General features: G+C 45.2%; 47 protein-coding genes, 8 tRNA genes and 2 rRNA genes (1 of these 57 running past the window's edge). 12 read left to right on the top strand and 45 right to left on the bottom strand.

Annotated elements, in window-relative coordinates; all coding sequences use genetic code 11:
* Positions 1-417 carry the 3' portion of an alpha/beta hydrolase family protein gene (locus AC3Y23_RS00285; RefSeq protein WP_379194435.1) on the top strand. Its footprint begins 1,086 nt before the window's first position, so the window shows 417 of its 1,503 coding nt (coding positions 1,087-1,503); the start codon falls outside the window, past its left edge; its stop codon occupies positions 415-417.
* A 500-nt stretch (positions 418-917) separates the two neighbouring features.
* Positions 918-1,526 (top strand): TetR/AcrR family transcriptional regulator, encoded by a 609-nt coding sequence (locus tag AC3Y23_RS00280; protein WP_379194433.1) that lies wholly within the window; start codon positions 918-920, stop codon positions 1,524-1,526.
* A 107-nt stretch (positions 1,527-1,633) separates the two neighbouring features.
* Here the strand turns inward: AC3Y23_RS00280 and AC3Y23_RS00275 are convergent, their stop codons facing one another.
* Both AC3Y23_RS00275 and AC3Y23_RS00270 read right to left on the bottom strand, forming a co-directional pair.
* A complete protein-coding gene (locus AC3Y23_RS00275) occupies positions 1,634-2,812 on the bottom strand; it encodes an MFS transporter (RefSeq protein ID WP_379194431.1) in 1,179 nt (392 codons plus the stop codon).
* Between the two features lie 256 nt (positions 2,813-3,068).
* Complete coding sequence (locus tag AC3Y23_RS00270) at positions 3,069-3,374, bottom strand: ArsR/SmtB family transcription factor (protein ID WP_379194429.1); 306 nt, start codon at positions 3,372-3,374, stop codon at positions 3,069-3,071.
* 159 nt (positions 3,375-3,533) lie between these two features.
* Between AC3Y23_RS00270 and AC3Y23_RS00265 the strand changes: the two genes are divergently transcribed.
* The gene (locus AC3Y23_RS00265) at positions 3,534-3,968 is read left to right on the top strand and encodes a VOC family protein (RefSeq protein WP_379194427.1); all 435 of its coding nucleotides are present in this window, start codon (positions 3,534-3,536) and stop codon (positions 3,966-3,968) included.
* A gap of 17 nt (positions 3,969-3,985) precedes the next feature.
* Here the strand turns inward: AC3Y23_RS00265 and AC3Y23_RS00260 are convergent, their stop codons facing one another.
* Positions 3,986-4,840: an NAD-dependent epimerase/dehydratase family protein gene (locus AC3Y23_RS00260; protein ID WP_379194425.1), complete on the bottom strand. Its 855-nt coding sequence runs from the start codon at positions 4,838-4,840 to the stop codon at positions 3,986-3,988.
* Between the two features lie 19 nt (positions 4,841-4,859).
* Positions 4,860-6,161 carry an MFS transporter gene (locus AC3Y23_RS00255; protein ID WP_379194423.1) on the bottom strand — a complete coding sequence of 434 codons (1,302 nt, stop codon included), beginning with the start codon at positions 6,159-6,161 and terminating at the stop codon, positions 4,860-4,862.
* A 132-nt stretch (positions 6,162-6,293) separates the two neighbouring features.
* On the opposite strand from AC3Y23_RS00255, the gene pdxR reads away from it, so the two are divergent.
* On the top strand, positions 6,294-7,697 hold the full coding sequence (gene pdxR / locus AC3Y23_RS00250) for a MocR-like pyridoxine biosynthesis transcription factor PdxR (protein WP_379194421.1): 1,404 nt from the start codon (positions 6,294-6,296) through the stop codon (positions 7,695-7,697).
* A gap of 183 nt (positions 7,698-7,880) precedes the next feature.
* Here pdxR and AC3Y23_RS00245 read toward each other — a convergent pair whose 3' ends face one another.
* A complete protein-coding gene (locus tag AC3Y23_RS00245) occupies positions 7,881-8,516 on the bottom strand; it encodes a TetR/AcrR family transcriptional regulator (protein ID WP_379194419.1) in 636 nt (211 codons plus the stop codon).
* Positions 8,517-8,664: 148 nt separating this feature from the next.
* Between AC3Y23_RS00245 and AC3Y23_RS00240 the strand changes: the two genes are divergently transcribed.
* Complete coding sequence (locus AC3Y23_RS00240; protein WP_379194417.1) at positions 8,665-9,318, top strand: peroxiredoxin-like family protein; 654 nt, start codon at positions 8,665-8,667, stop codon at positions 9,316-9,318.
* 43 nt (positions 9,319-9,361) lie between these two features.
* On the opposite strand, the gene AC3Y23_RS00235 is transcribed toward AC3Y23_RS00240, so the two are convergent.
* The 4 genes from AC3Y23_RS00235 to AC3Y23_RS00220 all read right to left on the bottom strand — a co-directional run bounded on the left by AC3Y23_RS00235 (position 9,362) and on the right by AC3Y23_RS00220 (position 12,497).
* Positions 9,362-10,420 (bottom strand): sensor histidine kinase, encoded by a 1,059-nt coding sequence (locus AC3Y23_RS00235; protein ID WP_379194415.1) that lies wholly within the window; start codon positions 10,418-10,420, stop codon positions 9,362-9,364.
* Positions 10,417-11,118 (bottom strand): response regulator transcription factor, encoded by a 702-nt coding sequence (locus AC3Y23_RS00230; protein ID WP_379194413.1) that lies wholly within the window; start codon positions 11,116-11,118, stop codon positions 10,417-10,419. The genes AC3Y23_RS00235 and AC3Y23_RS00230 overlap by 4 nt, the downstream gene beginning before the upstream one ends.
* A gap of 6 nt (positions 11,119-11,124) precedes the next feature.
* Positions 11,125-11,592 carry a DoxX family membrane protein gene (locus AC3Y23_RS00225; RefSeq protein ID WP_379194411.1) on the bottom strand — a complete coding sequence of 156 codons (468 nt, stop codon included), beginning with the start codon at positions 11,590-11,592 and terminating at the stop codon, positions 11,125-11,127.
* A 65-nt stretch (positions 11,593-11,657) separates the two neighbouring features.
* On the bottom strand, positions 11,658-12,497 hold the full coding sequence (locus tag AC3Y23_RS00220) for a DM13 domain-containing protein (protein WP_379194409.1): 840 nt from the start codon (positions 12,495-12,497) through the stop codon (positions 11,658-11,660).
* Between the two features lie 926 nt (positions 12,498-13,423).
* Between AC3Y23_RS00220 and AC3Y23_RS00215 the strand changes: the two genes are divergently transcribed.
* The 3 genes from AC3Y23_RS00215 to rplD all read left to right on the top strand — a co-directional run bounded on the left by AC3Y23_RS00215 (position 13,424) and on the right by rplD (position 15,582).
* Entirely contained in the window at positions 13,424-14,464 is a 1,041-nt protein-coding gene (locus tag AC3Y23_RS00215; RefSeq protein ID WP_379194407.1) for a Cfr family 23S rRNA (adenine(2503)-C(8))-methyltransferase, read from the top strand.
* Positions 14,461-14,730 (top strand): CD3324 family protein, encoded by a 270-nt coding sequence (locus AC3Y23_RS00210; protein WP_379194405.1) that lies wholly within the window; start codon positions 14,461-14,463, stop codon positions 14,728-14,730. The genes AC3Y23_RS00215 and AC3Y23_RS00210 overlap by 4 nt, the downstream gene beginning before the upstream one ends.
* A gap of 222 nt (positions 14,731-14,952) precedes the next feature.
* Positions 14,953-15,582: a 50S ribosomal protein L4 gene (gene rplD / locus AC3Y23_RS00205; protein WP_379194403.1), complete on the top strand. Its 630-nt coding sequence runs from the start codon at positions 14,953-14,955 to the stop codon at positions 15,580-15,582.
* A gap of 133 nt (positions 15,583-15,715) precedes the next feature.
* Here rplD and AC3Y23_RS00200 read toward each other — a convergent pair whose 3' ends face one another.
* Positions 15,716-16,315: a TetR/AcrR family transcriptional regulator gene (locus AC3Y23_RS00200; protein WP_379194401.1), complete on the bottom strand. Its 600-nt coding sequence runs from the start codon at positions 16,313-16,315 to the stop codon at positions 15,716-15,718.
* Positions 16,316-16,552: 237 nt separating this feature from the next.
* On the opposite strand from AC3Y23_RS00200, the gene gap reads away from it, so the two are divergent.
* Positions 16,553-17,563: a type I glyceraldehyde-3-phosphate dehydrogenase gene (gene gap, locus AC3Y23_RS00195; protein WP_379194399.1), complete on the top strand. Its 1,011-nt coding sequence runs from the start codon at positions 16,553-16,555 to the stop codon at positions 17,561-17,563.
* Between the two features lie 385 nt (positions 17,564-17,948).
* Complete coding sequence (locus tag AC3Y23_RS00190; RefSeq protein WP_379194397.1) at positions 17,949-18,488, top strand: hypothetical protein; 540 nt, start codon at positions 17,949-17,951, stop codon at positions 18,486-18,488.
* Between the two features lie 230 nt (positions 18,489-18,718).
* Here the strand turns inward: AC3Y23_RS00190 and AC3Y23_RS00185 are convergent, their stop codons facing one another.
* A complete protein-coding gene (locus tag AC3Y23_RS00185; RefSeq protein ID WP_379194395.1) occupies positions 18,719-19,225 on the bottom strand; it encodes a MarR family transcriptional regulator in 507 nt (168 codons plus the stop codon).
* A gap of 109 nt (positions 19,226-19,334) precedes the next feature.
* Entirely contained in the window at positions 19,335-20,195 is an 861-nt protein-coding gene (locus AC3Y23_RS00180; protein WP_379194393.1) for a helix-turn-helix domain-containing protein, read from the bottom strand.
* A gap of 104 nt (positions 20,196-20,299) precedes the next feature.
* On the opposite strand from AC3Y23_RS00180, the gene AC3Y23_RS00175 reads away from it, so the two are divergent.
* Positions 20,300-21,454: an epoxide hydrolase family protein gene (locus AC3Y23_RS00175; protein ID WP_379195702.1), complete on the top strand. Its 1,155-nt coding sequence runs from the start codon at positions 20,300-20,302 to the stop codon at positions 21,452-21,454.
* Positions 21,455-21,606: 152 nt separating this feature from the next.
* Here the strand turns inward: AC3Y23_RS00175 and AC3Y23_RS00170 are convergent, their stop codons facing one another.
* The 7 genes from AC3Y23_RS00170 to argH all read right to left on the bottom strand — a co-directional run bounded on the left by AC3Y23_RS00170 (position 21,607) and on the right by argH (position 29,572).
* A complete protein-coding gene (locus AC3Y23_RS00170) occupies positions 21,607-22,452 on the bottom strand; it encodes a sulfurtransferase (RefSeq protein WP_379194391.1) in 846 nt (281 codons plus the stop codon).
* A 22-nt stretch (positions 22,453-22,474) separates the two neighbouring features.
* Positions 22,475-23,785 (bottom strand): LLM class flavin-dependent oxidoreductase, encoded by a 1,311-nt coding sequence (locus AC3Y23_RS00165; RefSeq protein ID WP_379194389.1) that lies wholly within the window; start codon positions 23,783-23,785, stop codon positions 22,475-22,477.
* Positions 23,786-23,804: 19 nt separating this feature from the next.
* On the bottom strand, positions 23,805-24,662 hold the full coding sequence (locus tag AC3Y23_RS00160; protein WP_379194387.1) for a carbohydrate ABC transporter permease: 858 nt from the start codon (positions 24,660-24,662) through the stop codon (positions 23,805-23,807).
* 15 nt (positions 24,663-24,677) lie between these two features.
* Positions 24,678-25,610 (bottom strand): carbohydrate ABC transporter permease, encoded by a 933-nt coding sequence (locus AC3Y23_RS00155; RefSeq protein WP_379194385.1) that lies wholly within the window; start codon positions 25,608-25,610, stop codon positions 24,678-24,680.
* 68 nt (positions 25,611-25,678) lie between these two features.
* Positions 25,679-27,046 (bottom strand): sugar ABC transporter substrate-binding protein, encoded by a 1,368-nt coding sequence (locus tag AC3Y23_RS00150; protein ID WP_379194383.1) that lies wholly within the window; start codon positions 27,044-27,046, stop codon positions 25,679-25,681.
* A gap of 34 nt (positions 27,047-27,080) precedes the next feature.
* Positions 27,081-28,046, bottom strand: coding sequence for an amidohydrolase family protein (locus AC3Y23_RS00145; RefSeq protein WP_379194381.1), 966 nt, complete (start codon positions 28,044-28,046; stop codon positions 27,081-27,083).
* Positions 28,047-28,066: 20 nt separating this feature from the next.
* Positions 28,067-29,572, bottom strand: a complete 1,506-nt coding sequence (gene argH / locus AC3Y23_RS00140; protein WP_379194379.1) for an argininosuccinate lyase — start codon at positions 29,570-29,572, stop codon at positions 28,067-28,069.
* A gap of 328 nt (positions 29,573-29,900) precedes the next feature.
* Between argH and AC3Y23_RS00135 the strand changes: the two genes are divergently transcribed.
* Positions 29,901-30,530 (top strand): hypothetical protein, encoded by a 630-nt coding sequence (locus AC3Y23_RS00135; RefSeq protein WP_379194377.1) that lies wholly within the window; start codon positions 29,901-29,903, stop codon positions 30,528-30,530.
* A 97-nt stretch (positions 30,531-30,627) separates the two neighbouring features.
* On the opposite strand, the gene AC3Y23_RS00130 is transcribed toward AC3Y23_RS00135, so the two are convergent.
* The 26 genes from AC3Y23_RS00130 to AC3Y23_RS00005 form a co-directional block, all read right to left on the bottom strand.
* Positions 30,628-31,248, bottom strand: coding sequence for a nitrite reductase (locus AC3Y23_RS00130; RefSeq protein WP_379194375.1), 621 nt, complete (start codon positions 31,246-31,248; stop codon positions 30,628-30,630).
* Positions 31,249-31,278: 30 nt separating this feature from the next.
* Complete coding sequence (locus AC3Y23_RS00125; protein ID WP_379194373.1) at positions 31,279-33,510, bottom strand: heavy metal translocating P-type ATPase; 2,232 nt, start codon at positions 33,508-33,510, stop codon at positions 31,279-31,281.
* 176 nt (positions 33,511-33,686) lie between these two features.
* A complete protein-coding gene (locus tag AC3Y23_RS00120) occupies positions 33,687-34,016 on the bottom strand; it encodes a metal-sensitive transcriptional regulator (RefSeq protein WP_379194371.1) in 330 nt (109 codons plus the stop codon).
* A 216-nt stretch (positions 34,017-34,232) separates the two neighbouring features.
* Complete coding sequence (locus AC3Y23_RS00115; protein ID WP_379194369.1) at positions 34,233-36,896, bottom strand: glycoside hydrolase family 38 N-terminal domain-containing protein; 2,664 nt, start codon at positions 36,894-36,896, stop codon at positions 34,233-34,235.
* Between the two features lie 264 nt (positions 36,897-37,160).
* Positions 37,161-39,329: a glycosyl hydrolase family 95 catalytic domain-containing protein gene (locus AC3Y23_RS00110; protein WP_379194367.1), complete on the bottom strand. Its 2,169-nt coding sequence runs from the start codon at positions 39,327-39,329 to the stop codon at positions 37,161-37,163.
* Positions 39,330-39,410: 81 nt separating this feature from the next.
* Positions 39,411-41,069 carry an extracellular solute-binding protein gene (locus tag AC3Y23_RS00105; protein WP_379194365.1) on the bottom strand — a complete coding sequence of 553 codons (1,659 nt, stop codon included), beginning with the start codon at positions 41,067-41,069 and terminating at the stop codon, positions 39,411-39,413.
* 60 nt (positions 41,070-41,129) lie between these two features.
* Entirely contained in the window at positions 41,130-42,020 is an 891-nt protein-coding gene (locus tag AC3Y23_RS00100) for a carbohydrate ABC transporter permease (protein WP_379194363.1), read from the bottom strand.
* A 12-nt stretch (positions 42,021-42,032) separates the two neighbouring features.
* Positions 42,033-42,944 (bottom strand): ABC transporter permease, encoded by a 912-nt coding sequence (locus AC3Y23_RS00095; RefSeq protein WP_066365077.1) that lies wholly within the window; start codon positions 42,942-42,944, stop codon positions 42,033-42,035.
* 278 nt (positions 42,945-43,222) lie between these two features.
* A complete protein-coding gene (locus tag AC3Y23_RS00090) occupies positions 43,223-44,317 on the bottom strand; it encodes a GntR family transcriptional regulator (protein WP_379194360.1) in 1,095 nt (364 codons plus the stop codon).
* Positions 44,318-44,485: 168 nt separating this feature from the next.
* Positions 44,486-46,996: a glycoside hydrolase family 38 N-terminal domain-containing protein gene (locus tag AC3Y23_RS00085; RefSeq protein WP_379194358.1), complete on the bottom strand. Its 2,511-nt coding sequence runs from the start codon at positions 46,994-46,996 to the stop codon at positions 44,486-44,488.
* Positions 46,993-47,985: an ROK family protein gene (locus tag AC3Y23_RS00080; protein ID WP_379194356.1), complete on the bottom strand. Its 993-nt coding sequence runs from the start codon at positions 47,983-47,985 to the stop codon at positions 46,993-46,995. The genes AC3Y23_RS00085 and AC3Y23_RS00080 overlap by 4 nt, the downstream gene beginning before the upstream one ends.
* Positions 47,985-49,856 carry a class I mannose-6-phosphate isomerase gene (locus tag AC3Y23_RS00075; protein ID WP_379194354.1) on the bottom strand — a complete coding sequence of 624 codons (1,872 nt, stop codon included), beginning with the start codon at positions 49,854-49,856 and terminating at the stop codon, positions 47,985-47,987. The genes AC3Y23_RS00080 and AC3Y23_RS00075 overlap by 1 nt, the downstream gene beginning before the upstream one ends.
* Positions 49,857-49,951: 95 nt before the next feature.
* Positions 49,952-50,878, bottom strand: a complete 927-nt coding sequence (locus AC3Y23_RS00070; RefSeq protein WP_379194352.1) for a helix-turn-helix domain-containing protein — start codon at positions 50,876-50,878, stop codon at positions 49,952-49,954.
* Positions 50,879-51,532: 654 nt separating this feature from the next.
* Positions 51,533-52,498 carry an ABC transporter substrate-binding protein gene (locus tag AC3Y23_RS00065; RefSeq protein ID WP_379194350.1) on the bottom strand — a complete coding sequence of 322 codons (966 nt, stop codon included), beginning with the start codon at positions 52,496-52,498 and terminating at the stop codon, positions 51,533-51,535.
* A gap of 83 nt (positions 52,499-52,581) precedes the next feature.
* Positions 52,582-54,180, bottom strand: coding sequence for a helix-turn-helix domain-containing protein (locus AC3Y23_RS00060; RefSeq protein WP_379194348.1), 1,599 nt, complete (start codon positions 54,178-54,180; stop codon positions 52,582-52,584).
* A 351-nt stretch (positions 54,181-54,531) separates the two neighbouring features.
* Entirely contained in the window at positions 54,532-55,341 is an 810-nt protein-coding gene (locus tag AC3Y23_RS00055; RefSeq protein ID WP_379194346.1) for a CPBP family intramembrane glutamic endopeptidase, read from the bottom strand.
* 417 nt (positions 55,342-55,758) lie between these two features.
* A tRNA-Leu gene (locus AC3Y23_RS00050) sits at positions 55,759-55,837 on the bottom strand.
* A gap of 16 nt (positions 55,838-55,853) precedes the next feature.
* Positions 55,854-55,930, bottom strand: a tRNA-Arg gene (locus AC3Y23_RS00045).
* A gap of 6 nt (positions 55,931-55,936) precedes the next feature.
* A tRNA-Gly gene (locus tag AC3Y23_RS00040) sits at positions 55,937-56,011 on the bottom strand.
* 37 nt (positions 56,012-56,048) lie between these two features.
* Positions 56,049-56,121 (bottom strand) — tRNA-Lys (locus AC3Y23_RS00035).
* A gap of 42 nt (positions 56,122-56,163) precedes the next feature.
* Positions 56,164-56,241: transfer RNA gene (locus tag AC3Y23_RS00030), tRNA-Asp, on the bottom strand.
* A 24-nt stretch (positions 56,242-56,265) separates the two neighbouring features.
* Positions 56,266-56,342 (bottom strand) — tRNA-Met (locus AC3Y23_RS00025).
* A gap of 43 nt (positions 56,343-56,385) precedes the next feature.
* Positions 56,386-56,461 (bottom strand) — tRNA-Val (locus AC3Y23_RS00020).
* A 7-nt stretch (positions 56,462-56,468) separates the two neighbouring features.
* Positions 56,469-56,540 (bottom strand) — tRNA-Glu (locus AC3Y23_RS00015).
* Between the two features lie 771 nt (positions 56,541-57,311).
* A 5S ribosomal RNA gene (rrf, locus tag AC3Y23_RS00010) occupies positions 57,312-57,428 on the bottom strand.
* A 146-nt stretch (positions 57,429-57,574) separates the two neighbouring features.
* Positions 57,575-57,671 (bottom strand): 23S ribosomal RNA (locus AC3Y23_RS00005); the annotation flags it as partial.

The following is a 57,671-nucleotide window of genomic DNA, read 5'->3' as shown; positions in this document are numbered from 1 at the left end:
CCGTTCTTGTTCATGAACTCGGAAAGCGAATTCGAAAGATTAAAGAAGGTAATGGATAACCACGCCTACACGGAGGCAGAGCTTAAACAAATGGGCAACACAAAAGAGTGGATGGATCAAGTAACGGAGGACAAAAAGCTAGAGCTTGAACGGATGCGCGAATCGGCCGACTCAGGGGGACAATTCCTCTATATCGAAAATTCAGAGCATTTGAATTTTACCGACGTACAATACATTTCTCCGATATTCAGAATGCTGGGCATTACAGGAAAGATTGCGCCCGAAAGAGCGAATTCCGTTATCAATGCCTATATGCTGGATTTCTTCGATAAGTATCTGAAAAATCAAGGCGGAGCCTTAATGAAAGGACCGGATAGCCGCTTTCCGGAGGTCAAGTTCGGAACCTCGCTATTATAATTACGGAAGGCTGCCGATTTTGATATGCTCCCCATCAAGTAGACAGGTTTAATAAATAAATCGCTACTTGTTGGGGAGTTTTCCTTTGTCTTAGAAGAACGAATAGATCAGTTGTAGAGGCACCAGTCGTCTTAACAGTTCAAAAAGAGGAAGCACTCCAAGTAACGGCATTTTTGTACCTTATTTTTCATTTATATAGGCAAAAAAGGGAAATAAGTGCATTATTGCATCTTATTTTTCGAAGAAACACGTCGGAGGGGCTATTCTGGTAGATTTAAGGTACAATATTGCACTTAATCTCCATTAATCCTTAGCTGCAGAGGATTTAGAGTACAAAAATACCGTTAATTATCCTTCTTATTTAAGATCTCTTTTTTCTTGCCTACGCGCTGGATATGCCGTTTGCATTCTGCGGGATTTTTGCTATCGTTATCTCATATAGCGTTTTTCAATTTTTCAAGCATAGAAGGAACCGTTCGTAAGGTTCCCAGGAGGGACTTATGACCAGAAGGCGATTGCCGGCAGAGGAAGCAAAAACAATTATTTTAAACCATGCCAAGCTGTTATTTATTGAAAAAGGTTATGATCGTGCTACAATGGATGACTTATGTACACTGACACAGATGAGTAAAGGCAATTTATATCATCATTTTAAAAATAAAGAGGTCCTCTTTCTCCAGTTGCTAAGCCAGCATGCCGAGCAAATGTCGCAAAGGTGGCTTCATTCGACCGAGCAATCCACCTCTCCTATCGAACAGTTAATTGAAATGGCTGAATTATTCGGGAGAGATTGCGAAAGTCCATTAATCCCAGCCATTGAAGAGTATGCTAAGACGCTATCCAGCGAATCTGAGGCATTGACTACATTAAAAGAGATTACGGAAATGGCTTATCGTGCAATAAGACAAGTGCTGCACAGAGGGATCGAGCACGGGGTTTTCATTAATGAGGATATCGAAACGTTGAGTTTCGGCGTAATGTCGACTTTGACGGGAGCAACGCAGCTCTGCCTGACAATGCCAAATTTAACCGGGGACGAATACGCTGCCCTGCATGTCAATGCGATCAAGCTGCTGTTAAAGGGCATTTCGATTGAGGATTCCAACTAAAGCTGCTAGCAATCGGTGTAAGAAGCCTCGAGCAACAGCTTATCGATATTGAAAAGGTTCCTTCTTCGCTATTAAAAGCCGATCAGGAACCTTTGATTTACCGGTGATTAAACGCGAGAGGTGGTCGCCTTTTGTTTCATTCGTGCATTCAACATCAGCGAGGCCATAATGGCAATGAATACACTGATCGCGCCAACCCATGTAATATGCGATAAGGAGGTTTGATTGACAACGATGCCGCCAATCCCGGCCCCTGCAGCCATTGATAATTGCATCGTGGATTGATTGAGACTCAGCATAACACCTGAATAATTCGGTTCAATTCGCACCATGTTATACTGCTGAGTAGGACCAGTTGACCAAGCTGCGAACGACCACAGCATCAGGATAACAACAATCGGTATCCATGAATTTGTAAGCATAACCGTAATCGTTAGTAAAATTAAGGCGATTACATGCAGTGTCATTCCCCCACCCAAGGTATGGGCAACGCCCCATTTATCCGCACTATAACCACCAAATTTGGAACCGATCAAGCTAGCGATACCAAAAGCTAGTAAAACGCTACTCAGTATATTTTCATTTAAACCGACAACTGTAAGAAGATAAGGTGAAATGTACGTATAAGCGATCGAGTAACCGCCCAGCCAAAAGAAGGTGATCGCAAGTCCGAGAGCGACCCTGCTATTTTTAAGGAAGCCCAGTTGCTTGGAAAGGGGTACAGGGGCATCACCTTTCACACGAGGAAGGCTGAAGTATAAAACGATCATGACTAACAGTCCCGCCAAAGAAAGCAGGCCAAATACCAATCTCCAGCCAAAATGGGCAGCAATCATTCGCCCGAGCGGTACACCAATAATTAATGACAAGGTGAAGCCCATGGTGACATTGGCAATCGAACTGGCCTGTTTACCTTCAGGTGCAATTTTGGCGGCGATAGCCAATGCTGATACAACGACGGTCCCCGCACCTAAAGCCATTAATGCCCGTGCGACAACAAAAAGTTCAAATCCTGGCAGCACAAACGCCAGCACATTAGCTATCACGAATACGCCGAGTGCGGCAACCAGTAACTTCTGTCGTTCAATCTTTGCTGTCAAAGCCATAACCACTGGCGTACAAATGGCATAAATGAATGAGAAAATCGTCACCAATTGCCCCGCCGAAGTAATCGATATATCTAAAGATAACGAAATTTTATCTAAAATCCCCGAAATCACATATTCGGATGTCCCCACCAAAAAACTGACAAGCGCCAATAAATATACTTTCCACGTGCCCTTCATTAATGTTTTCCCCTTTAACGAATTGATATATTATAATTTATCGATGCGTTTTTTTAAAAAAAATAAAAAGATTATCCCTTTATTTTCATCACGAGGCCCCCAGTCGTTGAATTCTTCGCTTTAAAAGCAGTTTTCAAATTGATACATTCCGATTTGTCGATGCATTGATCGAAAATAAATCGATCTTCCTGTGCTACTAGGATAATCATCAGAACAAGCGGCGAAGATTACTTCACCTAACTCCGCCGCTTGTGCTTTATTCAATCTCGCCTTTCAACAAAGCCAATGCTTCGCTAATTTTCGCCTCATCCCTTTTGTAATACGTATACTTACCTATGCGCTCACTGGTGATGAGCCCTACTCGTTGCAGGGTCGTCAAGTACTGGGAAGTGGTGGATTGTGTCATGTTCAATTTATCAGTCACCTGACAGACGCATACCCCGATTGTTCTCATATCAATCCCTTCATGGGGTATAAAATGCAGCTCAGGTTCCTTTAACCATTGCAAAATTTGGAGACGGGACTCGTTAGACAATGCTTTTAAAATCTCGATAGTATCCATATCAGCTATTATATCGATAATTACCGATATGTCAATGCAATATCTTGTTAAGATTATTAGTTATTGATCCAATAAAGTTCAAGCACATGTAAAAATATGTTATTCTAGAATCAGATGAGGTAACAAATGCAATCCAATATCTTAAGGAGCTGGTAAACTATGCGTCCAAATATTCACAACCAAATAGTTCAGATTTATTTACCTGTTACTGATATTCGAAGGTCTGTTGACTGGTACGTAAATACATTAGGTTACCAGGTCATTTGGGAGGAGCCGGAGGCAGCCAATCTAAGACTATTTGCAGGCCCGTTATTATTCTTAAAGAAAACTTCTGCGAACCAACCCATAAGGTTCTCAATCAATAACGAAAATTGCGCTGTGCTAAGCTTTAAAACATCCAATTTGGAAGCTTTACATGAAGATTTAAAAAATAAAAATATTGCTGTGGGCGAAATAACTAAATACGGTGACGGAAAAAATGGGCCATACCAAGATTTTATTATGTATGACCCTGATGGCCACCAATTAGAAATTAACAGTTACCCTGACTTAGCTGTGCTTAAATTCAGCGAATCTCCCTGTAAGGAATCTTAAGGGCTCGAATCAGATTTTCAGCTTAACGCTTGCACAAATCCTGTTCTCCAAGTCGGAAATTTCGGCTCCCAGCCATACTCATTCCGTGCCTTTGCATTCGAAGCCCCCCGTTCCCAGCCACTACCTCCCGCTTGAACTTCTGGTGCAGGCGCCTTTAAAGCTTCGGCATAGACAGGAATCCATGCTGTGCCTGGAGCAGGCTCATCGTCAACAATGTTAAGCGTTCCAGTCGACCAATCCAAGGCTAGTAAAGCGGCATTCGCCGCATCCTCAACATGTACAAAAGAAGAAATACCATTCGTTGCTGGAAGCTCGCTATTCCGCGCTTTTTCTGCCATCACGCCCCTAATGTCATACCAAGTACCTGCTCCATACAGTGTGCCATACCGAAGAATAACATGGTTCGGAATCTCTGCTACCGCTCCTTCCAATGCGACAATGCCATCAATGGTCGTTTTCCGTGGCGTAGGTGCTTCGATATCCAAGGAGACTTCTTCCGTTGCAGGTGTATCTCCCGGTTCGTAAGCCCAAGAGATACTCTGAGCGATGATTTTTTGTACGCCTGCCTGCTTAGCAGCATCCACTAAATTTCGGGTCCCTTCGATTCTAATCCGCGCGTTATCCGCAGAGCTCCAATTACTGAGCGAGGTAAGCTGATGAATGACCACATCTGGTTTGATCTCTCCAAGGACTTTAATCATTTCTTCCCGGTCAAAAGCATCTGCAATGATAGGCTTTGCTCCCAATGCCTCAATCGTCTGCTGCTGCCCCGGGTTATGCGTCATTCCTATAACTTCATGACCTGCCTTCACTAACTTTGGAAGCAAGATACGACCGATAACCCCGGTAGACCCAGCTACAAAAATTCTCATAATGAAAAAACCTCCAGATTTATAATTTGATTGCGATGCTCGTCAGGTTACGATGAAAATGGGAAATTTCTTTTTGTTTTTCTTTTTCTTTTCGCGGAACTATGAATAATTGAATGACTAGCATAATCAGTGATACCAAGATCATGCCTAGTATCCCCAGACTGAACTGCCCCATACTATCATAAGCAAAGCCAATCAGGATCGGACCCGTCGCTCCTATTAAATATCCCACGGATTGTGTCATGGCTGCCCAAGAGGCCGCTTCTTCAGGATTTGACGCTGCTTCAATAGGAAGCAAGTTGCCTAGAGCAAATAACATCCCTGAACCAAATCCACAAAGAAGCACCCCAGGCCAATACAGCATGGAACTGAAGAGGAAGGCAAGGCCGATTCCCTGCATGGAAGTTGAGACCAATAACCATGTCCGCCGGGATGGGAAGCGACGCATAAACATCTGCAGCATAAGCCCGCTTGGAATTTGAACTACAGCAAACACTGTCAGCATCATCCTTGCATGCAAATGTGAATCCCCTGCGTTGATCAGAATAAGCGGCAACCAACCCATTAGAGAATAAAAAATCATAGCCAATAGTCCAAGATGGATAGAGAGCAGCCACGCCTTTTTATTTTTCCATGGTAACTTTGATGTCCCAGGTACAGCCGTCACTTCAGTCCGAACATTGCTACGTCGCATTATTCCACACCAAAATGGTACAGCCGCAAGGGCGAGGATTGCCCAAAACGAAAGTGCTGTTTGCCACGAATGAAACTTCATTTGGAAGGGAGCAGACAAGCTCGAACCAAGAGCGGCACCAAGCGCTAAAGCCATGGAATAGAGTGCGATCATGAGCGGCATCCTACTGGCCAAGTGCTTTTTAATAAAGCCGGACAGCAAAGGCCCCATCGTTGCGATTCCAATACCAGCTAATAAGGTAGTTAAAAACAACAGGACTTCGGTATGAACGACGATACGCAATAGGGTACTTCCGCCGAGCAGAATTAGCGACCAGGTAATCACCCGTTCATTTCCCAGCCGATTGCCGAACCGGACAGACAATGGCGAGAGAAGCCCCATGCAGAGAACGGGGATCGAGACCAGCAAACTGGCCGCCACACCACTTATACCTAGATCGTTTCGAATGCTTTCAAGCACCGGAGCAATAGAAGTCACAGCTGGCCGTAAATTAAGCGAAGCCATAAAGAGGGCTATAACTGCCAACCAACTTCCCGTTTTGTTATTGGTGCTCACGACTGGCTCATTTGCTGCATTGGCTTGATCTTGCCTCGAAGGCGCCCGTGGGATATATTTTCGTTCACTCATCGGCTGTCATCTTCCTTCTGTGTTGATCTCGAGCTGGTAAAATTAATGTTAGCACGCTGAATTGGTATGGATAAGTACCACTTATATGCTAATATTGGTATACCAATTCGCGTGTAGGAAGGAGCGCTATGGATGGCCGATCTCTTCGAGCCTTTTACAGCCGATACGAAAACCAAACAAATCTATACGTTGCTCCGGGAACGTATTTTTTCAGGCAGATATGCAGCGGGAAGCAGTCTCCCGTCAACAAGGGGTCTAGCCAGTGAATTAGGGGTATCGCGCGCGCTTATTGTTGAGGTATATGAGCAGCTAATCGCCGAAGGTTATTTGGAGGGCCGGCAAGGGTCCGGTACCTATGTCTTGGATTTAGGGGGAAACCGGCCCTTACAGGCACAGTTCATCGATTCGGAGTCTTCAGTTGAAACGAGTTCGCCAGAACCTGCAGCTCATTTTAACGGCATTGATTTTCGTCCGAGCTTTCCGGCACTTGAACATATCCCACATAAGAAGTGGAAAGAAGTTACGCTGAGCGTATACGATAGCATTCCTTCATCGGAGTTCGGCTATGATGAAGATCCGGCAGGCAATGCGCAGCTTCGCACAAATATTTGCCGGTATCTGCTGAACGTCAAGGGAATCCAATGTTCACCTTCGCAGGTGATCGTGACAGCCGGAGCTACCCAGGCCATCTCTCTACTATGCAAGCTTTTATTAAAGCCGGAAGATGCAGTAGCAATAGAAGATCCTACCGCCAGCTTCATCCATAGTATTTTTGCATCAACTGGTGCCGATATTATCCCCATTCCTGTCGATGATCACGGCTTGTGTGTTGACGACTTGCCGACCCATGTGCAGCCTAAGTGTGTCTTTGTTACACCTTCGCATCAATTTCCTTTCGGTAGCATTTTGTCGATCAGCAGACGTATTCAACTACTCGACTATGCCCGGCAAACCGGAGGCTACATCATTGAAGACGATTATGATAGTGAATTCCGCTATGCTGGAATGCCTGTTCATGCTCTCCGAGAACTCGACTCCGAGCGAGTAGTCTATGTCGGAACCTTCAGCAAAAATTTATATCCATCGCTACGCTTAGGTTATATGGTGATTCCCCAGGAATTACTTGACCCTCTGCTTCGGTTAAAGCGATTGACGGACATGCAATGCCCAACCTTGTCCCAAATTACATTGGCGCGATTTATCGCCGACCGCCATCTGGAACGCCACATCACCCGTATGAAGCGTATTTATGGAAAAAGACGCACTCGTCTCATTGCTGCTTTAAAGGAATCGTTCGGCAGCAAAGTGAATATTTCAGGCGATGCCGCAGGCTTGCATCTGGTTGCGAAGCTGCCCGGGCGTAAGTTCGATACTCTCACAGCGTCACAGCTTGAAGAACACAATATTAAAATTTATCCAGCAGAGAGATATACGATTGCCAAAGGAAAATACGAGGAAAGTCTAATTATGGGGTTCGGTAATGTAACGGAGGCGCAAATTGTGGAGGGGATCAGGACGATCGCAGATTTATTATGACTTTGTCTTCTTGCACGAACACACGAAACCGCGGTTGCCAAGGAGACACGCTCTAGGCTTCCGTGGCTTACACCCATTGATTCGGAATCTGAACAATAAAAGAAGCCTGTTCTCTCAATAGAAGAGGATAGGCTTCATCTTGTAGACTATACAACAATCAGGAACATGTTAGTTAACAGCCAATTAAGGCTTAACCACTAAAGATTCAATATATGAAATGACGACGTCAAGACCCTCCCTTAGCGGGGCAATCTCTCGTCTTACTTGCGCCAGCAACAGGCCCCCTTGAAGCGCCGTTAACAGGGCGAGGGCAAGACCGTCCGGATCAGCTTTCTCGCTAAGCTCCCCTCGTTCGGACATAGTGCGAAGCCCTTTGCGAATCGCAGTCTCCCATTGCATAAATCCGTTTGCGAGCTCAGAACGTGCTTCTATATCATTATCCGACAGCTCACTGGCCAAAGAACCAATTGGGCAGCCTCCTTGAAAATTCATTTCTGTTTTGATCTTAATAATGGCGTCACGCCAAGCTCGCAAGGCTTCCACGCTATCCAAATGACTTAGAAGTGGCTCTTGGTTGCCTAGCACCTGTTCTGTCTGGTACACAATCACTGCCAGAACAAGCTCCCGCTTCTCTTTGAAGTAGTGATACAGCTGTGAGGCACTGACCTTGGCTTCCCGCTGTACATCTTCAACGCTTGTACCAGCAACGCCGCGTTCGAAGATGATCTTCGCGGCTGCAGCCACAATGCGCATGCGCGTTTCTTTTCCTTTTTTAGTCAGCCGATGACCTTGTTTGGTTGGTTCGCTAGTCGTATTCATGCATTCAGCTTAACATAAATGGAGTGCATGATCCACTATTCAAACCCGCCTGTATTTTTTGGAGTTGACACTCCAAAAAATACACTGTAACATAAGCAATGTATAAATTGGAGTCATCAATCCATTTTCTTTAGAGGGAGTGATCAGTATGTCTATTAAAGCTGCATTAGATCAACAAAAGGAAAATTACGTTACTGCCGTCCCTGAAGATGTGCAATCCACAATTTTTCAACATGTTCAAGAATTGCAACAGTCTGATCTTGTCTCAGGATTGAAGGAAGGCGCTACAGCCCCTAATTTCACACTGCCTGATCCGCTTGGCGGTCAAGTGACGTTATATGATGAACTAGCCAAAGGCCCTGTCATCCTCACTTTCTATCGTGGAAGCTGGTGCCCGTTCTGCAACATTCAACTGCGTGGTTATCAGCAAGCATTGCCTGAATTCGAGAAGCTTGGCGGTCAGCTGATCGCGATTTCACCACAGAGTCCGGACAATTCGCTTACACAGAAAGAGAAGGACGAGCTTGAATTTAAGGTGCTAAGTGATGCCGATGGCCAAGTTACCGATCAATATGGTATTTTATATGAACTCCCTGACAACATTCAGGACATATATACAGGTACTTTTGGATTGGATTTGACTGTTTTCAATAACACCGAACGCTGGATTTTACCGGTTCCCGCGACTTTTATCATTGACCGAGAAGGAATTGTACGCCTGTCCCATGTCGATGCTGATTATACGAACCGTCTGGATATTCAGGACATTCTCAATGTTCTACATGACATCAAAACTAAGTAAGCTGTTCCCATAATCAATACTGAAAAAGCCCGCATTCTCTTGTTCAAAGGAGATTGCGGGCTTTGCTGTGATATGAATGCGGAAGCTGGATAGTAAACGTACTCCCTATACCCTGACCGGAAACTACCGTCAGTTTGCCGTGGATAAAATCAGTAAGCTCCTTGGCGATCGCCAGCCCTAATCCAGAGCCGCCGTACTTCTGATTGCGCGATTTTTCAACCCGATAAAACCGTTCAAATATTTTATCTATTTCATTCTCGGGAATCCCAATGCCCTCGTCTTTGACTTCCATGTAGGTATAGGCACCATCACAATGAACATAAAGCTTGATGCTAGTTCCCGGTTTGGAGAATTTTATTGCATTTCCTACTAAATTATATAGAATCCGCTGGATGCACACCTTGTCTGTATTCACAGATACGCAGCCCTCACTAATATGAACATCAATCAGACGGTTTTCGCGCGAAATTTGAGCTTCAAATGCCTGCAAAGTATCCAGGATCAGCTGATCCAGCCACACCACCTCCGGCTTGAAAACAATCTCCTTATCATCGATAGCCGCGATAGCGAGCAGCTCATTAGCAAACGACACCACCCGTTCGGTTTGTTTTCCAATACCAAGCAAATAATTCCGAACCTCACCAGGATCGGTTACGACTTCATCAACCAACGCTTCCGAATACGACCGGATAGAGGCAATCGGGGTTTTAATATCATGCGACAGGTTCGCAATCAATTCGTTCCGGCGGCGTTCTTCGTCCTGCAACGCATTGATTTTTGCTTTAATTTCAAGTCCCATTTCGTGCATCGATTCCGTAAGTTCTCTTAATTCAACAACCCGGCTCTTGGTTAAGCGCTGATCGTACTGTCCTTTGGCGATATCCCGACTCTGCCGGTTCAGCTGCGCAATATTTCGCGTCATGGGGAAAATAAACAGTGAATTAATTAACAACGAAAGCACGCTGGAGGACACTGTAATCATCATGGCCATCCTTAGCCTGTCATAATCCAGGAACATCTGTTTATAGGCAACAAATAGCAGCAGGGTCACGATGACTAGACTAATCAGATACGAGAACAAAACCAAGGTGCGCAGCTTCATGATACAGTGCCCCCTTCCCGCTTGAATTGATACCCTAGCCCCCATACTGTTTTAATGAATATCGGTTCCTGACCAGCTTTTGCAGCTAACTTTTCCCGCAAATGATGGATATGAACGTTGACGGTGCTGGCATCTTCATAGTACTCATATCCCCATACTTCCTTCAGCAATTCGGATTTCGGGATCACACGATGCTTCTCCTGAATGAGGAACCATAGCAAATCAAATTCTTTATTGGTGAGATCAAGCAGCTCGCCATGAAGCTTGGCCACCCGCTCCTCACGGTTCAAGTACAATTCTCCTTCTTGAAGCACAGCGATTCGCGGCTTTGCTTTTTGCGCCCGTTTAATAATATTTTTGATCCGGAACACTAGCTCTCGCGGGCTGAAGGGCTTGGTTATATAATCATCCGCTCCTAATGCCAGTCCGTATAACGTATCCTTCTCCTGATTTAAAGCGGTCAGATATAAGAATGGAATGTCAAAGCCTTGCTTTTGCAGCGACTCTACGAGCTCATACCCATCCATCGTAGGCATCATCACATCAATCACCATAAAATCAATGACCTGGCTCTGCACAATTTTCTCAGCTTCATCCCCACTGCTCGCCGTGTATACCCTATAACCATCGTTTTGCAAATACAACTGACAAACATCCACTATCGGCTGCTCGTCATCCACAATCAAGACCGATAACAACTACCTTCACATCCTTTTTTCTGCACCTTTCCTGCCTTCTTGCCATTTCGAATACAGCCAGCGCTCCACACTGACGTACATAGTGAATCTCTTCCCTGTAAGAAGTATAGTTGCTACTAGTATATCCGTTGGATAGGTGAATATCATATCAGCCAAAATGTAATTGGCATTCACGAACACGGACATCACTAAAGCAGGTACAATGAGCAGCCCGAGTATCAATCCTATCCCGATTAGAATCTCGCCGATAGGGATAATAACGTCAAAAGCCGGCGCAAGCGGACTCACCACATGACTAAAGAAAGCTTTATACCATTCCGGGGTATCCCGATTGGCTGCTATGACAGGGACTAAACCTTCTACGCCAAAACCGCCCGACAGTTTATCATACCCGGATTTAAACCACATCCAGCCAACCAACACGCGAGTGGCACTGAATACCCAACCAGCTATAGATTGAGATACTTTCTTCATTATAGAATCCCCTTTTAAAAAAAGGTACCATCCTTAAAATCAGTATGGTACCCAAAATTGTTATTTTAGCTGAGATCTGCTGTGCCAAATACCACGTGGGCTTTGTCGCAGTAGATAATAATAGAATCATAATCATTCAGATTGGCGCCTGCCAGATCGAAGGTCTGCTCACTCTTTTTCAGATCAATCTTGCCCAAGCTCTTACCCATCTGAACATCTTTTCCCTTCGTCAGGTAAATATGGAGGTCTGGACCTTCGGAGGTTTTGAAATTCGTCAGCATGACCTTGCCGTCCTTGATTTCTACATTCCCTTCTGATATTTGCTTGTTGCTGCCGCTCAGCATGCCCGTCTTCGTGCCCATTGCCGAAGATGTTGCTGGTTTATCCATTGGTGTGTCGGTCAAATCTGCTGTACCGAATGTAACATGTGCTTTATCGCAGTAGATAATAATGGAATCATAATCATTCAGAATAGCTCCCGCCAAGTCAAAGGTCTGCTCACTCTTTTTCAGATCAATCTTGCCCAAGCTCTTACCCGTCTGAACATCTTTTCCCTTCGTCAGGTAGATATGGAGGTCTGGTCCTTCGGAGGTTTTGAAATTCGTCAGCATGACCTTGCCATCCTTGATTTCCACATTACCTTCTGATATTTGCTTGTTGCTGCCGCTGAGCATGCCATACTTCACCATCATTGCAGTAGTTTCCTGATTGGTCCCTGCATTGGCATTAGAAGCTGCTTTATCAGGTGAGTCAGAGCTCGGCATGGTGGTTGCCGTCGCTGTTGCGGCCGCATTCCCAGTAGTGGATGTGTTAGTTGCTTTGTTAGATGCTGTGTTAGCTACTCCGCAACCCGCCAAAGCTATGGATAAGGCCACTATTGCTGTTGTTGTCGCTAATAATTTCATCTTTCGTCATCTCCTCAAAAGTTTTATGCTTCTGTGTTTTGCTTACAGTTGAATTGTAGAACAAGCCCTTTTCAATTGAAATTAAACGCCCATTACAACTTTCTTAACTAATCATTAAGTCTTCTATAACAAAAATTCTTCAGGGTTCCTATATAAGACGAATTTTAGATTCTCACTCAAGGCTTGGTCGTCACTACGGTGGAATGTTTGGACTTCCGGCCGTTGTTGTCTCCAGATTTTTCTGATTATACCGCTATTCGCGGATAAAATCCGGAGACAGCCTGTGCTTCCGATGCGAGCTTTCCTGCAGAAAGCTTTCAGACGAGCGCTACGCTCCTACAGTTCCAAACCTCCCCCTTCGTTCCTCCCCGCCCTCTGTTAATTTCTTTCATTCGTCTTATATAGATTGAAAAAAAAGGGGTGCTGTGCTAAACTATCAGCAACTTTGTTGACAGGGGTTGAGGAGAGTAATGTAAAATTTCTTGCTTAGTTAGAGAAGATAAAACATCATTTGTTTTATTCTTTTTAGGCAAGGAAGTTACTTATTCTCTTCACTCAAAGCTTTACATTACTAATCCATCACGTTTTAAGGAATAGTTGTAATTATTTGGGCTACAAGAAGGGAAACTTTCTTGTAGCCCATTTTGTTTTGAAAGACATCACCACTGAATTTATGAGACTGTAATGCAGCCATAGATTTTTATCTTAAGGAGGCTTTAAAAATGTTTGAGGTTGTACATGTACAAGTGAACCGTTCATTATCCGTTGGCACGGTTCACGATCAAATTAAACGGATGCCGGAGCATTTTCCATCTATTGATAGATGCACATAGCAACTTAGCTACAAGCTTCGTGGATTATAACTAGTTGGTTAATGTTCATGTTCGATATAGGACATTTTCTCCGGCTCAAGAGGAGAAAAACACATGAAATCAACTTCGAAATACGAAATGATACAGCAGATATTGACTGGATTAAAACAACCCGCATATCGTTTTCAACAAATTGCAGACGCCATCTTCAAGCAAAGAATCGGCGAGTATGATCGAATGACTATATTACCTAAAGAGATAAGAAAAGAATTGATTAAAAATCTTGGTGAACAGGTTTTGGGCTTAACCCCAGTCATTCAAAAAACATCTACGCAAGTGAACAAGGTGCTTTTTGCTATTCATGGCGGTGAACATATTGAAGCCGTTCAATTAAGCTATGAGCGCGGTTGGAAATCATATTGTATTTCCAGTCAGTGCGGATGCGGGTATGGCTGTAGCTTCTGTGCTACGGGGACAATTGGCTTGAAGCGAAATCTAACAGCTGATGAAATAACCGATCAATTGTTATATTTCCATCTAAATGGTCATGCCTTGGATAGTGTTTCATTTATGGGCATGGGCGAGGCGTTAGCCAATCCCAACATCTTCGACACGCTTAAGATGCTAACTGATCCACGGATTTTCGCCTTAGGCCATCGAAGAATTACTGTTTCTACCATCGGAATTCTGCCGGGTATCGATCGTCTGACTACGGAATTCCCGCAGGTTAACCTTACCTTCTCTCTGCACTCTCCAATCGACGAGCAGCGCAGTAAGCTAATGCCTATTAACAACCGATTTCCTCTTAATGATGTGTTGAACAAACTGGATCAGCACATTTGCGCTACAGGCAGAAAAGTATATATTGCCTATATTTTGCTTCGAGGAGAGAACGACTCCAATGAGCATGCAGAAGCTATTGCTGCTTTGTTAAAGAACAGAGGGCCGTGGGAACATTTATATCATGTTAATTTGATCCCCTACAATGCAACCGACGTGACGTCTGAGAGCTTTCATCAATCGGACAAGGAGCGGGTACAAAGATTTGTCAGCATTCTAAAATCAAAAGGAATTAAAGTCACTGTGCGGACGCAATTCGGAACGGACATTGATGCAGCATGCGGACAACTCTACGGAAGGAGTGAACTTACATGAGATATATCAACGCTAATAAAATTCTCCCAAAAGAATTAATTTTAAAATTGCAGGATTTCGTTCATGGTGAGTATATCTACATTCCGGCAATAGAAGATCAGCATAAACATTGGGGAGAACGATCCGGTTCGCGAGAAGAGATTGATAACCGGAATCGTGAAATCCTAGAAGCCTATACTTCCGGTGCTTCGATTCAAGATCTTGCCGAAGTATACTGCCTTTCGGTTTATGCTATAAGAAAGATAATTTATAGCAAATCAGACTAAATGTATAACCAATTTCGCCATCGGCACGCCCTAACTTTAGGGCTGCGGTGGCTTTTTTATTACAGCTAATCCTCGTTGTTATACCAAATAAGACAGAGCCATTTTGTGTATAGTTTATGTAATTTTTATCTGTTAACCTTACAAATATCGTTATTCATTCGATTAAAAGTCACTGATATTCTTAAATCTATCGTGACTGTTTACAGTCTGGAGGAAAGAACAATGTTGAAGGTCAATGTTTTTGATATGGAGGGTAATATTGTTGATGAAATGGAGCTTGAAGAATCCATTTTCGGTATTATTCCCAATGAGTCTGTTATGCATGAAGCAGTTGTTAACTATCTGGCAAATAAACGCAGAGGAACACAATCCGCATTAACACGCGGTGAAGTACGAGGAGGTGGCCGAAAGCCGTATAAGCAGAATAAAATTGATAGATCTAGAGCAGGTTCAATTCGTATGCCACATTGGCGTGGCGGAGGCGTTGTATTCGCTCCCAAACCTCGCGACTACAGCTACAAACTTAATAAAAAGGTTAAGCGACTTGCTATTAAATCTGCACTATCTAGTAAAATACAGAACCAGGAACTTATTGTTGTAGATGAGATCAAATTAGAGAATTACAGAACAAAATCTATTGTCGCTATGCTTAATGCCCTTGGAGCAACTAAAAAATCCCTGATCGTTAAACCATCGATGGACCCTATTGTATTTAAAAGTGCCAATAATATCCCTGGTGTAGAAACTGCCGTAGCTGATTCCCTTAATGTATATACCATTTTGAATTATGAGAAATTAGTAATTACTAAAGAAGCTATGAATATGATTACGGAAATGTACTCTTCATTTTAGGCCTGTTCGATTAATGTCCAAATAAAAAAAGTACATTAGATATACTATCTAATGTACTTTCTACACTGTCCCAATCATGCAAACATCACAAGACCTCTCACACTTTGCGTTCCGACTTACCCGGTACCTCTGGTTATTTAGTCTTTAAACAACAATTCTGCAAATAGGACGCAAAGCATGCTGTATTAATTTGCATATGCTTATTATCCCCATCCAGCTTGCTGAGCAAAATGCCTCCTTCGAGCAAGGAAAAAGCAAATGAAGCAAGTGCATCACCATCCAGATCTTCTTTAAACTCCCCACTATTTATCCCGTCAAGAATGATACTTTTCATCATATCCAAATAGGTATGCAGCCCTTGTCTTGCCCGGTCACGAAGCTCCGTATGCGTATCGTCACTTTCTACTGCTGTATTCTGCATCGGGCATCCGCCAATAAATGGCGGGTTATCAACAACATCTTCATACACACGAAAGAAAGCAAGTAACCGTCCTGACGCAGACTTCTCTTGATCGACCGCCTCAGCAAATTTCCCGCTAACCAAACTGGCAGCGTAATTGTAGGCTTCAAGCGCAATTTCATCTTTACTGGCAAAATGTCGATAGATGCCCCCCTTCTTAATTCCGGTGTCGGCAATAATATCGTTTAATGATGTACCGGCATATCCTCGCTGATTAAAGATTGCTGCCGATTTCATAATAATATGCTCTCTTGTTCGATCTCCTTTTTTCATAGCTTCCTCCGAATGATCTTATTCTAATCAAACATTATATCAAATTTTACGGCCGAAGCCTTGCCAATGTATTAAATCCTGTTATAATAAAGATACCGATCGGTACCTTTTTTTTCATTTTAAAACAAACCCAATCCAAAGGCAAACTTGTTTGGCTTTGGCGCAGTGCTTACCTTTAAGTTCTATTGGAAATACTAATGTGGAATGGATTTCGAACGAAAACAGGAGGACTATTCAATGAGTGTAAAAGTAGGTATTAATGGTTTTGGGCGGATAGGAAGACTCGCTTTTCGTAGAATTCAAGAGTTGGATAATATCGAAGTTGTAGCCATCAACGACCTGACTGACGCAAAAATGCTGGCTCATCTGCTCAAATATGATACTACGCAAGGCACTTTCCATGGTGACATCCAAGTTCATGATGGAGCCTTTGCGGTTAACGGTAAAGAAGTTAAAGTGCTGGCTACCCGTAACCCTGATGAAATCCCTTGGGGCGAGCTTGGCGTAGACATCGTACTAGAATGTACAGGTTTCTTCACTACCAAAGAGAAGGCTGAGCTTCACCTGAAAGGCGGAGCAAAGAAAGTCGTTATTTCCGCTCCGGCAACAGGCGACATGAAGACCATCGTGTATAACGTCAACCATGAAATACTGGATGGAACAGAAACCGTCATTTCCGGCGCTTCCTGCACAACGAACTGTCTGGCTCCTATGGCTAATGCTCTGAACAATAAGTTTGGCATTCAATCCGGGTTGATGACAACCGTTCACGCCTATACAGGCAACCAGAACACCCTTGACGCTCCAGACGCAAAAGGTGATTTCCGCGCAGCACGTGCTGCCGCAGAGAATATTGTTCCCTACTCCACTGGTGCGGCAAAAGCCATTGGCCTCGTTCTTCCTGAACTGAAGGGCAAACTTGATGGTGCATCTCAACGTGTGCCTGTGGCAACAGGCTCTGTAACAGAACTCGTAGCCGTATTGAACACCACCGTAACCGTTGATGAAGTGAATGCTGCTATGAAAGAAGCATCTGATCCAGAAACGTACGGATATACAGAAGACCAAATCGTATCTTCCGATGTGAAGGGAATGACATTCGGCTCTCTTTTTGATGCTACGCAAACAAAAGTTCTAACCGTTGGCGACCAGCAGCTAGTAAAAACCGTAGCCTGGTACGATAATGAAATGTCTTACACCGCGCAACTGGTTAGAACCTTAGAATATTTCGCAAAAATCGCCAAGTAATATAGATTCAATTCTCTTGATTATAACCGCATGTATATGCCAAAAAACGGGTGTTATCCTCAATGAAGGACAGCATCCGTTTTTTGATAGGCTCACTGCGCCATAACTCAAAATTGTTATTTCAAATCGACTTTTTTACTATAGGGGAAATTGCTAATATCTACTCTCATCTTGGAGTCCCGGTAAATGAAGTACTCGAACGTAAAAACAAAGACCCGTCACTATAATCACTGAAAGGATTTATTTTATCCACAGGCACCTATGGATATTTTGATTTTTTTGAATTAAATATATTATCATGGATAAAAAATTATTTCAAACATTTTTTCTTGTCAGATGAAGATATTTTCGAATGCTACGTTTCTCGCCTGGAGGCATAAAGAGAATGCCAAGAGGAAGAGTTAAAAACACCCATGAGACTAAAAAAGAAGTTACAAACAACAAGACCCCCTCTGGGGCAAGTATAAAATTAACCTTTGATTTTTCTTATCCAAACTGGCTTAGTGGAGTTCGCTTAAGAGATTTTACAAATATGCTTAAAGATCCTCATGAATTTGCTGAATCAATCGTTCATATCTTAAATAAACTAATACCCGTTGTGAGCGATAATTGGGATTCAATAAAATTCAAGACAAATTATCAATTTCAACACTGCCATAGAGTACCTGATGATAAACTCCCTTTAGTAAAACAAATTGAGCAAGAAATACATGGGAAAAGTTTGTTAGATCCTGATGCTGAACATTCAGTGAAGTACTGGCAAATCGGAATTGAAGGTATTAGAATGTTTGCTCTTTATAATTATGATTCCAACATTATGTTCCCTATATTCATCGACTACCACCATTTGATCTATCCAGATAAGAATTATAATCAAAGGGATACTGATCACTTTTCCTTTTGCCCGATTTCCGAATATTGTTAAAAGGTCACCTTTTTAAAGGTGACTTTTTTATATGCTGTAATCACTTCAAGTACTCTTTTAACACTGCCCCTATCTCATAGGAATATATAGTTAACTTGAAACTGCTCTCTGATCTCATAACATCCCTACTCACTCCAAAGTAATCATGGTACTCTCTATATCATATTCTTATTCTTCGTAAAGTATCTGGGTTACCTCAGTTCCCGTCAGACCACGGTTCATGAGATTCCTCAATCAATGGCCTTTCTCTCTATCATTCTTTCCTCTAATTCATCAATCATGTCTTGATACAGTCGCTTGATAAAATTTAATTCTTCACTAGTGTAACGTTCTAGAAATCGGAAGTACCGGTCTTGCTCCTGCTTATGCAACTTTCCGTGCAGTACATATAATTCCTGCGCTTTTGCCGTTAATCTGAAATGGATTTCCTTCTTGTTATCATTAAGACGGATACGCTTAATAAAACCATCTTCCAATAATGTGGTCGTTATTTTTGTTATACTTGCTTTCGTTAATTCCATTTTTTCGGCAAGGGCTGTATTGTTGATGGGCTCATTATTGCCAATACAGTCAATGACGTGTACAGCTGTAAGATTAGCAGGATATTCGGAAATCCCCTGTTCTTTGGACATTTGCAAAAACTCTCTAAACTCCAGACTTCCATACTGCTCACTTAAATGAGCGCTTTTCCAGTACAATCCATATATATATTGTTTAATTTCGACCGGATGACTCATCGTGAAATGTCCAACCTCCTGCAATATATTGTTAAATAGTTAACAAAATTATCGTAACACGACTGATATTTACTATTAATTCAACCATCCAAACCACCGAAGAATCTGCTTATTGAGCACTGGCGAATTTACGGGAGGTGATCCGATACGTCGTCGGCGAAATCCCTTTTCTAGCTGTAAACTGCTTGATGAAGTAGGTATCATACTCAAATCCGGTAGCAAGTGCAATTTCATTAAGGCTCATATCTGTGTGTGTCAGGAGCTCACTTGCAACTTTTAAACGATAGGCAAGCAAGTAACCAATCGCTGTATTCCCGCATCTTTCCTGAAACCTTTTATTTAGCGTTACACGGTTCAAATGAACACAGCTCGTCAAATCCTCCAATGAAATCTTTCGCGGATAATTCGTGTGAATGTAGTCTAGCACTACATCGACAGGCGATTGCTCGTTACTCCGATTCAATTCCTCCAGCAGCCCCAAAATTTGAATGAGATACTTTTTTATTCTGCACACCCAGAGCGCATCACTTTGTGCCTGCACTTCCATACCAAGGATGAAAAACCATTCAAACAAAAGCGGGTATGCTTTTTCCGTTACACGAGGCACTCCACTATATAGATCATTACTTTGAAAAAGGGAAAGGCCTGTTTGTATACTTGGCCGTGCGGGAAAATACTCTTTCGTTTCGGAAAGCGTAGTGGTGTTAAGAAATGCCGGATGAAAACTAAAGGATTGCGCAGATGCATCCATCTTTTCAACCACCTGCACCTGATCATCTTCAGCCAAGCACAGAATACCGGGAGCACTAATAGATATAGGACGCCCGTTTAGCATCCCCTTGATCCTTCCAGATGTTATAAAAATCAGCGTATAACGCTCCGGATATGGGAGAGCACCAAAATCCTCCACGGCTACAAACTCTATGTTTACGGTACGTTTTTTGTGTCGATCTACTTGTGGCATTGCCATCACCTATCAAATAGTATAGTTAAATGCTTCACTTATAACAGTGTATCACACCCCCTCCATGGATATAATAACGTTGTGAATCAACAAAAAGGGAGGAAATCATGATGACTGTTGCACCATTTCATATTCATGTCTCCGATGAGGTCTTGAGCGATCTGAAGTACAGGCTGCAGCATATCCGTTGGCCTGATCAATTAGAAGAGTTGGGCTGGGAGAGAGGAACAGATTTAGATTATTTACAATCACTTGTTTCCTATTGGAGAGATCATTACGACTGGCGGGCACAAGAATCAAAGTTGAATCGCTTGTCCCAGTTTCGCTGCAATATAGATGGGATAGATGTACATTTCGTGCACGAGCGCGGTAAAGGACCCAACCCTCTACCGATTATTCTTACCCATGGATGGCCCGACAGTTACCTGCGTTATGAAAAGATTATCCCTCTCCTCACGGATCCCGCTAGTTATGGAGGTAATCCTGAGGACTCTTTTGACGTCATTGTCCCTTCATTGCCTGGATTCGGATTCTCAAGTCGCCCTACTCAGCCTGGCTTCAACAATTTTAAGGTTTCCCAGTTGTGGGCTAAACTGATGACACAAGAATTAGGCTACACAAAATTTGCCGCTGCAGGCGGAGATATTGGCTCTGGTGTGACAAGATATCTGGCAGTAAGTCATCCCGAACTTTTATTTGGCATCCACCTAACAGATGTTGGTATTATAAGAAATCTCATGATTGCCCAGGATGAGTCGAAGCTTACTGAAGAAGAGCTAGCATATAAGAAAAAAGCTGCTGAGTGGATGTCACAAGAAGCTGGCTATATATCCATACAATCGACCAAGCCTCAAACCCTTGCTTATGGACTTTCCGATTCACCGGTAGGTGTGGCAGCTTGGATCGTGGAGAAATTTCGTGCATGGAGCGATTGTAAAGGTGACTTGAGCCAGAAATACAGCAAGGATGAGCTATTGACTCATATTATGATCTATTGGGTGACTAACACCATTGGATCTTCAATACGTATGTATTACGAAAATTCACATTCCTTGCCACCACTCGGCGTAATTGAAGTTCCGACAGGGATGGCTATTTTTCCCGAGGATATACTACTGCCTCCTAAATCCTGGACAGAGCAGAATCTGAATGTCACTCGTTGGACCACCATGCCTTCGGGTGGGCATTTTACGGCATTGGAAGAGCCGGAGGCGATGGTACGCGACATTCGTGCCTTCTTCCAACCTTTTAGAAACAAAAAGTAATAGGCCAAGTAGTAGATTAACTGCATCTCGAGACTCTAAGTCATACCCATCTGAACTAAAACTTTTCACCTTATAAAAATAGGCCATCGGTATCCTCTCCTTCAGGTATCTTAACGCTTACCCTTTTCGGAGGTACCGATGACCCTTCCTTTTTAGCTTTTACTCAATAGCTCAATCTCCGTATACTCATCATTCCCCCATTCTTCCCAAGATCCTTCATACGGACGGATATCAGGATATCCAAGTAAACGTAACACAAAATAAGTATGTGCCCCGCGTTGGTTGGATTGACAGTAAGGAACAATGGTCTGGGTCCGCTGAATACCAGCTTCGGCAAACTCCTTTTCCAAAGTGGCGTTATCTTTAAAGACAATAATTCCATGCTCATCCGGATCCTTAAGTGCGTCACGCCATTCTTTATGAACGGCGCCGGGAATACGGCCCCCTTTGCGGTTATTTCGCTTATCCTCACCGATATACTCCAGAATGTTGCGTGTGTCGAGCAGAGTAGCATTTTGAAGTCCAGCCTGAATATCTTCTTTGAAAGTAATGAGATCTGGGGTGGCCGTTAGACTTATCGAACCCTCCGTACGAGGTGATGGCTGAATGCTAGAGATCTCATAGTCCCCTGCAGTCCATGCCGCAAACCCGCCATTCAGAAGCTTCACTTGATCTCGCAGCCCATAATACTCAAGAACATAAAAGGCTCTCGTAGCAAGCACATTGCTGCCTTCGTCATATATGATAATCGTTGAATCATTAGTGATGCCGAAGTCCGCTAACCATTTTTGCAGCTGCTCTTTGGGAACAATCGTTTTTTGGGCAGGTACTTTTAATGCTTTGACATTCAGCCAGTAGGCACCCGGAATATGCGAGATTTCGTAGTTATTTGCTCTAGCATCAAGCAGTACCAGATCCTGCCCACCTCTATGTTCTACCAGCCATTCGCTATCTACAAGCAAATGCCCATTGGGATATGATGAATGTTGCTCAGTCAAAATAACAAACTCCCCTCTACAATTAAAGTGGCTCGAAGCCTAAATTCTCTCGTAACGTTTGCCCTGTATAGCTTGTTGGAAACAAGCCGCGGCGCTGTAATTCAGGAACAACCAGATCCAGAAAAGCTTCTGCTCCCCCGCTAGCCAGTTCGGGCATCACCGTAAAGCCATCGGCGGCACCACTTATAAACCATTCTTCCATAATATCAGCGATTTGCTTGGGTGTCCCTGCAATGTTCAGCTGCCCATGCCCAACCCAATGCTTCTGAACCAGCTCGCGCAGGGTAACCGCCCTATTCTCCACCACTTTTTGCACCATTTGATAAAAGGATTGATAAGCATTGCCCCCATTCCGATCAGGCAGCGGAGGGAACGGCTCATCCAGCGGATATCCTGAGAAATCAATGCCAAGCAGGTTGGATAATGACATCACCGCTCTTTGGATCGGGGCAAGCTGCTGGAGCTCAGCAGCGAGTTGAAGGGCATCTTCCTCATCTTCAGAGACGATGACATGAAGGGCAGGCAGTATTTTAATCTGCTCCGGGGAACGTCCCGCTGCGACAGTTCTGTCTTTAATGTCTTTGTAAAAAAGGCGGGCATCGTCAATGGACTGCTGAATCGTGAACAGTAGTTCTGCATACTCAGCCGCAAGATTCCTGCCGTCCTCTGAGGCACCGGCTTGGATCAGAAGCGGTCTGCCTTGCGGTGAACGCGGAAGATTCAATGCGCCGCGCACGGAATAATATTTTCCCTCATGATGGATATCGTGGACCTTATCAACCTGTGCATACACCCCTGATGCTCTGTCCTGCACGATTGCGTCAGCTTCCCAACTATTCCATAGCTTTAATACTACGTCTGTAAATTCATGGGCACGTTCGTATCGCTCAGCATGAGGGGGTAACCCTGGCAGGCCAAAGTTGAACGCTGTTCGCTCCACGCCTGTCGTGACAATGTTCCAACCCGCCCGGCCACCGCTAATATGGTCGAGAGATGAGAATAATCTGGCTACATTGTAGGGTTCGTTGAAGGTGGTGGAGACAGTCGCGATTAAACCAATCCGCTCCGTTACAGCAGCGATTGATGCCAGCAAGGTTAGAGGCTCGAAACCAAAGATTGGGCTATATTGGACCGCAGAAGTTTCAATAGATAGACCATCTGCAATAAAAAGCGAGTCGATGCGGGCAGCTTCAGCTTTTTGAGCGATTCGCTGATATTGCTTGATATCGTGAATATCATGTAACCGCGTGCTTTCATGACGCCAGGCGCCTTTATGGGAACCAGAGTTTTGCAGAACGAGGTTTAGTATCATTCGACGACTTTCTTCGCTCATCGTTATCACCCTTACTTTCTTATTTCATACCACTTAGGGCTATTCCGCGTATAATCTGCTTTTGGAAGATAAGGAATAACAAGATCAGCGGCACAATTGAAACCGTGGTTCCGGCCATAATCAGAATCCAATTGCTTGTATCCTTAAGCTCACTGGAGAAATACACAATCCCGACAGGTAATGTGAATTTCTCTTCGGTCTGCAGCACGATCAGCGGCCAGATGAACTGGTTCCAATTCCCGATAAAGGTAAGGATGATTAAGGTAACGATAGCAGGCTTCACAAGTGGAATCGCTATATTAAGAAGAATGCGCCACTCATTAAGACCGTCGATGCGGGCGGCATCCAGCAGCTCAGAGGGGATCGAGTCCATAAACTGCCGCATAAGAAAGATCCCAAAGGCTGTAATAATACTTGGGAACAGCACGCCCCAATAGGTGTCTGACCACCCAAATTCATTGGCAATCAAATACCATGGAATAATAAGCATTTCGGTTGGCACCATGATCGTACTGATAATGATGATAAAAATAAGCTGCTTGCCGGCAAAAGAAAATTTAGCGAGCACATAGCCTGCCGCCGTATCAAAAATGACCACTGTAGCGGTGGCAATTAGAGAAACTATCAGTGTATTTTTGATCCAGTCACCAAACGGAGCCTTTTTAAAAATCGCAGCATAATTATCGAAGGTTATCGTCTCTGGGATCAAGCGAAGATTATATACATCCTGTGGAATTTTAAAGGAAGTGGCGACCATCCATAAAAAAGGAAATAGCATAATCCCGACACCGATGATGAGCAATAAGTAAACCAATAGTGTACGAAGCTTCTTAATGGGAAATCTATTGCCCGCTTGGATTTCTCTTGTTGAAGTCATTGGACCGGCCTCCGATCAATATTCTACTTTTTTATTGAAGACTTTTAATTGCAGCAGGGTGATCACGAATATGATCGCGAATAACACTACTGTTGCCGCCGCTGCCCTACCCATCTTGAACTGCTGGAACGCTAAATTATAAATGTAGAGCACCATCGTTGTTGTGCTGTTTAAAGGTCCTCCGTTGGTCATGCTCAGCACTTGTCCGAAGGATTGTAGATAGGAGATGACAGCAATCACTGCTGAAAAGGTGATTACCGGATTCAGTAAAGGCAGCGTAATGTGCACAAATCTTCGCCATGCGCTGGCCCCGTCGATCGACGCAGCTTCATAATACATTCGCGGGATCGCCTCCAGCCCAGTCATGAACACTAGCATTTGAAAGCCGATACTTTGCCAAATCATCGTTAATGTAACAAGGATCAGCGCTTGGCGTGGGGATTGCAGGAATAATTGCGGCTCTATCCCTAACTGTAGCAGCACTTCATTTAACCAGCCATTACGCATGAGAATCCAACGGAATACCCAGCTAACGGCAACAATGCTTGTTACATAGGGAATAAAATAGATCGTTCGAAAAAAGCCCCGAAAACGATGGATACTTTGCAGCAGTAGTGCGACAGCCAGACCAACAATGAGCTGTCCTGGGACGCCAATAACAACAAATTTGAATGTATTTAAAATGGATTTTGTAAATATTTCGTCGCTGAATATGGTGCTGAAATTTCCTAAACCAACAAAGGGCTGATCGGAGGACAGCAAGTTCCAGTCCCTTACGCTTACATTAAAGGCATACAGAATGGGGATCATGCGTGTGCTGAGGAAATACAATAACGGTATACCCAGCACGATATAAATAAACAGGTAGCGCTGCGTCTTATAGGAAAGACGTACACGGAACAGCTCCCTGCTTTTTCGAGCAGTCAGTCTGATGACATGTGTGAGCATCTCTGATATTTCCTCCCTTTAAGAAGGACAGGGCGCTAGCTATGAGCTAAGCGCCGCTGATCCTGCTATTACTTTTTCTTGTCGACCTCAGCCCAGTAGTCATCGTAGAGCTTTTGCACCTTCGCTACAAGATCGTTAAAGGCTTTCTCTACAGGAACATGGTTGACTAAGACCTCATTGGTTGCATCAACAAACAGTGTTTTTTCCTGTGTTTCATCAATGAAGAAATGCGCACGGCTATGATCAAGCTGAGAGATGAATGGTCCAAGCTTCTCATCCTTAACATATTGATCCTGACTTGCTACTGCTTTTTGTGCAGGCAATTCCCCGATCCGGTCTACCCATTTCTCTTGAACTTCTTTGCTGGTCAGAAATTTCAGAAACTCTGCAGCAGCTTTTAGTTTATCCCCTTCTACGTTTTTCGGGATGGCGTTGGCCCAGAAGGATGAAGGTGTTGACTGGGCTTTATAAGACGGAAGAGGTGCCACTCCGAAATTCAAATTCGCGAAGTCCTTCTTAATAGAGCCTAGACGGAACGAACCGTCAATATTGAGCGCTGCTTTGCCATTCATAAAAGCATTGCTATCATTTTCATAGAAGCCATTAATTCCGACCTTATGCTTGATCGCAAAATCGAGCAAATATTGAAAAGCTTCCAAGCCGGCTGGCGTATCAGCCCATAGAATTTTGCGACGATCCTCGCTTAGATCCTGGCCTCCTGCTTGATACAGCAGCCCGTCACGATACCAGTGATGCAGCTGTGCGCCAGGCTCCCAAGCCAGACCTTCCACAACAAACTGACCTTTAGCATCCTTTTCCGTTAGTTTTATAGAATCTTCTACAAGCTGCTCCCAAGTCGTAGGAAGCTCTTTAATGTTCGCCTTGTCCAGCAGGTCTTTGTTGTAAAATAAAGCGAGTGTCCGTACTGCGGTAGGAATTGCATAGTAGGAGCCATCGATTTTGGCAGCTTCAACTAGCGGATAGTAGTTGTTTTCAATTTCCGTAGGAGGGAAGGCATCTTCAGGTAGTGGCTGCAAGTAGCCTGCAGCAACATATTTCGGTAACCAGCCATAATACAAATTAATAATATCCGGGCCTTTTCCTGCGGGTACGAGCGTGGCTACCTTTTGATTATATTGGTCATAGGGGAAGTTGGTTTGCTTGACCTTAATGTTAGGATGAAGCTTCTGGAATTCACCAATGAGTTCATCAATCAGCTCCACCTTGGCTGGAAATTCATATTGCCAATATTCAATGGATACTTCTTTTTCCGGCTCACTTTTTTCCGAGGCTTTAGGTTCACTCGCTGCATTGGACGGCTTTGCGCTTTCTTTTTTATCATTACTACTGCCGCTACTGTTACTGCTGCATCCAGCAGCCACCAAGATGATGGCAAGCAAGGCTGCGATTGTTTTGATCCCTTTTTGATTCTGCATGAATATCCACTCCTATATTTTTTTATGGTCTACATTAACCTTGCTTGGACAAGCTTGGATTTGAAATGACTCCATCATAAGTCAGCTGTTCAAAATTCAGCAGGCGCCGCGCATTATTGCCGAATATCTTCTCAATGTCGTCTTCAGGGATACGAATATCCCGCGCGGCACGCACTTGATCCTGTAAGTAGCGATAAGGATACCCTCTAGGAAAACCGCTGGCATCTGTACCGAAAATGATTCGATCTGGTCCGATTAGCTCATAGGTTTTGCGAAGTACAGATTCTAAAGTTAGCTCATAGGGCATCCAGCGCATCCATTGGTTAGAGCCTGACGTATCCACATATACATTCGGGCAGCTCCAGCATAGGTGCAGCAATTCCTGAAAGTATCCCGCTCCGAAGTGAGGAATAATGAAAGGAATGTCCGGATAATCCCGAGCCGTATTAAAAATCGCGAGCGGACTAATATTGGGATGATGCGCGATGCCTCCCGCATGACCTAACAGACCAAAATGGATGAGTACGGGTAATTTCTTTTCAGATAGAAAGTTCCAGATGGGGGTGAAAGAAGGATCATCAAAGGGTCGTGAGATTAACGGTCCAAACAACTTATAGCCCTTCAGTCCAAGCGCATTAACCGCTCTACGCAGTTCAGCCTCGGCCCCTTCCTCCTCAATCGAATGATAAGCAAAGCCCGTAAATCGGTCCGGATATCTAGAAATTTGCTCAGCCATATTGTCATTGCTTAAAGCTGTCAGAAAGTTCAGTCCACCGATTCCGTATTTATCAAGCTCCTGCACCCATCGATCAATTAGCGGGGTGGTGTCACTCCCATCATGCACAGGTACCGCTTCGGGGAAATCCCATGTCAGACGCATTCGTTCACTGCGCTCGGCACCGTAGCCTGAAATAAGCGTATGACTATTTTTACCGCCTAATTGAAGCTGGTAGGGCAGATGTCCATGAATGTCAAATACTTTGAATGATTTGCGAAACATCTCACTCACTCCATTTTCATTTATTGGGATTGCCAATGGGATAGGATATCATCGAGCTGTACTGAGGCAGTTGCTAAATGTGTTTCTCGTTCACTAAGCCATTGCTCCAAGCCATGCAGTCTATGATTTTGAGCTTCCAATGCCCGTTTGATTTCAACCGGACTTGGCCCTCCACGCAGCTTGCGAACATGAACGAAATGCTCAGGGTCGAGAGCTAACTTTAATTTCTCCTCACTGAGCGTGAGAGGAACTCCAATCGTAGCAATAGCTATTTCATTAAGGGCTTCTAGGCTTAAATCGCGGGCTCCCTGCCCTTGTTCTACTGCCTGTGACACGAGCTTGCTTACAATGCTGTGAGCGCTGCGGAAAGGGATTCCTTCTTCCCTTACTAATGTGTCAGCAAGTTCCGTTACCGTTGCGAAGCTGGCTGCAGCACGTCTATGAAGTACATCATTGTTGATTTCCAAGGAATCAATCACTTTTGAGAGCAGTCTATAGACCGCCTCAAGCGTATCAAGGCTTTTCCAGGCATAGGGCTGCAGATCATCTTCCGTGTCGACGATATCGCCAAAAGGGGTGTTATGAATCATGGTGAGCACAGTTTGCGAAGTCCCGGCAATGCTGGATAATAACGAACGAATGTGCTCGATCGAAACAGGGTTTCTTTTTTGCGGCATAATCGAACTGATCTGTACAAAAGGAGCAGCTACCTTGGCAACGGCAAATTCCTGCGTACACCATAGCAACAGCTCTTGAGCGAAACGTCCGAGGTTAATCGCAGCGAGCTGTGTACCAGAAGCAATCTCGGCAACATAATCTGTTCCGCTTACCGCATCATAGGAGTTTTCAATAAGTCCATCAAACGCCAGAAGCTCTGCCACACGTTCACGATTGATATCAAAACCTGAAGTGGTTAGCGCAGCAGCTCCTAGACTACTTAAATTACAATTGGCGTATGCAGCCTGAAGCCTGCGAACATCGCGTACCAGTGAATCACTTACTGCAGCGATATAATGGGCGATTGTAGTTGGCTGCGCTTGCTGAGTATGGGTATGGGCAATAAAGATCGTATCCGTATGCTTTCCGGCAAAAGAGAGCAGGCTAGCATTCAGTTCTAACGCAGAGCTAAGTGTTCGAAGTAGCTTTTGTCGTAACGTTATTCGGTAAATCGCAATCCCCATATCATTGCGACTACGCGCAAGATGCAGATTACTCGAAGAGTTATCTGATAATTTCAGAAGCTTATCCTCAACTTCAAAAAATAAATCCTCAAATTGTCCATTGTAACTTCCTTGTCTGAGTTGCTCCCTATCAATGCCAAGCAATGCCTTGGCAATGTTTGTGGCATCCTGCTTGGAGAGTAAGCTTTGCTCAAACAGCATAACGAGGTGCGCTTTATGTACTGCGATCATCGGTAACAGCAGCTCTTGCTTCGCATGATTGTAGGCGGGTTCTAGCACGGCTTCCACGTAAGTCTTACCCGGAAATTCGTTTCCCTCCTCTTGCTCATACCTTCTGCTTACCAAATATAAGACCTCCCTTTAGTAATGCTGTTAAGATACATGGCAGAAAAAAACAGCCAGAAAAAATCGCAAGAGCGAAATCTCCGGCTGTCCGGTTGAAATAGCATATTATTCTTAGTGGAATTGTATGGAAAGGATAATAGCATTATTTCAAATTATTTACAACACTTTTTTTGATAAAGAATGTGTATCTAAAAATTGTGAGATTAGGTAGCTATCCTACTTTATTACCTTGACAGATATGCTGTAGATACGTATATTCTAATTACCGACTATATAGTCGGTAAACAGAATGCAGGTTTCATCATTTTTAATATCTTGGGAGGTTCATATGAAAATCACAGATCTGCTACTTCGCAAGCCACTAGGTATCATCGGGCGGAACATCCGCCCTTACCTCGTGCTCAACCTATTAACGTACGGATTACTGATACTCGGCCTGATACTCGGCTATTTTTTCCCTTCCATCGCCAAGGCCTCAGTTGATGCAATGGCCTCCGTGTCCTCACTGAGTCCAGCGCAGGGCGGAGTGATGGCAACAATAGACAGCGGCAACGCACCTACATTGGCCGTAATCATCCTGATCGCGAACCTGTGCTTCGGTGCGCTCGGGATGGCTACCTTACCCTCTCTCTTAATCCCGTTCTCCGGGATCGTCATTCACGCTTTGTTCGCCGGCTTCCTCGGCCTGACCTATGCACCATATGAAGGCTGGGATGTGCTGCTTCCGCACTCGTTGACACTGCTCATCGAGCTACAGGCGTACATTGTTCTGATGCTCGGTGCTTACCTACTTGGCAAATACGTTCTCTCCCCCCAAGCGAATGGGTTCACATCACGATGGGCGGGCTACAAGCACGGGCTTGTCGAGACAGCGTGGTTGTATATCCCCGCGATAGTGCTGCTGATCCTGGGCGCCATCTACGAGGGGTTCGAAGTGGTGGCACTTCTCAGCAACTGATGCCCTAAGTCATGCGCATGCAAATGCTTATGGAGAAACAGTGCTTATGCTAAGGGTATCTGCAAAATATGCGCTGAAATCTGAAACTCCTGTTTTGTTATTGTAAAATTTGTTGAAGCTGCTCGAGAGTAATTCGTCCCACAAACTTGCTGAATTTCTCCTTACCCTTGGCATTGTCCCTATAAAAATCGAGCAAGGATAGGATCACTGTAACCAATTGCTCTTCTGCCACATCGGGCCATAATAGTTTGGCAAAGGATGTTTTCAGCCCTTTTGCTTCACCGCCAACATAGATATCAAAGGTGTTACGCATTTTGACAATACCGATATCCTTTAGCAATGGTTCACTGGTCCCTAACGCACAACCAGCATAACCAATTTTGATGGGTGAAGGCATTTCAAGACCTGCGATCGCCTGGTTGACTTTCTTGGCTATTTCCAGCCCCGCAGTTTCGGCCCCCTTACAGAAGTTGCAAGCAATCAGCGTTTTGGTTACAAATCCAGCCGGATGCACCTCTAGCCCCTCTTGCTCAAGCTCTTCCTTGATTAGCTCTCGTTTTTCAACAGGTACTTCTGCATAAAGCTGTTTGAACGTTGTCATTTCTATCCTTGCGTCTGCCCCAACAACTCTACCAATTTTGGTGAGTTGGTTTGGGGTGAATAGGCTACCCCCGACCTGAATGGCCGGGCTAATGGCGATTTTTATGCTTTCCCCCACGCTCATCCTCCTCATTTCACTATAATGAATTTAATGACGTACCTTCACACGCTGTAACCGAAGTGCATTAAGAACAACAGAAACGGAACTCAATGCCATTGCTGCACCTGCAACCCAAGGTGCTAACAATCCAATGGCTGCAATCGGAATGCCCAAAGTATTGTATCCCAGCGCCCAGAACAGGTTTTGTTTAATATTAGTCATAGTCTTACGACTCAGATAAATGGCATCTGGAATACTCGTCAGATCGCCACGCATAAGGGTAACATCCGCAGCCTCCATCGCTACATCTGTACCTGTACCTATGGCCATACCGATATCAGCTGTCGCAAGTGCCGGAGCATCGTTAATGCCGTCTCCAACCATCGCTACTTTCTTGCCTTGGCTTTGCAGCTTCTTAACTTCTTCGGCCTTTCCTTCAGGCAGCACTTCTGCTCTAACATGCTCAATCCCTACTTGAGCTGCAATGGCATTGGCTGTGCGTTCGTTATCGCCTGTGATCATAATGACCTGAATACCCATCTCTTTTAGACGGCTTACCGCAGCCTTAGAAGTTTCCTTAATGGTATCCGCTACAGCAACCATACCGGCGTAACGGTTGTCGATTGCAACCAGCATGGCAGTTTTTCCGCTATTCTCTAGCTGAGCCATTGTGGTATAGGCAGCTTTAGCATTAATTTGATACTTTTCCATGAGTCTGCGTGTACCAACAAGAAGCTCTCTACCCTCCACAACCGCCTTGATGCCATAACCTGGAATAGCCTCGAAAGACTCGGTTGGCGGCAATTCAATATTCTTCGCTTGGATACCGGCCACAATGGCTTCCGCCAGTGGATGCTCCGAATTTTTCTCAGCCGCGCCGACTAATCTTAGGAATTCCATTTCATTATCCTCTGACATCACATCTGTTAGTTCTGGCTTGCCCTTCGTTACCGTACCGGTCTTATCCAGAATAATGACATCAATTTTATGCGTCTGTTCCAAATGTTCGCCACCCTTGAACAAAATCCCCATCTCAGCCGCACGTCCCGATCCAGCCATAATCGATGTTGGAGTTGCGAGTCCAAGCGCACATGGGCAAGCAATAACGAGAATTGCAATCGCTATTTCCAAAGATCCAGCAAAATTACCAGGCGTAATGAGGAAGTACCAGACAAGGAAGGCTACGATTGCGATGCCGACAACAATCGGAACAAAAACTCCGGAGATCACATCTGCTACACGCTGAATGGGGGCCTTAGAACCCTGAGCTTCCTCTACAACTTTAATGATTTGCGCAAGCGCCGTTTCTTTGCCGACCTTCGTGGCCTTCACCCGGAGAACACCATTTTTATTGATTGTTGCCCCGATTACGTTATCCCCGGCCTTCTTCTCAACAGGTAGACTTTCGCCTGTAAGCATAGACTCATCTACGGATGATGTACCTTCAAGAACTTCTCCATCCACAGGAACCTTATCCCCTGGCCGTACTAGTACTACATCTCCTACCACGACCTCTTCAACCGGGATTGTCATTTCCTGGCCTTCCCGAACTACTAAAGCCGTTTTAGCCTGTAAACTCATCAAGGACTTGATCGCCTCTGAAGTTCTTCCTTTTGCGAGCGACTCAAACAATTTTCCCATTACAACCAATGTAATAAGTACCGAACTTGTTTCGTAGTAAAGGGACGGTCCTCCATGATGCATAATATCCTTCGTCGTAAACCAATCAATGGTTAGGTAAAGACTATAGAAATAGGCGGCCGAAGTACCGAGTGAAATAAGAACGTCCATATTCGCACTAACATTGCGAAGCGCCTTATAGGCTCCAACATAGAACTGTTTGCCGATATAAAATTGCACCGGTGTAGCCAGAATAAGCTGGAACCACGGGTTCATGAAAAGATCCGGTAAATAAATCCACGAAGTGAATTTAAAGTGAGCTACCATGGACCACAGAAGCGGAAGTGAAAGAATAGAAGATATCAGCAATTTTCGCTTTTGATTGCGAATTTCATTTGCACGGTGATCACCGGCCTTCTGATTCTCCTGCTTCACTACAGCTGTATAACCCAGCTTTTCAACCTTATTTTGCATATCATCGATGTTAACTTCAGCTGGGGAATACTCAACATGAGCGGTTTCCATTGCAAAATTCACAGTAGCTTTGGTAACCCCCGGGAGCTTGTTGAGCCCTTTTTCGATTTTGTTGGCACAAGCAGCACAGGTCATGCCTGTGATTTGAAAAGACGATTGCTTATTTTGCTTAGCTGTTGCCTCCACAATAATTCACTCCTTTATATCAAATAACTTCTGAGACGACGTCATATCCTTGAGGGATGAGGAATTCATTTCCTCTTCGTGATTATAGGATACCCCGGTACCCTATATAATGTCAACAAAAAATATACCCCTATACCCTATATTTTACCCCAAAGAAAAAAGCAGCCACTGCTGCTTCACTTAATCAACTTTTTCATTGTTGTCATTAGCTCAGTTATAACCTCTGTGTCTCCCTCTTGGATTCTTTCCACTACACAACTTTTAAGATGCTCTTCCAATAAAAGCTTCCCGACACCATTCAAAGCCGATTGAATTGAAGCAATTTGATTAAGAACATCGTCACAATACGTATCTTTTTCGATTAATCCTTTAATACCTCGAACTTGACCTTCAATTCTGTTTAAACGGTTAACCAAATTACTTTTCACTTTATCTGAGTGATGGCTTTTTCGGGTTGATTCATCTGTTGAGCAGCAACTTTCCGTTTCATTTATTTCTAATTCCATAAAACTCGCCTCCTTAGATCTATTCTACTATACCCCCGCCCCCTACTCAAGCGACGAGTATTCCTTAAATGAACACTACATTCTCATAGAAAAAACCTTCAAGCGACGATGCCCTGCTGACATCACAAGGCATTCGCTTGAAGGTCTATGACATGCAACGATTCGCCAATCACTGAGCTGCCCCAGTGAAGATTACTTTTCTCGTCCTTCGTTGTCCTATTCTTCCAATACAATCAGCAGGTGCCTCATTTGCTTGGCTCCAAGTCTGATCTGCAGTGCGTCTAGATCCTGGGTAGTAAGTGGGTTCAACTGCTCCTCCAGAACATTAGACTCGTACGCTTCCGCAATCACTCTGCCTGGAAAGCTCAAATGAGCCTCTGCATTGTCGTCCTTCACATTAATTATCCGTACAATGATGCCCTTGCTTGTCTCCGCCGGTTTCACATCGAAAATGTGCACATCTTCACCCTCAAAGGTGATGAATTGCCCTGCTTCCTCCTGCTTGCAATCCAGAACAGGCGTGGCATAGATTTGTGATACGGCTTGAGTAGAAGTTTCAGTGACGGCCGACGGTTCGAATGTACGATAAGTCGATAACAGATAAGTAAAGGAATTAAAGCCAGGTTGACGCGCTCTAAAGTTCGTTTCCCAGTAGTTATTCATAGGCCAGGCCAACAGCAAAGGATTAGCCGACTTGTCGATTTCCTTGAGTTCCCTGCCAAAATTGAAATCTCCTACTTGCACCAAAGGCGCATCAGGGCAAACCAATGTCACACCATGATCTCCGTTGAATAGGGAAACGCTTTTGTCCACGGTCACAAAATCCCTACATACACCAGGCAGCTGCTGCTCATCCAGCTCCACAAGCTGTCCAGCGGTATCGTAGAAGCATCGCCAGTCTCGCAAATTGAGTGGAATCGCGAAGTACGTTCCTTCCGGAGTAGTGATGTCTTGCTTCATATAAGAAACTTTGATCTCAATCTCCGGACGGTAGCTGAATAGCGTGAAGCGCTGCTCCAGATTATCCACTCCAGGCGCCTCCCACTGCAGCACTAGTGTTGCATCATTCGCCCCTCGTTCGACGAAGCAGTTAATCAAGCGGGAGTGCGTCTGCCTTACAGCAGGCCAGTCATTATTCCAGCAGCTGATGCTGTTATTGCCCTTTTCGATATCACGCGAAAAAATAGTTTGTCTGCTATTTTCCGAGGCTGTCGTGTCAATCGTTTCCTGAACATATTGGAACAACGTCCACGGACTGGACAAATCAAGGGTTTCCCATCCGTTTTGCTTGTCATACAAGCTGAGAATTCTTCCTCGAACAGGATCGAATTCAAGTCGGTGGTATGGAGATTCAATGACGCCATTTTGCACCTTGATCTGAAATCCCTGATTCATTGCACTAAACGGATCGTTCCATTTCTCCTTGATGCCGGGAAAAGCTTCAAGATTAGAAGCCTGCTCCGCCTTCTGCAGCTTATCGAATGGAACTTTGCGCCAGCTGAACGGCGGCAGCTCAATCACGCCATAGCTCTCTCCGCCTGCAAGGCGATCGTTGTTCATGAGCACTTGCCTCATTCTGTCGGCGCTCAGATGCCGCCCAGGCGCTCGGAAGCTTGAGGGAACCCGCAGGTCATGTTTGATTGGAACAGATGAATAGTTCACAAGCATGATCCCCTCGGGGTCATCACCCTGAAGCGGATTTCCAGAAAGCTGCTCCAGTTGGCTTCCAAGTAAGTAGCCAGTTAGACTATTTCCTTGGTACGCGTAGTGCGCTTTGTGTGCCCATTGAATATCAACATTCAGATGGTCGGGATCGGCGATGGCGTTAAATGCCCCCCAGGTGTGTTCGTCGTACAAATTGATTTGTTCCCAAGCTTGCCGTTTGATTGCAGCATATCTTGCATCCGGCTCCCCGTAGAAGGCTTCCAGTAGCTCGACTGCCTTCATGCCTTGCTTCGTGCGGCGATTCAGCCTCGTTTCCTTGGCTGCACTGCCGGAACCGAAGTTCCAGTAATCCGTCCAATCCCCAGCATATGTAGGGAGCTGCTCTGTATACTTGCTTACTCTCATGTACAGCTGCTCTGGTGTCACGAATGAAATACGCTGTTCATGCGACTCACAGTTCCATCGTTTGATAAGGTATGCCAGCTCCTGATCCGGCGGGTTGTTATCATATAACGGCAGATTGGTTGCGGTTAAATAGACGAAATCGAATGGATAGTCTGGATTATCCTCGATCTTCTGTAGATATTGGGCAAGGCCTTCTGCCATGATATCCGTGTTTTTAGCGTTGACGTTGCAGAATTGGCTGAACAGTGAATAATGCTCACCGTTAAACGTCAGCAGCTTTCTATGATCAGGCGTCTCCCAGTGGAAAGCGTTCGGTCTCTTGAATGGAACGGCGCCCATATGGATATTGATCCCCATGATGAAAAACTCTACACCCGCATCAAGCAGCAATTGGCTGTAAGGCCAAGGCTGCCCATTGACATCATGGTGAATAGCCGTTTTGATGTCGATCCCAAATCGACTGCGCAGCTCCTTGATGGGCTGCAGCATATGCGCCGTTTGCTCCGCACTCACAAGAGGTGTTGTATGCAAGAACGAAGCAGAGATGCTCATTTGCCCATTGTGCAGATAACGGCGGAACTGTTCAACCTGCTTCTCGGTTGCATCCTCCAGCCACCGAAGCACAGGGTAACTGGATTCACAGGTCCAGCGGAATTTATTTTCCTCCGCCCAATCCTCGGTCAATTCGCATAGTTGCAAGGCCTGATCGATATATTTCTTTTGCAGCTCCAGTAGAATAGGCTGCGCATGAGTATAGCCGATATCCAAATGACTGTGGTGAAGCACTAGTATTTCTTTAATTTTTGACACAGACGTTCCTCCTGACATGCTGAATCTAATCATTACCAAGTAAGCCGAGCTTTAGAACCAAACGTAAGGCTTGGTCGTCACTACGGTGGAATGTTTGGACTTCCGGTCGCTGTTGTATCCAGATTTCTTCTTTCTAATCCGCTTTTAGCGGTTGAAATCTGGATACAAAGGCGAGCGCTTCGCTCCTACAGTTCCAAACTTCCCCCTTCGTTCCTCCTCGCTTTTCGTTACTATCTTTGTTCATCTTATTTGGTAGCTTTAAATCTATTTGCCCAGCAGTCTATAAGACTTGCCGGCTTCTGTATTAAAAGAGATGATGTTTGCAGACAACTGCCACTCGATTTCCCTTGGCTGATGGCCGGCGCCATCTAGTTCCACAATAAAGAACTCGCCGTTTGACCATGGATTCAAGATGCTGCAGGCTCTGCCCTTCTCACTAGTAAGATCAATGTGCGTTACCTTTCCGTCCGACAGCTCACTGGATACAAGAAATGCTCCAACGGCTCTCAGGTTGTGGAAGCGGGCAGCTTTCTCCTGCGGCCACACCGGGAACAGCTTGATCACCTGCTCATGGCTTTGCAGAAGCATTTCGTTGATGGCCGAAGGCACACCGCTACAGCATTCGATGCCCCCTCCACCGAAGAAAATAAACAGATTCGGGAAGCTATGCTCCGAGCATTGGCGGCGAAGCTCACGTAGAATAGTCTTAGGATCATAACCGACACGTGCAGCAGCGGTAAATATGGTTGGAAAGCCGTTATAATCCGTCCAGCGATTCAACACCGTAATCGTATCCTTGGCAATCTCCAGAAGCTGCGGATCTGAATCAAGACCTATCCCGCCAGCAGGCCAGATATGCTGGATGGCGAGCGTATTGTCCCCCCACCACTCGTACCCTTTCTCCGTTAAACGGAATATCGTTTTCCCATCACGCTCAAACGTTGGATAATCGCTAATATGCTCCAAGATATGAGTCCACTTCTCATGACGATCCCCATCAAGCTGCAATTGTCCAGAAACATCGAGTAGCCCTTTAAATAGCATTCGGATGAGCGCTAATGAAAGGATGGGATTCATATCCTCCAAGCCACGGTCCCAATCCTCATTGTCGTGCGACTCTGTATAGGTTCCAACTTCATGAATAGCATCACGGTAAATCACGTAACGACCATCCTCGAAGGTCAGATAATCCTCCCAGAAATTCGCCACCTCAATCAGGAACGGGTACACATGACGGGCATATTCCAAGTCATACGTATAGTAAAACCGCATCAGCATGTTGACTGTACTTAGCGCCGAATTGCTCTTCTGCCCCAAAAACATGTGCCCGTTCTCATAAGGCGTATTACATAGTGCAGTAGGCAAACCTTTCGGGCCAATACCGACATCGTAATAGATCCCTTTACATCCCAAGTACTCCTCCGCATACCGGCGACCATTTGGCATATACTCCAGCAGCGGCGTATCATACGGTTCGCTCAGTTCAACGTGGTTGGACGAATACACTCCCCACCAAGGGGCTTGGTAATTGTAATTCAAATGATAATCTCCCGCCCATTCCGGGTTATCCGTCGTGATCCAGTTGCCGAACAAGCCCGGCGCGAACTTCTTGTTGCGGCTGCAGCAAGCCATAATATAATGGGAGCCGTACCAGAACTTCTCCAGCAATTCATCCCCGATTTCAATCGCAGACTTTGCCCAGAACCCGCTCCACCAGTCGGTGTGCTCTGAACGCAGCGAAGCAATCCGCTTCTCGTCGATAAGACCCGCTCTGCTAATCGAATCCTGCAAGTAGTTTTCCTCGTCATGGTTCGTCACCACGTAGGCAACGATGTATTGTTTTGTTCCAGGCTGTAGCTCAAAGGAATGACTTCCCCCCGAGCAGCGCATAGCAATAACGCCTTCCGTTGGCCATTCGATGCCTTCACCGGTAAATTTACGTACCGCCCATGCCGTATCGCCATCCTGTCCCTGCTCCGTTTCCGAGCCATTTCCGGTCTGCACCCACAGATCCAGCGTAACGGAAACGGCTTGCTTTTCACTGCTCAGCTCCACGATTAACACATTTTCCAGGGCTGAAATCCAGGAGGTCATCGTGACCGACGCTGCCGCTCCATGAAATGTGGATACGATAGTTGCTTGATCCAACTGCTGCTCGCTATAATACGAAGCACCTGTCAGAGCGGGTATATGAACATCAATCCCGCCTAACAAGCACGGGCTACCATTCGAGTACATCAGCTGCGCTTTCCAGAAATCGGTTTTCGATATCCATATACGCTGCTGTTCAGGCTTTCCGCTAATCGTGACGCCGAGATCGCCATTGCCAATGACCGGGCTATCGACGACCTTGTCTGTAGGAACAATTTTCGGAGGCTCCGTAAAGATCCCCTTATACTTTTCTACTCTCTGTTTCCATTCCACAGCTTCCATGTAAGGTTCCACCACCAGTTTTTAATGTTCAAAATCATGCCCGCCCCCTAGCAGGAACATAGCGGGCATGATCGTTAATTATTATTTATTCGCTACACGTCTTTCTTCATATCTCTTCAGCGCATCGTCATAAATCTTAAGGACTTTATCGAGATCCCCTGTTTTCTTAATCTTAGCCTGGAAATCTGCCCATTTATCAAAGCTTTCTTTGCCATTTACAAATTTATTTTGCATCTCTGCTACATACGTATTTACCGGCGACATGACCGAAGTGATCTGCTCGCGCTCATCATCTGTAAATTCAAGACTAGGCTCGAAAATCATTGGAGGCACGTAATCATTAGGGAACGGCATATCTTTGAACGCGGTCTCCCACGGCTCTTCAACCAGTTTGCCATCTACGATACCGGAGTCCTTAGGCGCAAAATCAACGAATGCTCTAGTATCAATGGCCATTTGCAGACCAGGGCGGTAGGAGCTGCTTGATCTCGTTCCGTACTTATCGCCTTCAATCCATGGGTTCTCCGCATGTTTAATCGAATCCACAAAGGTCGGTTTGCCACTGGCATCTTTGGTGTAGGACGTACCTTCAATCCCCCAAGTAATCAGGTTTATAATTTCCGGTTTATATTGCAAATCTAACAGCTTCACTAAATCCTGCACATGCTTGGCCTTCGGATTGACCACCATCACCGCACCCGAGCTAACCCCTACGGAGCTGAAGTCGTTTACACTTTGCCATGCTTTCCCGTATTTTGGGTTATCGGGGAATAGGGAAATAACGAATTTCTCCCCTCCCGTTGAAGCGCGATTCCAGTCACCAGGGAAGGTAAACCAGTTAGACAGCAAAATGAAGTTCGTGCCGCTCATTACTTTTTTCTTAATAGCATCGGTTTTATCCGAGAATACCTCAGGATCTAGCAGCTTATCCGCATACAGCTTGTTGGCAAACTGTAGCGCTTCCTTATACGATTCTTCGAACGGTCCGTAAACATAATTTTTTCCGTTCCAATAGATGGACGTGCCTCCATTATGGTTAGCATAAAAGAGTGGATCGAAGGAACCGCTTTGCGTATTCACCGGATAGGAATTCGGATATTTCTCTTTTAACGTTTTTGCAGCTGCATACAGCTCATCGATCGTGCTTGGGATACTGATACCTTCCTTTTGAAAAATATCATATCGATAGGTTGCCGGCGTGTATACGCCCATGCCTTTATCCTTCGCTTGTCTTGGAAGGTCGATATTCCATAATCCGTAGAATTGGCCATCCGAGCGGATTGCCTTGATTTTTCCATCTGTAGCTTGATCGATTAAGCTCATATAATTAGGCAGAAGGTCTTTATACTTGCTCAGCTCCAGGAACGTGCCCTCTGTTTCATATTGCTTAAAGAGGTCTTTGCTCATGACCATAAACAAATCTGTCGTATCACCGCTGGCCAGCAGTAGCTTGGATTTCTCCTCGTATTCACCAATCGGAATGTAGTTATATTTAATATCCAGTTTCTTACCCGTTAAGGTCTCCATCTGTTTAATCCATTCCTTATGCACCATAGAATCTTCAATTTTGGCGCCAAAGGAAGGCAAGGTCACAGAAAAGCTTAGTGTTCCAGATTGCTCAGCAGTTTCAGTGTTTGCCGAATTTGTGGAACTCGCGTCAGAGCTGCATCCTGCCAAGATGGTTCCCATGCTTAATACACTTGCAAGCAATAAAGAAGATAATTTGAAGCGTCGTCTCATTATTACCCCTCCTGGAATCATTGTCATCTTTTACTTGCTCTTCTCATTAGCCTAGGAAAATTAACCTTTAACAGCACCAATCATGACACCTTTCACAAAATATTTTTGGAGGAACGGATAGATCACCATGATTGGGAACATCGCAATAACAACAATCGCCATTTGAATATTTTTTGCATTCACATTCATTTGTGCCAGCATCGCTTGCATGACTTCTGTTCCGGTTCCGGAATCGAAGGAAAGGGAGAATAAATATTTTCTTAGAATCAGCTGCAGGGGATACTTATTCTCGTCCTGAAGATACACCAGTGCTTCAAACCATCCATTCCAGCTGCCAACAATGCCGAATAGTGCAAATGTTGCCAGAAGCGGCTTGGAGAGCGGCAAATAAATTTTGGTTAAGATTTGAATATCGTTAGCCCCATCAATAACAGCGGATTCTCGTAAATCAGCGGGTATGGATTGATAAAAGGACCTAAACAAAAACACATTAAATGCGGAGACACAACCCGGGATAATCATGATCCAATAGGTATCAAGCAAATGAAGACTCCGTGCGAGCAAATAAGAAGGAATCAAGCCACCACTAAAGAACATCGTAATGATCAGAAAGATCGAAAGAAATTTTTTGGCCATGAAGTCCGGAAGCGTCAGTGGATACGCCATTAATGAAGTAAAGGTCAGCATGAACAAGGTGGACCCCAGTGCATATATAATGGAATGCGCGTAGCCTGAATACAGAAATGGATCCTGGAAGATATATTTGTAACCGCCTACATTGAAGCCCTTAGGAAAAATCGTAATATCGCCTCTAAGAATAGGTTCAGAACTACTTAAAGAAACTGCAATGACATGCAAGAATGGATATAACATGACCACACATAGCAGCAGCATCAACAAAATATTGAACACGTCAAATATTTTTGAACCCAGACTTTCTTTACCTACCATGTCCCGCACCCCCTACCAAATACTTGTGTCTGATACTTTACGGCTTAACATGTTCGCTCCTATAAGTAAGATAAATGCGACTAGCGACTGGAAGAGCCCAATGGCGGTCGTATATTCAAACCTTGACCCCATAATGCCTTCACGATAAAGATAGGTCCCAATAACGTCCGCAACCTCATATGTGTCTGGGTTATACAGCATAAGGATCTTCTGAAAATCCGTACCCAAAATCCCGCTAAGGGACAAAATAAGCAAAATAATCGTCGTTGGTTTGATATGCGGCCAGTTAATATTTCGCACCTTCTGCCAACGATTCGCACCATCAATACTCGCAACATCATATAGCGTAGGATCAACACTGCTTAATGCCGCCAGGTACAAGATTGTACCGAAACCGATGCCCTGCCATATGTTTGAACTGATAAAGATAGTCCTGAACCATTCGGGCTCTGACAGAAATACAATCGGATCGACGCCGAACCAACCCGCAATTTTGTTAAACAGCCCTTCTCTCTCGGTAAAGGTCCGAAGAATACCCACAATAATGACCGTGGAAATAAAGTGTGGCAAATAGGAGATGGTCTGTACCGCTTTTTTGAATTTAGGAAACCTTAATTCGTTGAATAGCAAGGCCAATATAATCGGGGCGGGAAATCCCCATAGCAAGGAATAGATACCTAATAATATGGTGTTTTTGAGCACCCTCATCGCCATAGGATCCTGGAAAAATAAAATGAAGTACTTAAACCCTACCCATTCACTGCCCCACATCCCTCGAACCGCACTATACTTTTTGAAGGCAATCTGTATCCCGTACATTGGAAAATAACTGAACACCAGTACAACCAAAAATCCGGGCAAGACCATTAAAAATAAGTACCGTTGCTTCCAAAATCTTTTGAAAAACTTGTGTGAAGTTACCATCTCTCTGCCTTCCCCCTTCAACAACTTGGCACTTCCAACTTCTCCAGACCTCAACTTGTTACCGCTTACAAATAAACAATACAACTAATGAATATCTGTGTCAATATATTATTTATTTTTAGATTATTAATGATACAACAAATGATACATGAATTTGATAAATGCCCTAATCCCACTAATTGATACTCAATTAAGAATCGAAAAAAAGCGGCTTCGTTGAAAGTCCGCAACGGAATTCCAACAAAGCCGCTAATCAAATTGGTGCCAAAAAAGAACATTCAGAACCCTATCGAGCGAACAGTTTCCCCAATATAAATGTTCGATTTGCATACTTGTCCGTAAAACAATTGATCTTCATTACCATCCATCATGTTCAGCAATAACCCGGCAGCGCATTGCCCCATTTCATAAAAAGGCTGTGTGATCCCTGTTACATTTAGTTTGCTCCTGCGGTTTAAATTTTCGGCATCATAAGTTACGAGCGATACATCCTCAGGTATACGAACATTCATATGTTCTAAGGATTGGAGAGCTGCCTCCGCAATTTGATCATTTGCAGTAAATACAGCTGTGAACGACATTTCTTTCATTTTTCGCTCTAAAATTTCACAATAATGGTCAAATTCATCGGAGAAATCCTCATACTTGGTGGGAATAAACACTTCAAATTCATCGGAATACGACAGTCCTGAGTCAACAAATGCCTGCTTAAAGCCTGTAAGCCGTTCATTGATCGTGCTTATGTTACTATTTTTAATAAATAATATCCGTCTATGTCCTTGTTCGATGAGTAGCTTGGTCAGGCTGTAAGCGCCCGCAATATTATCGCTGGTTACATACGGAATGCTTGTATTGTAGACCACCCGATCCAAGCTTATGTATTTGATCCTATTATCCTGAAGTAAGGAGAAGATCCGATTATTAATCTCTTCATGCCCTTCGCTCATAAAGGGACTTAAGATAACCCCTTCTACCTTTCTTTCGACTGCCCCTCGTACGAGGGATTCCAGCTTTTCAAGATTTCGATCATCACTTGAACTCAGCAGCTGATAGCCCCGTAAAAACAAGGCGTCTTCCACACCTCGCAGTGCAGTCGCCCAGATCGGATTATCAATGCCAAATACAAAAGCAGCCACCAGACGCGTACCACCTTGCATGATTTCCTTCTCTTTATTCATGAAGGTGCCTCTGCGGCTATCCCGGATGAGCCACTCTTCCTCCGCCAATTCCTTGATCGCCTTTTCAATCGTATTCACACTAGACTCATAATATTGGGCAAACTCGCGGCTGGATGGTAGCCTATAGCCCTCAGTCCACTCTCCACTTATTAGCCTTTGCTTAATATCTTCTTTGATAACCGAGTACTTAGCCACAGCTTCATTCTCCTCATGTAATCTTATCATTCACTGTACCCTTCGCCCCAATCTGTGTCAAGTTTATTGATACAAGAAAACAAAAAAACACGAAGCAGCACTCCTCCAGAACGAACGGGAGAGAATGCTGCTTCCATGTTGTTTTATATGCAAAGTGAGCTTGTTACCTCAGTCGCGAGACCGGGTTACAACGAATGGATCAAGAAGGCCCTGCAGGGATGCGGCAATGCTGGCTGGAGCCATTTTAGCGCCTGTAGCAACGTAGTACTGGAACTCATAAAATCCGCCCAAGGTTGCTTTGAAATTCGTCTCCCAGTAGTTAGTCATGAGCCAGGCGTAGGTTTCCGGACTAGCGTCAGACCGCTGCTGAGTATGAACCTGTCTGGTGCCGTAATCTAGCGATCCCAATTGGATAAGCGGTGTATCTGGAGTCGCCAGCATCAGGGAACGCTTTTCATCCTGCCAAGCAATACCTGCTTGTACGGCGGAGTAGTCCAGACAGCTTCCCGGAATTTGATCTCTCCAAGGACGTACGAGACCGCCGGGCTTATCCGCATATAAAGTCTCTTGCTTACTTTCCCCAGCGGTAAACGGCAGCGCAAGATACACATTTTCCGGATTCCAGACACTGTCCTTATGGAAGCGAACGGAGATATCTACACGGCTGATCTTGGCGTATACCTTAAGGAACAAGGAGAAATAGGAGATTCCCTTCAATTGGTAGCGAAGCTCCAGCGTAGCATACAGCGGACCGTTATCCAGCTCTTTGACAGAGGCAAGCCGGCCGATCGACCGCTGCACACCCAGGCCTTTACGATTGCGTCCCATGCGTGACCGAACACCCCAGACCTCAGAGGCCTCAGATTCCTCAGCAGGAACTGTAACTTCATAAATCGGTGTAAAAGCACCATATTGTGCATCTGGGCGCAGCAACTCTTTGTCGTTCTTCTTATCGTACCATGAGGTAATGCCACCTGCTTCCGACCATTTCAGCGAGAGGAACGGAGACTCCAGACCATGCTGAGACAATGTGATTGGTGATGCAGCCGCTCCTGCCGACATAACAGGATACATATCGACCATATCGTATACCCGGTCACTACCGACCAGCTTCGTATTGGATACCGATATCCCTGTGCTCGCAGACTTCGGTGGCAGCGGACGCAAGGTTAGCATGCAGGTCTGCAGTCCCTTCAGCGTCAGCTCTGTGATGATGGTCTGCGGATGGGATGATTGCATAGGCAATACTTCTCCAGTATCTTCGCGGATGACCTCCACGCCACCGCGAAGCTCATCCGGCTCCCATCCCTCTAGCCTCAGCTGCACCAGCTCAGTGATTTCAAGCTCCGACGTATTCGTTACACGGAAGCGATATGGACGGCCTGGGTATAATGTCGCTCCATTCTCAGCCAACAGCACAGCATCCAGCGCACGATAAGCTAAACGGCTTGCTTCTGCGGCATGTGCCTGCTTGCGCACCTCCAGCATTTGTACATTTTTGTGCCACGGTTCATAAATGGAGGAGTGATAGCCCCAGGTATGCTCTGCATACAGAACCAGTGCCTGCTCGACAGACTCCAGCTCTTGATCACTGACGTGCTTCCGCTCGGGGTCCAGCTTTTCTACCTTACGAAGCGTGCGCTGCGCGTCACGGTAAATCTGGGTGTGCATTGGTGTGGAGCTGACGCCATCTGTCCACCAATCCGGCCAATCTCCTGCATGAACAGGCAGCTCTTCTAATCCTTCCTGCTTTAATCGCTCGAAGAATTGACTCAAACTGATCATTTCAATGGAAATCTGCTCACCGTGCTGACGATTCCATTCTCCAATCCATTCAATGATCGCACTGTTCGGCGCTCCATTGTCCGTGGGCAGTCCAGAGAGCATGACAGGCACGAATTCAAACGGATACTGTTCTGCCTCCAACTGGGTGAGATAGCGGTGAATACGGATATTAGCAATCTGATCGTGAATCTCACCCGGCTCAAAAAGCTTATGATTGAACTCGTCGCGGATCATATATTTGCCAAGCGCTCCCGGACATAGCCCGAGCTCGTTACCAAACATGTAGTGCTCACCGTTCCATACCAAGAGCCTCTCGCCGCTGGGAGACTCCCACCAGAACGGGAGCTGCTTGCGCCCAAGCGGGTACATGCCGTGATGAGTATGAATACAGCTGAATAAATGCTGGATACCATTTTGCAGCAGACTATCGGCATACCCCCAGCTATAACCGTTAATATCTGCCGTCATGGCACTGTCCACCTGATGTCCGATCGAACGGGCATAGGCTTGCGCTTTGCTATGGATTTTGCTTAGAAGATCGTAATCTGGCAGCTCGGTCATATTGAGATATGTGCCGGATAATTCGATGTCGCCCCGCAGAACGGCCTCGGCAAAATCCCGCTGCTCTTCAGCGCTGGCCTGCTGCAAAAACTGCTCCACAGCCCAGAAGGTCTCACACGTCCAACGGAATCCTTGCCACTCGGGGTTAGTTCCGTTATGAGCATCTTGGACAATACGCAGAGCCTGGCGAATGAAATCGACATGGTATTGTTCAATTTTCTCCTGACGCTCCGTATAGCCTAGATCGGTATGAGAATGGTGAATCGCATAAATTTTCCACTTGCGCGCAGGCATCGGAATAGAGCTCTGTTCGAGTTGCTGTTGAAGGTTCATGCTGGGAACTCCTTTATCTTATGAATGGTGTCAAACAATTGATCAATGCCATAAAACACTTGCTCAAGTACATCATTTTCAAAATAAAGCACCACCTGCTCCGGCTTGAGTGCACTTTGCAGGCTGTCTTCAAATAACTTGTGGCTTTTAGCGATTTGTCCGCCAAGGACAAGTTTGTCGGGCCGAAAGGCCGCTACATAAGGACGCAGCATAAGGCCAAGTCGCTGGCCGTATACCCTCCATACCTGGATTGCAGAGGGGTCTCCCGCTTGGGCAGCAAGGGCGAGATCATGTACATTGTCCGCGTTTGAACGGGCATGCAGACGATCGGCTAATGACAATATGCCTCTGCTGCCGAATACATCATCGATTACTTCTCCGTCAAACTTCTCTTCATACAGCATGCCTGTGGCAGGTACGCCTGATCTGCCTATGACTACCTTTCGCTTCTCAATAAAGGTAGACCCAAGCCCCGTTCCCAGCGTCAGACATAGCATTTTGTCCTCCGGGAACAATCTACTGACGCCAAGAGAGAACAGAACGGCATCATTGCCCAGCCGGATAGGTGCCACAGCCAGCTCCGACAACCATGTTACGGCCGGGTTTATTTCTGCACGTCGAATCAATTCATCCCGCAGCAGCACTTTTAAATTAAGGCCGTAAATGGAATCATATTTATTCAGCCCCCGAATACGTGAAATACCTGGTTCATATTCGAAGGGTCCCGGAAAAGCTAGGCCGATCACAAATCCAGCTTGAATGTCTTCGGAATCTAGCTGCGCTCTATAGGCAGCCGACAGTTCCAGAATAAGATCAGCCAGTCCGCCGACGATTTGATCAGGAGTTCCCTGCGAATGCGATGGCCGGCTGAGGGAAAGCTCCGGCAGGAGAATGCCGTTCTTCAGAACGCCAGCCTTTAGGTACGTCCCACCCGCATCAATGGCAATGGTCGTCATTAATCCGCTCTCTCGCAGGACCTCTGACTCCATTACACTTCACCATCTTGCCAATGATGAGGCAGCAGAGGCGTATTCCATATTGGAGATACCTGAGCAACGATTAAGCTGCATGGTTGGTCACCAATCGATTCAATCCGAAATTCCCCCACTGCGGCGGGAACAATGTAGGCCTCCGCATACCCCCATTCCACAGCGGCCTCCTCATTATTCAGCGGTGTAAGACGGACGCGATTGCCTTCGACTAGATTGAACATGAGAAATTGACCGTTCGTATCGCCATGCCATTCGCCATTCAGCTTTAATCTTTTGACCTGGAACAGCAAGTCTTCACGCTCTCCCAGTAATTCCTCGCTACTATTACCTTGTACGCGAGAAATGACAGGAGATGGCACCAGATGCTTGTTAACATAACGCGTATCGAAGCTGTCATTCATATTGCGGCTTGCATGGTCGCGGTTAATGGGCCGCGGTAAGCCATCTTTGTCCAGACGCAAGTGATCGTAAATCTTGAAGGTAAACCACCAGGTGGTAGATGAGATTTCCAGCACGAGATTGCCTCTGCCCGCGTAATGAACAGCTCCAGGTGGAATAAGGAACAAATCGCCTTTGTGAGCATCCAGCACGTTCACATACTGTCCTACTTCTAGCGGTTCTTTCGAGGCATGAGCGTTATCTACTGCGTCCAGCAATTGTTCTCCGGTTGTTCCTTCGGTAAAACCAAGGGCTACAAAGGGAGTTGCTCCTTCCTCTTGCTCCATGATGTAATAGGACTCCTGCTGGGTCATCCTCTCGTTGAAGGTTTCCTCAATATAGGATTGGCGGGGATGAACCTGCAGGGATAGATTGTCGCCCCCGATCGTATCCAGATAATCAAAGCGGATCGGGAAATAATCTCCGAACAGCTGGACATTCCGCTCTCCCATAATCTGCTGTGGATGGGCTGACAGCAACAGCGGGAACGGCAGCTCCAACGTATGACCGTAGGCTTCAATTAGCAGCGTATTTTCCGGTGCGATCGGCTCAAAGCTCCAGGCACAGTTATCCCATTCTTCCGGCAATTTACATAGCTTCTTCAAATACTGCCCGCCCCAAATGCCCGGAGCAAAGAACGGCTTTACGCGGATCGGCTGCTTCGCAGCAGCCTGCATGAGAGAACGCAATAAAGGAAGCGTAACAAACGTCGGCTGCTTCGGATCATTCATATCCATGTAATAGTCAAAATCATTCAGATAGCGCTTACGGTATTGGTCCCATATCGGCCACTCCAGGAACAACGCTTGTTTATAGGTCTCTACTGAATCTACACATTGCCCGAGTTGCAGCGAACCCATTCCTTGCCGGTGCAGCTGCTGTTGGTTCTCGCGTGAAATGTCACAAAATATAGATAGTGAGGCAGCAGAGGAGAGATAGCCTGCGCCTGGTCCATACGTAATAATCATCGTACGAGAACCATTCCCCTCCAAGGATTCCGAGGATTGATGAAGCATTTCGGCAACGTTAGTCTGCCAATCCGCTTGCGCCTGCGGCTTGAAGTAGTCTTTAAAATCGACATCTGAAGCTATAAATCCAAAGGCGCGGTTATCGGTCAAATAACGGTCAAACGCCGTTAATAGCTCTGCACTGCTTTTCATATAACGCGTACTATCGAGTTCAATGTATGCGATGTTCTCTTTGTGGCACAACGCTTGCAGTTGCTCAAGGATTGTCGTAAATGTAGCGCCGTGGGTACCATCAATGACTAAATGATATGTCTTGGAATTGTGTTGGTTAAAATGGTCCTCTATTAGCCGAAGCCATCCCTCATAGCCCGTCCCGATATCGGACTGCACTGCCTCATGACCTTGCAGCCTTACAGGATTAACCGGAACCGAATTAAAGGATCGAACTTTATTTACTTCCATTGCTGCTGCCTCCCAACTCGTAATCAATGTATGTTCACATTGTATAAATTGTTGGGGGCAGCGTCTTTAAAGGAAAGGGCACTATTTTTGTACAATCAGGACATGTTCGGAGGGTAATGATTTTTGCCGGAGCGACCTTCGGAGAATTGCGAACGGCGAAATTTGGCAGGGGATACGCCAAGCTCACGGGTAAACACACGGGTAAAGTAATGCACGGATTGAAATCCGCACTGTAATGCAATGTCCTTAATGGGTACATAATCATTTAGCAAAAGCTGCGCTGCATACTGCATCCGGCGCTCCTGAATATAATGTACGAAGGACTGACTGAGATGCTCCTGAAATAATCGGGTCAAATGCCGGGAAGAGATATGCAGATGACTCGCAACGGTCGCAAGCGTAAGCTCATTACTTAAATTATCGTCGATGAAACGCTTGGCTTGACTAAATAAAGCATGCCCTGGAGAAATCGGTTGCTGAACACTTTCACCTGCGGTTCGTGTCAAGCCATGCAATTCCGGGAAGGACAGCAGCAGCGAGTACGCCACATTTTCCAAAGCCAGCGGTATTGCTGAACCTGAACTAGCACACAACGCTACCAAAGACTGCCACAAATATCCTGTTGCGAGAAAATCAACCCCGCTTACAACGCTTTGTCTCTGCTCAGCGAGCTTACGATAGACTTCGAGATAAAAGGGCCCCGTTTGTGATTCATCGATTTCAAAAGCAACATAACATAAGGTCAATCCGGAAGTGCTGCGAATTTGGTGCCATACGCCAGGCGTTGATAGAAACGCCGTTCCTTTTACTAGATCATACTCCCTGTCGTGTTCATAATAGCTTCCCTCTCCGTCCATCACATAACAAGCTTCAAAAAAAGAATGGCGGTGGAGGGAATTATCGAAATGGGCCGGCATGAATCCCCAATATAAAATAGATATAGACAGGCCATCACCTTGAATTTTGGTAGCATGCCGGTTACATATAGCATTAGCTCGGCGGAAGCTGGATTGGATCGACATGTTCATCCCTCCTTAGTTCGCTCCCATTGTATACTGCTCTCTTTATGAAATACAAGCTGCATAAGCTGCTGGCTCGGCTCTACTGTCCTCACATCCGGCAAATAGCAATTCATCAAGACACTAAATTTGTTCGTGACTTTGAATAAAATTGACGAGGGTGTCTTAAACCTGTATAGCAGATGAAGGTGATCTAGGATCTTTCACCTTCTGCCTCCTCTCCATAATTTCTATAATTTAACTAAAAGTTCATTCCGTTTCGAGAAATTCCCACCATAATAATAACAGGGCCATAACTATAAATCACATTGTCACGTCCGTATCGCTAAATGGCAGGCTCATAACTAATGAGAAGGACAGAACTAAGAACAAGTTAAAATAAAACTTCCGCAGAATCAAATATCATGATTTACGTCGCAGTTGCGCAAACTTGCTGTTAGCAAATGGTATAAAGATGAAAGAAATTAAAGAGTTGATCGTTCATAGTGATTACACAACTACAGCCAATGTTTGTTCCTTCTAAAGCTATGAATTAGATTTTAAAATAAAAAAAAGCTCATTAGATTTTTCTTCTAATGAGCCTTTACTCGTTTAATTGTATACCAATGAGAAGACTCTAACCCCCACGGTTTCCCACTCGATTTTCAGCCGCACATGCTATCGAGAAGATTTTTCCAGCATTCGAACGGCTTCATCCAGCTGCCAGTTCATACTGATCAAATCTGTTTTAATCCAGTCCTCTGGTACAACGTATACACGATTATTTTTCACCGCAGGCAGCCCCTTCCAGATGGGACTCTCCTGCAACTCTTTTAAGCTTTGCTGCTCTTCTTCATTTCTTCCTGCTACAACAAACATATAGTCAGCTGCGAACTTCGGGAGAGTTTCCATAGATATCATAGCAAAAAACGGCTGATCACTATTCGAAATTTCTTGAACAGGGAGTGGCGCAGTAAAACCATAAGGCGTATACAGCGTCTCCTCTCCGCTTTTTGACGAAAAGACAAGCAGTTGGTTCTTTACAAAACGCATGGTGACAGCTGTGGCCCCTTCTTGCACAAATGGCTTAAGTCTTTGACGAGCCTGCTCCAGTTTTTCCTGATAGGCCGAAATAACTTGCTCCGCTTTTTCTTGTTTGCCTAAAATTTTAGCAATCGTCCGTTCACGCTCGAATACATTATCGCTATAGTTCACTGCAACTGTAGGAGCAATTTTGGATAACACTCCGTCTGTTTCAGCATCCGTATAATCAGCTACAATAATAAGATCGGGGTCAGCAGCGGAAATAGCCTCTAAATTGGGCGGCCAAGTTCCTATTTTGGGTAAACCTTTAACAAGCTCTTTGGTCAGCGGTTCTTCAAAAGCAGTGTCATGAGCGGCTACAGGCACGACGCCAAGCGCCAATACTTCCGATAAAAAGTCAGAGCTAATTACTCTTTGCGGATTTTCCGGAATCTCCACCTCTTTACCATTTGCATCTTTATATATTTTTGTAGAAGGTGCTTGAGCACTTGCTGATGGCGCTGCGCCTTCGCCGGATTCTTTCTTTGAACCTGTTCCACAACCAGCTGTCATTAGTAAAATGCACAATAAAACTGCAACGATACCTGCTTTTTTATTCATATAACTCCATAACCCCCAACTTGATAATGATTATCATTTTTATTTAAATCATTATAAGGGATTATGTGCAATAGTCCCATAGACTAAAGCGCCTTAACCATTTGGATGTTTCCGCCAAACAGGCTCATTAATGATGATAATTGACGATCATGCCCGTAAGCAGTGTATTCTACCCATGGGTCTTCTGGAACAACCTGTACCTTTTCCTGTACAACAGCTTTTAATGCCTTCCAAGCATCCGTGCCACTTAATTCTAACCAATTGTTATCAGCATGAAGGGAATGACTGGTTAGCACAAATATTCGATCAGGATCGTACTCCGCCAGCTCCTCATAAGAAACGGCGCGGATGACCGCAATTTGATCTGCTTCTCCCGCAGGAGTTAGCGAAAGATCGCCATATAAGACAGCCCCTACATTCCTGCTACCGAATACTTCAACGCCTCCCTTAACAGGACGTATAGCCAATACTTTCTCCCCTTTTAGTCGTTGGCCGACAAAATCTCTTACCAGTGCTGCTTTATAAGCATAACGCTCCAGCCATAGCTCTGCTTCCTTTTCTCTTTGCAAATGATGTGCAGCAAACCTCAGATGCTCCTTCCAATCCATCTCCATCCAGGGAATAAATACGGTTGAAGCAATTTGGCGTACTCGGCCCTGTTCAATGGGGTCCATCGTATTCAGCGCCACGATCAAATCAGGCCTAGCCTGCTCAAGAATACGGCGATTTTCTCCATAATGATGGCTTAGCAGTGTGTGAACGTCGGTAGCATATTTATTACGGTAATAATCTGTCCACCAATGATCTAATGGTGCTATTTCAGGAACGACTTGCAAGGGAAGCAAATGCCCCAAATTAAACCAGCTGTATGCTGCAATTTTTTTCTGCCTGTTTCTCATATATGCCGCTGGCGGAATGCCAACGTGCTGCTTGAATTTGCGTGTAAAATAATATTCGTCTTTATAGCCAACCAGCTCAGCCACCTCAGACATTTTCCTCATCTGTCCCGTAAGCAGGGATTTCGCTTCCTGTAGACGCCGTTTATTGACATATGACATGATGCTGCAATGATGGTTTTCTTTGAATTGGCGCATGAGATGCCGCTCGCTAAGCCCTGCTACAGCTGCTAGTCCTTCCACTGTCACATTTTTATGAAAATTATGCTCAATAAAATGCTCGACTCGCCCCAATGCCGACATTGCTGCATCATCCCGATGATTGCTAATCAATTTCATAGACTGATACAGAAGCTCATGAAAAATAGCTTGACTGCGAAATCTCTCCACTAGAGTCACAGTAGAAAATTGACGGTAGATCGCAGCGCATAAGTCAGCGATTGGCGGCAAGCTAGTAGCCGGTATTTTGAATGATCTTATTTCATTTAGATTATCTATATCATATTCACTATCCATCGTTTCCCCGGTATGGTAGGACAACAAATAAACAAGGACATCCTTTTCGGTATTGATGCCACACTCCCACAAATCTCCCTGTCTGACCAGATAGGCATCTCCTTGTTCCAAGGTCATGGACTCACCGTTTACAACGGTATGGATATTTCCTTTTATCGCAATAATAAGCATAGTGGTCTTTATTTTTTTTATATTGGAATTCCAATTCTCAAGATCACTAATACGTTTAATATCGGTTAATTGATACCAACTCACCATCACTACTGTCACCTTTCCCCTAAACATTGCCTCTATAAAAATAAGCTCATTATAGCATCGCATCCCCGCTAATTCTACACAGGTGCAGCTAGTAAATAATAGAGCCCACCAGGATTTCTCCTGACAGGCTCGTGTAGCAAACCATTATTCTCTGTCTTGCTTTGTAAAAAGGGATTGCTCCGCAACCTAGGTGGGTTCCTCTAATTTTGCTCTAAAGTAGCTCAGTAGGGTATCCGACTGTTTTCTGCTCTCTTCACCAAGTGGTTCGGCATCTTTAGCTATTCTCAAAGTATAACAGCAGTTGCGGGCTGTTCGGCATGTTGGCTGTGAGACAGGAGCGTGCTCGTCGACCGGACAGATGAATTAGCCGACTGATCGTGACACGTTTTGGGCGCTATCGCGCCCTCTTTCACGGCGGAGGATGATCGGGACCGTGATCACTGCAGCGATCACCAACAACGGAGCTAGTAAACCAGCGATGGGTAACGCCGACGCGCCATTCGCTGAAAAGACGCTAAAGTCCCAGAGCCCGTGCAGGAACATAGAGGCCACGAGCGATCCGGTAGACCGCCGGGCGAGGTAGAAAATCGAACCGAGGCCAAAAGCGATTATTACCTGGAACAGGGCTCCCGCCCCGATGCCCCAGAACATGTTCGGCAGGTGGAAGACTGCGAACATCGCTGTTGAGAGCAGCCAGACCCCGGTTTCGCCGAATCGGCTGCGCAGAGCAACTATCAACTGACCTCGGTTGATCATCTCTTCATTGAAGCCAACCATGATACTGCCGAAGATGAGATACAGCCACATGAGGGGCGTGACTCGGGTGAAATCGCCGGCCAGCATGTTCACGATCGCGATGACCAGCATGATGATCGGGAGAGTCATCGCCCACCCGGAAAGACTCCGCCTTTCAACCAGGCTAGGGTGCCACCATCCGTAGATCGTGACCATTGTGATGGTCAGCACGGCACCGCCAGACAGCGGTGCTATATACCAGAGAAGAAGGGTCCGCTCACTCTCACCCACTCGCGTGTAGTCGATATCGTTGAGCACGAAGATCGCGTAGAAGACTGCGCTGTAGAGGAAATAGGTGAGAACACCCCATCCTACGCGGGGAGGAACCCGAAGGGCAGGAGCCAAAGATTCTTGCAGCTTGTCCCTATTGATTGACATTATAAACACTCCCATTAAAAATTAATATTTTCTTTCAAGCACCAGTATAGGGCCTCACGTTACGTTATGCGCAAGCCCTTTTTATCCGACAAAAGATAGCCATAGCCAAAACGCTCATATTGAATGAGATGCCTAGGCAACATTCAATATGAGCGTTCTTGTTGCCTTTTATGAATGGAGACGTAGCGAGGTTGCCAGGCTGAAGTGGTCAGCAATTGATCTAAGTAACTGGTGTAGGAATGAAAGAAGTCTAAGAGTGGCTGGGCCATAGGATTACTCAACTACAGCAAATGTATAATCTCATTTGAAGTACAGTTCGAAGGCTTCGTCAGCTAATGCTATGAATGTAGTTCTAAATATAAATAAAAAAGGTTCATTAGGCTTAATGCCCAATGAACCTTTACTTGTTTCATATAATACCGGTGAGAGGACTCGAACCTCCACGGTTTCCCTCTCGATTTTGAGTCGAGCGCGTCTGCCATTCCGCCACACCGGCATATTTAGTTTAAAGATGGCGCGCCCTGAGAGATTCGAACTCCCGACCTTTTGATTCGTAGTCAAACGCTCTATCCAGCTGAGCTAAGGGCGCAAATTATGGAGCGGACGACGGGAATCGAACCCGCGACCCTCGCCTTGGCAAGGCGATGCTCTACCGCTGAGCCACGTCCGCATACGGTAAATTTTCATTCGGCACACTTTAAAGAAAGTGAGCCATGAAGGACTCGAACCTTCGACACCCTGATTAAAAGTCAGGTGCTCTACCAACTGAGCTAATGGCTCATACTTGCAAAATACAACTTCTCAACTTTAAAGCAGAAAAGATGGCGGAACCGACGGGATTCGAACCCGCGATCTCCTGCGTGACAGGCAGGCATGTTAGGCCAACTACACCACGGTTCCAGGAATATTTGCATGAATGAAAATTGGTTGCGGGGGCAGGATTTGAACCTGCGGCCTTCGGGTTATGAGCCCGACGAGCTACCGGGCTGCTCCACCCCGCGTCAGTAAAAAGTATTTAACTTATCTTCTAAAATAAAATCTATATGGTGGAGGCTGAGGGGATCGAACCCCCGACCCTCTGCTTGTAAGGCAGATGCTCTCCCAGCTGAGCTAAGCCTCCATGGATATGACCCGTAGGGGATTCGAACCCCTGTTACCTCCGTGAAAGGGAGGTGTCTTAACCCCTTGACCAACGGGCCGTGCGTTAATGTTTTTCCGTGACAACAAAAAATATCTTATCATATTATTTCGGATATAGCAACAGTTTTTCTGAAATATTTTTAAAAATATTTTTTCAGTGTATAATTCTTTTTCATTTAGGAGTATATTGAGTTACTTTAAGGCTACCTGAAGCCGTGAGAACGACTCTACGCTACGTGTTGTAATAATTCTATTCCAACCCACGATGCTATGAGTTCTACTACCTCTGAGACGCTCAGAAGCTCTGTATCAAGATGATCGTGGAAGACCTCACTTGAAAGCCCTCTGAGGCATCGGTCGATCTCCTGGGCATGCCCAGGAGTCATATCCCCCCCACGCCCTTCTAGCCGCTTCAATAAGCTCTCACGCGAAGCCAGCAGTGTAAAATGATGCCGTCCCCTCTTAGCTTACCTGCGATCTGTGCAAAGTAATTCTCGTTCCCCACAGTCATGGGACGATAATGATCCCTTTATAATGATGGGTAAGATGCTTAAGCATGGAATGATTATTTCACGCCAAAGCAGATGGTCCTAGAAATCCCGTGGCATCAGATAGAGGGCGCACTTGCCCGAAGATAGTAACCGGCATTCTCCGGATCAAATACGTAGGGTAGGGTGCCGGAGGCAGCGAATTAACGTATAAGCTGTTTCACTTTTGCCAGCACCAAAAGCACCATTAATCTAAATGATCACGCTACTATCCTTCACTCAGGATTCAAGAGTTCACAATAAAATAAAAGACCACTGTTGAATTATCAACAGTGGTCTAGTGCTTGGCGGCGTCCTACTCTCCCAGGACCCTTCGGTCCAAGTACCATCGGCGCTGGAGGGCTTAACGGTCGTGTTCGGGATGGGTACGCGTGGAACCCCTCCGCCATCGCCACCAAACGGGCATTTGCGGTACAAATGCATTATACAGGTCTCAGCATCGCCAAATGCTGAACACAAGTTTTCGAAATATAAGCCACTAGGACTTTATTTCTTATTACTTGATTCCTGAAAACTGGATCGAAACGAATTTGCATTTTATCTAGTAGGATAAGCCCTCGACCGATTAGTATTGGTCAGCTCCATGCATTGCTGCACTTCCACCTCCAACCTATCTACCTCGTCGTCTTCAAGGGGTCTTAC

The sequence above is a fragment of the Paenibacillus sp. MAHUQ-45 genome, assembly GCF_058133325.1.
This window is presented reverse-complemented; position numbering and strand designations above follow the sequence as displayed.

Bases quoted from the DNA above. Each gene is read 5' to 3' on its own strand.
- AC3Y23_RS00080 (WP_379194356.1), bottom strand. From the start codon at position 47,985: ATGGAGTCAGAGGTCCTGCGAGAGAGCGGATTAATGACGACCATTGCC.
- AC3Y23_RS00215 (WP_379194407.1), top strand. From the start codon at position 13,424: ATGAAATCAACTTCGAAATACGAAATGATACAGCAGATATTGACTGGA.
- AC3Y23_RS00245 (WP_379194419.1), bottom strand. From the start codon at position 8,516: ATGAATACGACTAGCGAACCAACCAAACAAGGTCATCGGCTGACTAAA.
- AC3Y23_RS00075 (WP_379194354.1), bottom strand. From the start codon at position 49,856: ATGGAAGTAAATAAAGTTCGATCCTTTAATTCGGTTCCGGTTAATCCT.
- AC3Y23_RS00255 (WP_379194423.1), bottom strand. From the start codon at position 6,161: ATGAGTGAACGAAAATATATCCCACGGGCGCCTTCGAGGCAAGATCAA.
- AC3Y23_RS00135 (WP_379194377.1), top strand. From the start codon at position 29,901: ATGAAAATCACAGATCTGCTACTTCGCAAGCCACTAGGTATCATCGGG.
- AC3Y23_RS00120 (WP_379194371.1), bottom strand. From the start codon at position 34,016: ATGGAATTAGAAATAAATGAAACGGAAAGTTGCTGCTCAACAGATGAA.
- AC3Y23_RS00070 (WP_379194352.1), bottom strand. From the start codon at position 50,878: ATGTCGATCCAATCCAGCTTCCGCCGAGCTAATGCTATATGTAACCGG.
- AC3Y23_RS00175 (WP_379195702.1), top strand. From the start codon at position 20,300: ATGACTGTTGCACCATTTCATATTCATGTCTCCGATGAGGTCTTGAGC.
- AC3Y23_RS00180 (WP_379194393.1), bottom strand. From the start codon at position 20,195: ATGGCAATGCCACAAGTAGATCGACACAAAAAACGTACCGTAAACATA.
- AC3Y23_RS00210 (WP_379194405.1), top strand. From the start codon at position 14,461: ATGAGATATATCAACGCTAATAAAATTCTCCCAAAAGAATTAATTTTA.
- AC3Y23_RS00055 (WP_379194346.1), bottom strand. From the start codon at position 55,341: ATGTCAATCAATAGGGACAAGCTGCAAGAATCTTTGGCTCCTGCCCTT.
- AC3Y23_RS00265 (WP_379194427.1), top strand. From the start codon at position 3,534: ATGCGTCCAAATATTCACAACCAAATAGTTCAGATTTATTTACCTGTT.
- AC3Y23_RS00280 (WP_379194433.1), top strand. From the start codon at position 918: ATGACCAGAAGGCGATTGCCGGCAGAGGAAGCAAAAACAATTATTTTA.
- AC3Y23_RS00200 (WP_379194401.1), bottom strand. From the start codon at position 16,315: ATGAAAAAAGGAGATCGAACAAGAGAGCATATTATTATGAAATCGGCA.
- AC3Y23_RS00095 (WP_066365077.1), bottom strand. From the start codon at position 42,944: ATGGTAACTTCACACAAGTTTTTCAAAAGATTTTGGAAGCAACGGTAC.
- AC3Y23_RS00150 (WP_379194383.1), bottom strand. From the start codon at position 27,046: ATGCAGAATCAAAAAGGGATCAAAACAATCGCAGCCTTGCTTGCCATC.
- gap (WP_379194399.1), top strand. From the start codon at position 16,553: ATGAGTGTAAAAGTAGGTATTAATGGTTTTGGGCGGATAGGAAGACTC.
- AC3Y23_RS00145 (WP_379194381.1), bottom strand. From the start codon at position 28,046: ATGTTTCGCAAATCATTCAAAGTATTTGACATTCATGGACATCTGCCC.
- pdxR (WP_379194421.1), top strand. From the start codon at position 6,294: ATGGCCGATCTCTTCGAGCCTTTTACAGCCGATACGAAAACCAAACAA.
- AC3Y23_RS00225 (WP_379194411.1), bottom strand. From the start codon at position 11,592: ATGAAGAAAGTATCTCAATCTATAGCTGGTTGGGTATTCAGTGCCACT.
- AC3Y23_RS00155 (WP_379194385.1), bottom strand. From the start codon at position 25,610: ATGCTCACACATGTCATCAGACTGACTGCTCGAAAAAGCAGGGAGCTG.
- AC3Y23_RS00085 (WP_379194358.1), bottom strand. From the start codon at position 46,996: ATGAACCTTCAACAGCAACTCGAACAGAGCTCTATTCCGATGCCTGCG.
- AC3Y23_RS00220 (WP_379194409.1), bottom strand. From the start codon at position 12,497: ATGAAATTATTAGCGACAACAACAGCAATAGTGGCCTTATCCATAGCT.
- AC3Y23_RS00240 (WP_379194417.1), top strand. From the start codon at position 8,665: ATGTCTATTAAAGCTGCATTAGATCAACAAAAGGAAAATTACGTTACT.
- AC3Y23_RS00160 (WP_379194387.1), bottom strand. From the start codon at position 24,662: ATGACTTCAACAAGAGAAATCCAAGCGGGCAATAGATTTCCCATTAAG.
- AC3Y23_RS00190 (WP_379194397.1), top strand. From the start codon at position 17,949: ATGCCAAGAGGAAGAGTTAAAAACACCCATGAGACTAAAAAAGAAGTT.
- AC3Y23_RS00100 (WP_379194363.1), bottom strand. From the start codon at position 42,020: ATGGTAGGTAAAGAAAGTCTGGGTTCAAAAATATTTGACGTGTTCAAT.
- AC3Y23_RS00235 (WP_379194415.1), bottom strand. From the start codon at position 10,420: ATGAAGCTGCGCACCTTGGTTTTGTTCTCGTATCTGATTAGTCTAGTC.
- AC3Y23_RS00275 (WP_379194431.1), bottom strand. From the start codon at position 2,812: ATGAAGGGCACGTGGAAAGTATATTTATTGGCGCTTGTCAGTTTTTTG.
- AC3Y23_RS00065 (WP_379194350.1), bottom strand. From the start codon at position 52,498: ATGAATAAAAAAGCAGGTATCGTTGCAGTTTTATTGTGCATTTTACTA.
- rplD (WP_379194403.1), top strand. From the start codon at position 14,953: ATGTTGAAGGTCAATGTTTTTGATATGGAGGGTAATATTGTTGATGAA.
- AC3Y23_RS00110 (WP_379194367.1), bottom strand. From the start codon at position 39,329: ATGGAAGCTGTGGAATGGAAACAGAGAGTAGAAAAGTATAAGGGGATC.
- AC3Y23_RS00260 (WP_379194425.1), bottom strand. From the start codon at position 4,840: ATGAGAATTTTTGTAGCTGGGTCTACCGGGGTTATCGGTCGTATCTTG.
- AC3Y23_RS00185 (WP_379194395.1), bottom strand. From the start codon at position 19,225: ATGAGTCATCCGGTCGAAATTAAACAATATATATATGGATTGTACTGG.
- AC3Y23_RS00270 (WP_379194429.1), bottom strand. From the start codon at position 3,374: ATGGATACTATCGAGATTTTAAAAGCATTGTCTAACGAGTCCCGTCTC.
- AC3Y23_RS00165 (WP_379194389.1), bottom strand. From the start codon at position 23,785: ATGAGCGAAGAAAGTCGTCGAATGATACTAAACCTCGTTCTGCAAAAC.
- AC3Y23_RS00105 (WP_379194365.1), bottom strand. From the start codon at position 41,069: ATGAGACGACGCTTCAAATTATCTTCTTTATTGCTTGCAAGTGTATTA.